Origin of the sequence: Agrobacterium sp. CFBP 3001, from assembly GCF_027871605.1 — a bacterium.
GTDB lineage: Bacteria > Pseudomonadota > Alphaproteobacteria > Rhizobiales > Rhizobiaceae > Agrobacterium > Agrobacterium leguminum.
On sequence record NZ_JAQAHD010000004.1, the window covers coordinates 57,672 to 115,342 of the forward strand.

Below are 57,671 nucleotides of genomic sequence, written 5' to 3' on the forward strand. Positions count from 1 at the left end.
TCGCCAAGATCCTGAAAGTGCCGATGATGGTGCATGTGGGCGAACCGCCCGCACTTTATGACGAGGTGCTGGAAATTCTCGGCCCCGGCGATGTCGTGACCCATTGCTTCAACGGCAAATCGGGTTCCAGCATCATGGAAGACGAGGACCTGTTCAACCTTGCCGAACGCTGTGCGGGCGAAGGCATCCGGCTGGATATCGGCCATGGCGGCGCCTCCTTCTCCTTCAAGGTGGCGGAAGCGGCGATTGCGCGCGGGCTGCTGCCGTTCTCGATTTCCACGGATTTGCATGGCCATTCGATGAATTTCCCGGTTTGGGATCTGGCGACGACCATGTCGAAGCTGCTGTCGGTCAATATGCCCTTCGAAAATGTCGTCGAGGCCGTCACCCGCAATCCGGCCTCCGTGATCCGCCTCGATATGGAAAACCGTCTCGATGTCGGCCAGCGCGCCGATTTCACGGTTTTCGATCTCGTGGATTCCGATCTGGAAGCGACCGATTCCAATGGCGACGTCTCGCGCCTGAAGCGCCTGTTCGAGCCGCGTTACGCGGTCATCGGCGCGGAGGCGATTGCTGCCAGCCGTTACATTCCAAGGGCGCGCAAGCTCGTGCGCCACAGCCATGGTTATTCCTGGCGCTGAACCCAAATGGACAAGGCGGAGGAGGGCAATCCCCTACGTCTTCCGCAGAGATTAAGGGGATACCCGTCCCTGTATTATGAGGAATTCGCGTGAAACAGTCTTCGCTTGAGGCAGAGGGGCGTCATTCGCCCTATGACCGGCTCGCCGCGCTCGGCATTTCCCTGCCGCCGCCGCCGCCGCCGATCGCCAATTTCGTCACCCATGTGGTGGAAGGCAACATGCTTTATCTTTCGGGGCAGGGGCCGCGGGAGGAAAACGGCCATCTTTACGCCGGCAAGGTGGGCGCGGAAATCGGGCTGGAAGAGGCCTATAACCACGCACGCCTCACCGGCATCAACCTGCTGGCGGTCATGCATGAGGCGCTGGGAGACCTGTCGCGGGTGAAGAAGGTGGTCAAGCTGCTCGGCATGGTCAACGCCGTCAGCGATTTCCGCGATCACCCGAGCGTCATCAATGGCTGCTCCGATCTCTTCATCGATGTATTCGGCGATGCCGGGCAGCACGCCCGCTCCGCCGTCGGTTTTGGCTCGCTGCCGGGCAACATCACCGTTGAGATAGAAGCCATCGTCGCGCTCAAGGATTGAGGCCGTTCAATGGTTGCGCCAGCCCATCAGCTTTTCGATCCGTTCCGCCGAGACCCTGACCTGTTCGGTATAATGGTTTTCGTCCGCCAGCACCTTCTGTTCCGGCAGCACGATGGAAATCGTCGCAACGCATTCGCCCCTGTTGTCGCAGATCGGCGAGGCGATGCAGGCGACGGCGTAATCGGATTCGGCGACCTGTATCGACAGCCGGTCATGGAAAGCGGCACCTGCCGATTGCGACAGGGTTTCGGGGTTGATTTCGGCGCGACCGGTCGGCGAGGTGCGGGCGCAGCGCCTGAAAAGCTCGACACGTTCCGCCTCGGGCAGATGCCCGACGAGCAGGCGGCCGGACGCCGTCCAGTTCAAGGGAACGCGGGTGCCGACACGCGAGGCGACCTGAAAATGGCTCGGACCATCGGCCATGGCCAACACCAGCATATGGTCGCCATCGCGGCCGCAAAGCTGCACGGTCTCGCCCGCATGGCGGCACAGATCGTGCATTTCGTGGGTGGCGACACCCATGAAATCCAGCGAGCGGGCATAGGCAAGACCATAGTGGTAAAGCCGCGCGCCGAGCCAGATGTTGCCATCGGCATTGCGCGCCAGCATGTTCTTTTCGACGAGATCGTCAATGATCACATAGACGGTGGAAAGCGGCGCCTTGATCGCCTTGGCGATGGCGTAGGCGCCAGCCGGCGATCCGGTTTCATAAAGATAATCAATAACCTGAAGGGCGCGGTCGATGCCGCTGACGCGCGAGCGCTTGGCCGCCTTCGCGTCCGCGTTTTCGGCGGCGTCGGACAGGGCGGTTGAAGGCGTTTCGTCCAGTTTATGGGCGTCCAATTTTGGCTCCTCATGAATTTTGAGAAGCTATTACATTATTATGGCATATATGTCGATGCCCATCGCATCGCAAAGACAGGAGAAAGACATGACCGAGGATATCAGAAGCAGGATCGGCCTTCGCCCGGTCATCAACGTCTCGGGCACCATGACCTCGCTCGGCGCTTCTATCGTCGTTCCGGAAGCGGTCGAGGCCATGGCGGCCATCCTGCCGCAATTCGTCGAGATCAACGATCTGCAACGCAAGGCAAGCGCGGTGATATCGAGGCTGACGGGCGGCGAGGCCGGTTTCGTCACGGCCTCCTGCTCCTCGGGCATAAGCCTTGCGGTGGCGAGCGCCATTACCGGCAATAATCTGCTGGCCATCGAAAAGCTGCCCGATGTGACCCCGGAAAAGAACGAGGTTCTGGTGCAGATGGGCCATGTGGTGAGCTATGGGGCGCCGGTGGATCAGGCAATCCGTCTCGGCGGCGGCAAGGTGGTGCTGATCGGGCAGGCAACATCGACCCATCGTTTCCACATGGAAAACGCCATTACCGAAAAGACGGCTGCGGCGGTCTATGTCGTCTCGCACCATGTGGTGAATTACGGTCTGCTGCACCTTTCCGAATTCGTCGAGATCGCCCATGCCAGGGGCGTGCCTGTCATCGTCGATGCGGCTTCCGAATATGATCTGAAGCTGTTTCTGGCAACGGGCGCGGATGTGGTGCTTTATTCCGGCCACAAGTTCCTCGGTGGCCCGACTTCCGGCATCGTCGCCGGCAAAAAGGAGCTGGTGCGCAGCGCCTTCCTGCAGAATATGGGCGTTGGCCGCGGCATGAAGGTCGGCAAGGAAAGCATCTATGGCGTGATGGCGGCGCTGGAAGCCTGGGAAAAGCGTGACCATGCCGGCATTCGCGAGCGTGAAACCGGCTATCTCAACCTCTGGAAAAAGACGCTGGACGGACGCCCCGGCGTGACGGCGCTGATCGAACCCGACCCAACCAACAACCCGCTCGACCGACTGCGTGTCATCATCAATGCCGAGGAAGCCCATATCACCGCCTGGGACCTGACGACGGCGCTCGCCAAAGGCAGCCCGCCGATCATTGTCCGCGATCACGAGGTGGAACACCGTTATTTCTATCTCGACCCCTGCAACCTGCATCCCGGCCAGGAAACCATTGTGGCTTCCCGGCTGGCCGAGGAGCTGGACAAGGCGCGCGCCTCCAACGAGGTGATTGCAACACCGTTCGAGGACCGCAGCCGCCACCGTTTCGACGGCATGCTGCGCTGGCCGGACTAAGTAACGACTGCATATGGAACGAGCGGGTGCCACGAGTTTCTTCTCCCCGAGGGGGAGAAGTCCGCGGCAGCGGGATGAGGGGGCAAGGGTGCGGTCTATCGCTGGCGTTGCCCCCTCATCCGACCCTTCGGGCCACCTTCTCCCCCTTGGGGAGAAGAAACAGGCGGCGACGCCCTGCCTGAGTTCAAATGAGAAGAAAAGAAGGGAACGATCATGACCATGCCGCAGTCAGCACCGCTCCGTGCCGAAGATGCCGTGCTTTCCGTCCGCAATCTCACCACGTCCTTTCACGTGGATGGCGGCTGGAAGCCGGTGGTGCGTGATATTTCCTTCGATGTCGGACCGGGGGAGACGGTCGCGATCGTCGGCGAAAGCGGTTCCGGCAAAAGCGTTACCTCGCTTTCCATCATGCGGTTGCTGGATCGGGAAAGCAGCAGGGTTCAGGGTGAAATTCTGCTCGGCGGTCGCAACCTGCTGTCCCTTTCCGAAGACGCCATGCGGCGGGTGCGGGGCAATGAAGTGGCGATGATCTTTCAGGAGCCGATGACCAGCCTTAATCCGCTTTTCACCATCGGCGACCAGATTTCCGAAGCCCTGCTGTGCCATCAGCCGATGTCGAAAGCCTATGCGCGGGCGGAGACGATCCGCCTGCTGGAAAAGGTCCGTATACCCTCCGCCGCCTCGCGCTTCGATGAATATCCGCATCGCTTTTCCGGCGGCATGCGCCAGCGCGTGATGATCGCCATGGCGCTCGCTTCCCGGCCGAAGCTCCTGATCGCCGACGAGCCGACGACGGCGCTTGATGTGACCATTCAGGGCCAGATTCTCGACCTCATCAAGACGCTGCAGGAAGAGGAGGGCACCTCAGTCCTCTTCATCACCCATGACATGGGTGTGGTGGCCGAAATCGCCGACCGCACGGTCGTCATGTATCGCGGCGAGCAGGTGGAAGTCGGTGCGACTGCGGATATCTTCCACCGCGGTAAACATCCCTATACGCGCGCACTTTTGTCCGCCGTTCCGGTTCTGGGGTCGATGAAAGGCGAGGAAAGACCGCTCCGTTTTCCCATCGTCAACACCACCACGGGGGAAACGCAGGAGCCGGCGCGTCCGGCCGATACCGTTGACGCAGCCGCACAGCCCGTGCTCAAGGTGGAGGGACTGACCAAGCGCTTCGATATTCACTCCGGTCTTCTGGGGCGTCTCAGCGGCCGGGTCCATGCGGTGGAAAACGTGTCTTTCGATCTCAGGGCCGGTGAAACATTGTCATTGGTGGGCGAAAGTGGCTGCGGCAAATCCACCACCGGACGCGCCATCATGCGGCTGATCGAGCCGGATGCCGGTTCGGTTGTGGTCAACGGCGAAAACATTCTCGCACTCGACAAGACGGGCATGCGGGACATGCGCAAGACGGTTCAGATGATCTTTCAGGACCCTTTCGCCTCGCTCAATCCGCGTATGACGGTGGGTGCCGCGATTGCCGAACCTTTTCTGGAACACCGCATGGGAAGCGCCCGCGAGGCGAAGGATGTGGTGGCGGACATGCTCAAAAAGGTCGGCCTCTCACCGGACATGGCGTCGCGTTACCCGCATGAATTTTCCGGTGGTCAGCGCCAGCGCATCTGCATCGCCCGTGCCTTGGCGCTCCAGCCCAAGGTGATTGTCGCGGATGAAAGCGTTTCGGCGCTGGATGTTTCCATCAAGGCGCAGGTCATCAACCTGATGCTGGATCTGCAACAGAGCCTCGACCTTGCCTTTCTGTTTATCAGCCATGACATGGCGGTGGTGGAACGCGTCAGCCACCGGGTTGCGGTGATGTATCTCGGCGAGATCGTCGAAATCGGCCCGCGTGCGGCTGTCTTCGACAATCCGCAGCACGACTATACCCGCAAGCTGATGGCGGCCGTTCCGGTGCCAGACCCGGATCGCCGCAACACAAGGCGCGGTGCTGCGAATGACGAGCTGAAAAGCCCTATCCGCGCCGTTGATTATGCCGTCAAGCCGCGTGAATATCGCGAGGTTTCGCCCGGCCACCTCGTCGCCTGTTAGATTCCGGGTACGTCCGACGTTGCGAAGGGTACGCGATAACCGCGCTGAAAACTTTCCTGCTGTCCAAGCTGGCGATACCACCGCTGTACCGCCGGAAAATCATCGAGATTGATTTTGTGGCGCGCGAAACGTGAGACCCATGGCCAGATGGCGATATCGGCTATTGAAAAATCGCTGGCCACGAATTCCCGCTCGCTCAAGCGGTCGTTCAATGTCCGGTAAAGCCGCGCCACATCCGCCGCGAAACGTGTCTCGGCAAAGGGGGCCTGTCCGGCATGGTAGGTCAGGAAATAATGGGCATAACCGAGCGTCGGGCCGAAATTGGCGGCCTGCCACATCAGCCATTCTGTGACGACCAGTCGCTCTGTCGCGGAGGCGGGCAGAAGCCGGCCTACCTTTTCGGCGAGATAGATGAGGATCGCGTTCGATTCCGTCAGGACGGTGCCGTTTTCATCGTCGACGATCGCAGGGATTTTCGAGCCGGGATTGATGCGGACGTAATCCGCGGCAAATTGCTCGCCTTTTTCGATGTCGATGGCGTGGCTGGTATAGGGCAGGCCCAGTTCTTCCAGCGCAATCGAGATTTTAAGGCCGTTGGGCGTGATCCAGGTGTAAAGGTCGATCATGCTAGTCGAACATTGCCTCATCCAGCGGCAGTGCCCGTCTGCCTTTCTTGCCGGTCACATCGGAAAGCTCCGTGTAAAGACCGCGCAATGTCAAAACCAGCTGGACGATGCGCGGATCGGTGACACGATAGATCACCGCCTTGCCTTCCCGTGAGCCTTCGATCACACCGGCGTCACGCAATTCGGCAAGCTGCTGCGAAAGCGTGGGTTGCTGGATACCGAGTTCATATTCCAGCGCGGAAACGGAGGCTTCCGTTTCCATTAGATAACAGACGATGGCCAGACGATTGGCGTTGGCGACAAGCTTCAAAAGCTCGCTCGCTTCCACCACGCTGCGGCAGATGAGATTGGAAACCGGTTTCGTCACGACTACAGGCCCATTTTTCAAACTACAAAAAAGTAGATTGTATGGCGAAAAATTTCAATGGCTTGAAGAGCCTCATCTCAGCGCTGTCTGGCATTTTTCAAAATCTACAGGATTGGTAGATTTCTCTTTCGCTTTCCGGCCGAGGATCGCCAAAACGTTTCTCGAAAACATTCTATAAAAAAGTAGATTGAATGGGAAATGAGGTGTCGACATGAAAATCGGGGTTCATCCCAACAATCTGCATTTACGTCTCGCCCGGCTCTGGCCCGGCGCCTTTGAAGAATTCGATCCGGAATTCGTGGGCTATCGTGAAGGCCGCGATACGGCAGCTCTTCTGGAAAAGGGCGACATCCATTTCGGCGGCACCGGCTCGACACCGCCCATTGAGGCGGATGCGCGCGGGCTTTCGGCGGTCTATATCGCTGCTTCCGCGCCGAGGCCCGCCAATGGCGCAATCCTCGTGCGGCGCGATAGCCCGATCCGCTCAGCCGCTGATCTCTCGGGAAAGCGCATTTCGCTGATCGATGGATCGTTTCACACCTATCTTCTGGCGCGCAGCCTGGAAGGGGCGGGGCTTGGCCTTGCGGATGTGACCCGTATTGAAAGCGGCGACAGCGATAGCCTGCGCGATCTCGTGGAAGGCCGTGTCGATGCCTGGGTGACGATGTCGCCGCGGCTGGAAAAGGCTCTGACCCATGAGGAGATCGGCCTTCTTGTCCGTTGCGGCTCCGCCATTCCCAACCGTTCGCTATTCTGGACGCTTGCGCGCCACAACATAGCGGGCGAGACAGGGCAGGCAATTGCGGCCGAACTGGATCGCGTCGGCCGGGCCGTGATGGCGGATATCGACAAAGCCGCTGCCCTTCTCGCCGCCGAAACAGGCAGCGAAGGTGATGCACAGTCCTGGGCCAAGGTGCTGAGGTCGCGAGACCTTTCCGTCGTGGCCGCTGCCGAAAATATCCTTGCCGAACAGCAGGAGGAGGCCGATACGCTTTACAGGCACGGTCATTTCTCTTTACCGGTTCTGACCGGGCAATCAGCCAGCACGGGAGGCGGCAGATGAATGTTTTCTGGTACATGTGCGCACCCGATGGTGCCTATCCCTGGCAGCCGGAAGGGTCCCGCAAGGTCGATCTCGGTTATTACAAACAGCTGGCGCTCGCTTACGACCAGCTGGGTTACACCGGTGCGCTGTTTGCCACCGGCGCGCATGATGTCTGGGTTCTGGCGGGCGCGCTGCTTTCCTATACCGAGCGGCTGAAGTTTCTGGTCGCCATTCATCCGGGCCTTGTCGCGCCGACGCTGCTCGCCAAGATGGCGGCGACGCTTCAGGAGTTTTCACGCGGCCGCCTGCTGATAAATGTCGTCTCGGGCGATGCGAAGATGCTCGGCGCTTACGGCATGACCATGCCGCATGACGAGCGCTACGATATGGCGGATGAATATCTGCAGATATGGCACCGGCTTTTTGCCGGCGAAACGGTCGATTTCAAGGGCCGGCATTTCCAGACGGAGGGCGCGAAGCTCGCTCTTCCGGTGGGGCAGGGCATCGAGCCGCCGCCATTGTGGTTCGGCGGGTCCTCGGATAAGGCCATCGACGTTGCGGCCAAACATGTCGAGACCTACCTCTCCTGGGGTGAAACGCCCGATCAGATCGGCGCGAAGGTCGATCTGGTCAAGGCCCGCGCGGAAAAGCTCGGTCGCGAACTGGAATACGGCATTCGCCTTTATGTTATCGTGCGCGATACGGATGAAGAGGCATGGGCCGCCGCCGCTGATCTCTACGGGCGCATGGATGAGCGTGCCATTGCCGCCAACCAGCATTTCGTCGGCAAGACCGATTCCGTCGGCCAGCAGCGAATGACGGCGATGCACGGCGGACAGAAACCGGAGAACCTGCGCGATCTTGAAATCGCGCCCAACCTCTGGGCCGGCATTGGCCTTGTGCGGCCGGGACCGGGAACCGCGATTGTCGGTTCGCCGGATACTGTCATCCGCACGCTGGAGGCCTATAAGAAGGCGGGCGTGAATACCTTCATCCTTTCCGGCATGCCATTGCTGGAAGAGGCGTTCCGCTTCGGCGAAAAGGTTCTGCCGCGTCTCGACGTATCGCGTGAGGTCTCGGCGGCAAAACAATTCACATGGTCGACTTTGTTCGACCGCGATCTCTCGGCCAAGGCCTCCTGAGCATGGCTTCGGGAGTGGAGAAGAAACCCATGACGGCGAGTCCTGCTACGACAATCGCACAAAGACGCATCGGCCCGCAACGCGTGGCCGAGCGGGTGCTCGCCGTTCTGGACACGGTGCTCGGCGCGGTCGCGGCAGCAATCCTTGCGGCGCTGCTCTTGGTGGTGCTGGTCAATGTCACGCTGCGTTATCTGTTTCACACAGGCTTCATTGGCGCGGAAGACCTCGGCATCTGGCTGCATGTGGCCATGATCGCTGTCGGTGCGCCGCTCAGTCTCAAAAGTGCGCTCGCCATGCGGCTCGATGTCTTCGTGCGGTTCCTTCCGCAACGATTTCACGCGGCGACCGAAGTTCTGGCCGATGCCTTCTCCTTTATCGCAGCACTCATCCTCGCTTTCGGCGGAGTGGAGATCGCGGCGATGCTTGGCGGCACATCTCCGACGCTTGGTCTGCCGGAATGGGTGCGTTTCGGCTTTCTCGGCGCAGGCGGCGCGCTTATCCTTTTCTATCTGGCGCTTCAGCGTGTCAGTGAAGGCAAGGTGTTTGCCGTTCTCGCATCTCTCGCCATCGCCATTGTGGCGTATGTCGGCCTGCCGGAAGTTTTCGTCGATACGAACCTGCCGCCGAGCCTGTTTCTGGCGCTGACGGCGGCCGTGGGGCTGGTGCTCGCTGCGCCGCTTGCCCATGCCTTCCTTGCCGCCGCCTATGTGGCGATTGCCTTCGGCAGCACCTTGCCGGAACCGGCCATCGTTTCGTCAACCGTGACCGGCATGTCGAAATTCCTGCTGCTCGCCATTCCCTTCTTCCTGCTGGCCGGAAGCCTGCTGACGGAATCGGGCGTCGCCAACCAGCTGGTGCGTTTCGCTGCCTCCATGGTCGGGCACCGGCGGGCAGGCCTGGCGCAGACGACGCTTTTGACCAGCGTGCTTTTTTCCGGCGCGTCCGGCTCATCGGTCGCCAATGCCGCCTTCGGCGCTTCCACCTTCCAGCCGGAACTCGTCAAGCACGGCTATCCGCCGGCGCAGGCGGGCGCGATCATCGCCGCCACTTCCGTGCTGGACAATGTCATTCCGCCCTCCATCGCGTTTCTCATCCTCGCAACGGCCACCAATCTGTCGGTCGGCTCGCTGCTGGTTGGCGGTTTCTTTGCCGGCGGGCTGATGGCGGTCTGCCTTGCGGTGGCAATCCATTTCAGCGTGCGCAGCGTCGATACCTTGCCACGCGCGACGGGTGCGGAGCGCTGGCGCTCGGCCATCGCCGCCATACCGGCCTTCGGTCTTGGCGTCATCGTGGTTGTCGGCATCCGCATCGGCATCGTCACCACCACGGAAGCGGCAGCGCTTGCCGCACTTTACACGCTGCTTCTCGGCTTCGGTTACCGGCTGGGCGCGGGCCGCATTTTCGCGACCTTCCGCCAGTCGGCGGGTGAGGCGGCGGCCATCGGTCTTCTGATCGGCACGGCCGGGCCTTTTGCCTTCCTGCTGGCGGTTGACAATGTCTCGGGGCTCGTCACGGATTTTGTGACTTTGCTCGGTGGCAGCAAGATTGCGGTGCTTCTACTCTCCAACCTGATCCTGCTCGTGGTGGGACTGGTGCTGGACATTGGCGCGGCCATCCTGCTGTTCGGGCCGATCCTGCTGCCCGCCGCCGTGGCCGCCGGCATTGATCCCATCCATTTCGGCGTCATCCTCGTGGTCAATCTGATGATCCATGGCCTGACACCGCCGCTCGGCATGCTGATCTTCGTGGTCAGCGGCGTCACCCGCATTCCGGCGACAGCACTTTTCCGGGCCGTCGTTCCTTATCTCGTCTCGCTTCTCGTTTCCCTCGCCATTTTGTGCGCTTGGGCCATTTTCTTCTAAATTTGGGGTTTCAATCATGACTATTATCGATCGCCGCAATCTCCTCAAACTCTCCGCCATCGGCGCCGCAACGCTCGCCGCGCCTGCCTTCGTAACCACGGCAAATGCCAGAACCCGCAGCCTCACCGTCGCGTCGCTTTTCGCCGACGACAAGCCGGAAACGGAAATCTGGGTGAAGATCAGCGAGTTGGTGGAGGCAAAGCTGCCCGGCCGTTTCCGTTTCAATATCGTCAAGAGCGGCGCGCTGGGCGGTGAAAAGGAAGTGGCGGAAAATATCCGGCTCGGATCGGTTCAGGCGAGCCTTTCCACCGTCTCCTCGCTCTCCGGCTGGGTACCGGAATTGCAGATCCTCGATCTGCCCTTCCTGTTCCGCGATGCCGAGCATGTGCGCAAGGTTGTTACGGGCGAGACTGGCACTGATCTGAAGACGAAGCTCGCCGCCCAGCAATTCATCGCAGCCGATTTCATCAATTACGGCGCTCGCCATCTTCTGACCAAGGAGCCGGTTACCCGACCGGAGCAGCTGGAAGGCAAGAAGATCCGCGTTATCCAGAGCCCGCTGCACACCAAGCTCTGGAGCGCCTTCGGCACCACCCCGGTCGGTATTCCGATCACCGAGACCTATAATGCGCTGGCAACCGGCGTGGCTGATGCCATGGATCTCACCAAGTCCGCTTATGCCGGCTTCAAGCTTTACGAGGTCGTGCCCTATCTGACGGAAACCGGCCACATCTGGGCTTCAGGCGTCGTCTATTATGGCGCGACCTTCTGGAACCAGCTGGACGACGAAGAGAAGAAGGTTCTCCTGGAAGCATCGAGCGAAGGCGCGCAATATTTCAACCAGCTGATCGTCGAGGACGAAGTGAAGTCCGTCGAGCTTGCGCTTTCGAAGGGCGGCAAGGTGCTGCAGCCGGAAGCGCTGGATGAATGGCGCAAGGGCGCGCAGGGCGTCTGGCAGGATTTCTCAGGCATTGTCGGCGGCATCGACAAGATACAGGCTGTGCAGTCGGCCTGATAATACGGCCCATCAAAATCAGGAAACCCCGTGTGTCCTTCAGGCGCACGGGGTTTCTTTTGTTGGATATCAGTGCGAAGCGCCGGAGCCGCCAACGGCAACGATGGAATAGGGCTGACCTGCCACCGCAAGCGTGCGGGTTTCCGTCAGGCTTTCCGCATCCACCACGCGGATCAGGGAATGGCGCGGATCGGAGATCGCGACCTGCCCATCGGCAACAGCGAGACGTGGGCGCGGATCGCGCCAGTGGCCGTCCTTGCTGTAGGGTTCGGTCACCTTCGCCTTGCGGGTGATGGCGCCTTCCAGCACGTCAAGCACATGCAGGTCGCCGTCTTCCGTCAGGATGTAGGCGTTGCGCGGATTGGCGGGATCGAGAATGAAATCGACGCGCCGGGTCGGCAGTTCCACCAGGCGGAAGGCGTCCTTGCTGTCAGGATCGATCAGGACGACCTTGTCCTCACCGTAATTGCCGAGGAAGAACTGCATGGATTTGCCGCCCAGCAGCGTGCCGGTATAGGCTTTCGGGAAATCTTCCGGATAGGGCAGCATTTCAAGCTTGGGACCATCGGTGCCGCCGGGGCGGGCAACGAGAATGCCTTCCTTGCAGCCAAAAGCGACAAGCCGCGCGGATGTTGCCTCGCCATGCAGATCGGTGCATGCCGCCTGTTCGCCGACCTGCTTGCCCTCCCTGTCGAGAACACGCAGCCCGATGCGTGGCGGCAGCGTATCGGGTTTCGTTTCGACCTCGGTATTCGGTACGGAAACCAGAACGTAACGGCCCATGGTCACCGCCACGCCGTGATGCGGGGCGGTCGTATCGACGGTGCGGACCTTGGCCTTGCCGTCCAGCAGGGCTGCTTCATCGATGATCTCTGCCTTGCCGCCACGGTCATAAAAAAGAATGGCATGGTCATCATGCGGCACGACGTGGAAAGGGCGCTTGCCTTCGAAGGTGACGGGCAAAAGCGCCGCATCTTCCACATCCAGATCGCGATGCTCGCCATGATCGGAGAAAACGATGCCGGTCTTGATCACATGCACCATGTCGGCATCCGATTGCGTCGCGAAGACCGTCTTGCCGGAGGCGCTGGCGGTCAGCGCCGCATAGCCCTTGAGGTCGTAGCGTCCGAGTTCCTTGCCGGTTTCGAAATTGATTGCGCGCACCACGGGCTGGCTGTGATCGGCGACGAACAGCCGCCATTCCTTGACGGTGTCGCCGCTTTCTTCCGCCTGCGCCACGCCAGAGGCGAGCGGCAGGGTGAGGGCAAGGCACGTGGCAAGCGCGCTCATGCCAAGGTGCTGTTGAAGGGAAAATCTCATGGTGTTCCTTCCAGGCGTTATCATCCCCGTGCGGATACGAACCGGTATCGGTTCTGAAGGACGATTGTAATGTTATTACGTTACGAGATTGCGTATTAGCATTACGTGCGGGGGCGATGTCAACCGATGCCGACGTCTTGGTACGGAAAAATCTGGATGGGGACCGTGAGGCGGGAGAAGGGGAGGCGGTTGACGCTTCAGCGTCAGGCCGTATTTCCCGAAGGGCGGTAAAGCCGAATAAAAAGGGCAGGTGCAGCGCTGCGCCTGCCCCGATCAGTTTTAGCGGATATCGTCAGGCAGAACATCCGAAGGAATGTTCTGGTAGGAAACCGGGCGCATGAAGCGGCGGATCGACATCGTGCCAACAGAGGTTGCGCCGAAGTTCGTCGATGCCGGGTAAGGGCCGCCATGCACCATGGCTTCGGAGACTTCCACGCCGGTTGGGAAACCGTTGGCGAGAACGCGGCCGGCCTTGCGCTCGAGGATCGGCAGCAGCTTGCGACCAAGTTCGGCGTCGCCGGCATCAAGATGCATGGTTGCCGTCAGCTGGCCTTCGAAGCTCTTGGCAACTTCCAGCATTTCCTCGGTGCTATCAACCGTCACGATCAGGCCGAGGGGTCCGAAGACTTCTTCAGCAAGCGCATGGTTGGCAACCCAGTCCTTGCCCGAAACGCGGAACAGGTAAGGCGTTGCATTGCGCAGGTTGCAGGTGGTAGTGAGAACATCGCGCACGCCGTTGCCGGCAGCGATACGATCACGGCCGTCGCGATAGGCGGCGGCGATGCCGTCGGTCAGCATGACCTGAGGGCCGACTTCCGAAAGGGCCGCACGTGCGGTTTCAGCAACCGCATCCGCCTGCTCGGAGAGGATGACGGCGATGCCGGGGTTGGTGCAGAACTGGCCAGCACCCATGGTGAGCGAGCCCGCCCAGCCCTTGGCAATGGCTTCACCGCGAGCCGCAACGGCTTCCGGCAGCAGGAACATCGGGTTGACGGACCCCAGTTCGCCGAAGAAGGGGATCGGCTCGGGGCGCTGGGCGCAGAGATCGAACAGCGCGCGGCCGCCGGCGAGCGAACCGGTGAAACCGACCGCCTTGATGCGCGGATGCTGCACGAGCGCGGAACCGACATCGCGGCGGCCGCCCTGGATCAACGAGAAAACGCCGGGATGCAGATTGTGCTTCTTGACGGCGGCGAGAACGGCTTCGGCAACGATTTCGCCGGTGCCGGGATGGGCGGAATGGCCCTTGACGACGACCGGGCAGCCGGCTGCCAGAGCGGCAGCGGTATCACCGCCGGCCGTGGAGAAGGCGAGCGGGAAGTTGGAGGCGCCGAAGACCGCGACGGGGCCGATCGGGCGCTGCATCAGGCGGATATCCGGGCGCGGCAGCGGCTGACGATCTGGCAGCGCTTCGTCATGGCGACGGTCGAGATAGTCGCCCTTGCGGATGTGCGAGGCGAAAAGGCGCAGCTGGCCAACGGTGCGGCCGCGTTCGCCCTGCAAACGTCCTGCGGGCAGGCCGGTCTCGGACGAGCCGATTTCGGTGATGGCGTCGGCGCGTGCTTCGATCTCATCGGCGATGGTGTCGAGGAATGCGGCGCGCTCTTCGCGGGTGGTGTAACCGTAGCTCCAGAAGGCTTCTTCGGCAGCTTCACAGGCCGCATTCACCAGATCGACGGTGCCGACCGAAAAATCGAAAGCTTCGCCATGTGCAGGCTCGCTGCGGAATTTAGCTTCCGTTGCGACCCATTCTCCTGCAACCAGATGTTTGCCGTGCGGCTTGAAACTCATTGTGCTCTTCCCTGAAAATCTGATCCTGTGTGGAAAATCCACCCGACACCGTGACGTTGCACCGAAAGGCGACAGCGAAAACGCCATCAGCCGCGATCCTCGCCCGGTTGCCTTCTGCCTTAGCCCGTGTGGGGCCTGAGCGAAAGCCGGTTTTTCAACTATCTGACCGAAAAGTGTGATTAATTGGGCAAGGCGTGAAAAAGACCCGCTTCCGTTTACGCGCACGGCGCTCTATTGTGACGCCATGATGACAAATAGACTCCCGAAATATGTCGCCTGGTCGGTTTTTCTGCTGATTGTGATCGTTACAGTTTGCCCTATCGGCTTTCGTCCGCACACGCTGACGACGGTGGGCCTGGACCGCGCCGCGGCCTTCGCCTTCTGCTCGGCCGCCTTCGTGCTCGCCTATCCGCGTTACTGGCTGGCGATCATCGTGGCAGGCATTGCGGCGGCTTTCGGCATCGAGGCGCTGCAATTCCTGTCGCCCACCCGCCATCCGCATCTGATGGACGCCGCCGTGAAAGCCGCCGGCGTCATCGCCGGTGGGCTCGGGGCTTTTTCTTGGCTTCAGTTCAAGGCGCGATTGACCGCAGGTTCTCTCATCCGTCATTCCGGCCTTGAGCCGGAATCCAGCCAGCCCAAGTCCTTGGGCTGAAAGGAGTCTTTTCGCCGCGCGGACGCGCGTCGGCTGGATTCCGGCTCGAGGCCGGAATGACGGATAGAAAGCCGATCAAACGCGGCCGCGCTTTCGCTTAGCGATCACCCTTCGCCAGCCCGAAACGGCTGTGCGATAACGTGCGTTCGATGCCACGCAGCTCAGCCAACCCCTTCAGCCGGCCGATGGCGGGATAACCGGGTTGTGCGCCGCGCGTCAGGTCGTTGAGGATTTCCTGACCGTGATCGGGCCGCATCGGAATGGTGTGGTCTTCACGGCCCTCCGCCCGGCGGCGCGCTTCTTCGGTGAGGAGTGCGGCGATGACGGCGACCATGTCGGTTCCGCCTTCCAGATGCTCGTCCTCGAAAAAAGAGCAGGGCACGGTGTCGGTGTCGCGCGTTACATTGCGCAGATGTACGAAATGAATGCGATCTGCAAAACGGCTGGCGATGAAGGGCAGGTCATTGTCCGCCCGCGCGCCCAGCGAACCGGTGCAGAGCGTCACGCCATTGGCGCGGCTATCGACCTTTGAGAGCATATGGGCGTAGTCGGCTTCGGTGGAGAGAATACGCGGCAGGCCGAGCAGCGGCCATGGCGGATCGTCGCCATGGGCGCAGATGTTGATACCCGCCTCTTCGGCAACCGGCGTCACCTCGCAGAGGAAGTCGATGAGGTTCTGTTGCAGCCTTTCGCGGTTGATGCCGTGATAGGACCGCAGTTTTTCCAGAAGCTGGGCAAGTGTGTAACCATCCGCCGAGCCGGGCAGACCCGCGCCGATATTGCGCCCGAGGGCGGCGATTTTCGTGTCCGGCATGTCGGCGAAGCGTTTTGCCGCTTCCTCCGCCAGCCAGTCCGGATAATCGGCCTTGGCATCCGGACGTTTCAGGATGTGGATGTCGAAGGCGGCGAAATCGGGAAGGTCGAAACGCATCGCCTTTGCGCCGTGTCTGGTTTCCCAGCGCAGGTCTGTGCGGGTCCAGTCCAGCACAGGCATAAAATTATAGCAGACGGTGCGGATGCCGGAGGCGGAGAGGCGGCGCAGCGTTTCCTGCCAGTTGGTTATATGGGTTTTCCAGTCACCGGTCTGGGTCTTGATATCCTCGGAGACCGGCACGCTTTCAACCACGTCCCAATAAAGACCGCCGGCTTTGATGGCTTCATGCCGTTTGGCGATTTCGTCCACCGGCCAGACATCGCCGGTGGCGATGTGATGCAGCGCGCTGACGATGCCTTCCGCGCCCGCCTGAGCCGCATCCTGAACCGTGACCTTGTCGACCGGGCCGAACCAGCGCCATGTATGTCTCATCTTAAATCCTCAAATATCAGTCTGCGGAAAATGTCAGCTGCACCTTGCAGGCGGCAGAGCGGTCTCCGGCCTGTTCGAATGCGGCTTTCGCCTCGCCAAGCGGGAAGCTGTGGGAAATGATCGGCCGCACATCGATCCTGCGGCTGGAGATCAACCCGGCGGCAATGGCGAATTCGTCGTGGAAACGCTGTGAGCCGCGCCAGAGGATTTCCTTGCCCACCAGCGCGTTGAGCGGAATGGTGATGTCGCCGGTGACGCCCACCTGCACGATGGTGCCGCGCGGGCGCACGCAGGCAAAGGCGGCGCGAAGCGCTGGACCGGCGGCAGAGCAATCGAAAATGACGTCGAAATAACCCTTATTGTCCTGATAGGGGATGAGCGCCTCGGCGTCTTTCGCGACATTGATGGTGCGGTCGGCACCCATGGCGGGGGCGCGTTCAAGTGCGGCATCGGTAAGGTCGGTGGCGACGATGATGCTTGCTCCGGCGTGGCGGGCGGCGGCAATGGTCAGGAGGCCGATGGGGCCTGCGCCGGTCACCAGCACCTTTGCACCTGCCAGAGCGCCGGCCTGGGCCACGGCATGCAGGCACACCGCGAGCGGCTCGGTGCAGGCGGCTTCAGCCGGTGAGGTATCCTCTGAAAATCTCGCGCATTGTTTGGCGGGAACCACCAGCCGGTCGCGGAACATGCCCTGTTCATGCGGCAGGCGCATGGCGCTGCCCATGAAGCGCATTTCAAGGCAATGGATCGGCTGGTCCTTCAGGCAGAAATGGCAATGGCCGCAGGGCTGAGACGGATTGACGGCGACAAGCTGGCCGATGGCAAGCCCGCTGACACCCTCTCCCAGCGCCTGCACATGGCCGGATGCCTCATGCCCGCAGATGATCGGCTCGCGCACCCGGACCGGACCGAAGCCGCCATCCTGATAATAATGCAGATCGGAGCCGCAGATGCCGCCCGCCGCCATGGCGAGCAGCACTTCGCCAGGCCCTGGCTCGATGAGGTCCTGCGTTTCGACGCGAATGTCCCTCTGGCCGTATAGACGTGCCACGCGTGTCTGCATGACGATGCCCTCATATGTGTATGGGAGGAAGAAGCCCGCGCGGGAAACCGCGCGGGCGATGATATTGGCGTTAGCGGATCAGGCCCATTTCGGTCGGCAGCCACAGCGTGATGGCGGGAACGAAGGTGATCAGCAGCAGCGCCACGAACAACGGCACCAGCCAGGGCAGAATGGCCATGGTCGTGCGTTCGACGGAGAGTTTCGCCACGCGCGAGAGCACGAACAGCACCATGCCGAGCGGCGGATGCAACAGGCCTATCATCAGGTTGAGCGTGATGATGAGACCGAAATGCACCGGATCGATATTGAACTGCAGCACCAGCGGCAGCAGGATCGGCACGAGGATGGTGATGGCCGCAATCGTATCGAGGAAGCAGCCGACGAACAGCATCAGGAGATTGACCAGCACGAGGAAAATCCACTTGCTGTCGGTGATCGTCAGGATCGCCGCCGACAGAAGCTGCGCCGCCTGGCTGACCGTCAGCAGCCATGCGAAGACCGAGGCCGCCGCGACGATGAAGAGCACCGAAGCGGTCGTCTCAATCGTATCGAAGGTCGATTTCGCCAGCGTTTTGAAGGTCATCGTCCGGTAACGGACAAGCCCGAGGAACAACGACCAGAGGACGGCCGCAACGGCGGCTTCCGTCGGTGTGAACCAGCCCATGGTCATGCCGCCGATTAGGATGACAGGCGTCATCAGCGCCATCACGGCCGAGAAGTCGAAATACCAGTCACAGGCCAGCAATATCACCAACACGATCAGGATCGATAGGTTGAGCGACAGGCCAAACGCCGTGAGGATATAGATGCCGAGCGGCACCATCATCACCACGAAAACTTCGATCGACGCGCCGAATATGGTTCTGAGGCTGAAGGGCGTATCGGAGCCCCAGCCCTTGATATAGGCGAAGACGGCAACCGTGATCATCATCAGAAGCGTCATCACGACGCCCGGAACGATGCCGGCCATGAACAGCGCGCCGATGGAGACATTCGCCATCATGCCATAGATGACGAAGGGCAGCGACGGCGGGAAGATCGGGCCGAGCGTTGCGGAGGCGGCGGTGACGCCGACGGCCGCTTCGACCGGGTAACCGTGATCCTTCATAGCCTTGATTTCGATGGTGCCGATACCGGCCGCATCGGCAAGCGCGGTGCCGGACATGCCGGAAAAGATCACCGAGCCGATGATGTTGACCTGTGCAAGGCCGCCCTTCATCCAGCCGACCAGCGCGACGGCAAAGGAATAGATGCGTCCCGTCACACCCGCCGTATTCATCAGGTTGCCGGCGAGAATGAAGAAGGGAACGGCCAGAAGCGGAAAGCTTTCCACACCGGCGATCAGGCGCTGCGCCGCGATGATATCAGGCGCGACATTGTAGAAGACGATGTAGAGCAGCGAGGCCGAGGCCATCGATATCGCGACGGGCAGGCCGATCAGCATCAGGAGAAGAAAGGAGCCGATAAGAAGCAGCATGTGATCAATCCCCCGCGCTCTGGAATTCTTCGGGCCGCTCGAGCACGGAATAACCACGCTGCATATTGGTGATGAAGACCTGCACCGACCGGAAGAACATCAGAACGAAAGCGGCCAGAACCGTGTAGAAAACGATGTTGCGCGGCAACGCCACGGTGACCATCTCCTCATCGGCGACGATTTCCAGATAGCGCCACATCAGCCAGGAGGTGTAGGCGAAGAACAGGATACGCAGCACATCGACAAGGATCGACATGGCGCGGGCCACCTGTGGCGGCACATAGTGATAAAGCACATCCACCTGGATGTGGCGCGACATGCGCACGCACATGACCGAACCCAAAAAGACGACGCCGATCAGGCAGTTGACGGCAATTTCTTCCGTCCAGGCGTAGCTGTCGTTGAGTACGTAGCGGGTGAAGAACTGAAGGAACACGCAGCCCGTCATCAGCCAGAAGAGGCCGAGCGTGACCCAGTCTTCGAATGAATAGACCTTGAGATCGACCTCCGGCGGCGCCTCGTCGAACGTATGGGCGAGTTCCTCAGGCGTGACCTGAGTATGGATTTCCTGCGACATTGAGATATCCCGTCTGGAGAGAAAGGGCGGTGCGGCAACGGGGCCGCACCGGATCTTGGCTCACTTGACGGCGCGAATGGCTTCCCAGTCGGCCTTGTCGTAACCGAAGTCCTCGAACTTCACTTTTTCGAGGACGTTCTTCTCGAAGTCGGCCTTGTCGACCTCGGCGACGGTGAGACCGCGCTTCTTGAAGTCTTCGACGAGGCTCTTTTCGCGGCTTTCGATGGTCTTGGTGGTGCGCTCGGCGGCCTGCTGCATGACTTCGGTGAAGATTTTCTTGTCTTCATCGGAGAGCTGCGACCACAGGTTCTTCGAAATCACCGTGTTGAGGTGGTCGACGATATGGCCCGTCAGGACGATGTTCTTCTGTACCTCGAAGAACTTCTTCGCCTCGATGGTGGTCAGCGGGTTTTCCTGCGCATCGACGGTGCCGTTCTGGAGCGCCAGATAGACTTCCGCAAAGGCAATCGGGGTGGTGTTGGCGCCGCAGGCGCGCGGCATGGCCAGATAGGCCGGAACGTCAGGAACGCGCATCTTCAGCCCCGCCATGTCGGCGCAGGCGGCAATCGGCTTGTTCGATGTGGTGTGACGCGTGCCGTAATAGCTGACGGCGGCGATGTGGTTGCCGGTCTTGTCTTCATAACCCTTGGCGAGCCGCTTGAAGATATCGCTCTTGGTGTAGGCGATCAGATGGCTCGGGTCGCGAAAGATATAGGGGAAGTAGGTGACGCCGATCGGCTTGAAGTCACGCGCGGCAAAGCTGGAGCCGGAAATGATGATATCGACGGTGCCGATTTTCAGGCCCTGATTGATATCGGCTTCCTTGCCGAGCTGCGAAGCCGGAAAGACATCGATCTTGTAGCGGCCTTCGGTGCGCTTGGCGATCTCTTCCGCAGCCCAGACCGAATCGGTGTGGAACGGTTCGGAGGTCTCGTAGACATGCGCCCATTTCAGCGTGGTCTGCGCCTGCGCCGCGAGCGCGGAAAGCAGGATTGCGGCTGTTGCGCCCATCAAAGTCGACAATCTGATTTTCATTCTTAACTCCTCCCGAATTAAAGCCAGATTTCTCATTTTTCCCGTCGCCGGTTGCGGCGCGGTCACTCTTCTCCGATCGTTTCCTCCCCGAAACTTTCGGAAAATCTCTTTTGCGACAGCGTCAGATGCTGCCGCATCGCCTCTCGCGCGCCTTCCGGGTCGTTAGCGGCAATGGCGTCGCGGATTGCGCGGTGTTCCTGAACGGCAAGGTTCCAGGTGTGCGGCCCCTCGAAATAGCTGGCGAGCTTTTCGAAAAAGGGCGACAGGCTGCGCTCGTCGTAGATCAGACCGGTAAAGCGGTTCAGCGCCGAATTGCCGATGATGTCGGCAATCGCGGTGTGGAAGGCCCGGTCGAAATTGAGCGCCTGTGGTGAGTTGTCGAGTGCGCCGGCCATGCGTTCGATGATATCATCGAGCTTGGCGATGCATTCCGGTGTCGCAAGCCTTGCGGCTTCCTCCGCAATCGCGCTTTCGATGATGCAGCGCGCCTGCAGGATTTCGAATGGCCCATGTGCATCCGGCACCGGCGGCTTTTCCTTGGCCTGCTTGCCGGCTGCGCTGACATAAACGCCCGAACCCATGCGGATATGGATATGGCCTTCCACTTCCAGAACGATAAGCGCTTCGCGAACCGTCGGACGCGATACGCCGAAGCGTTCGGCAAGATCCCGTTCCGCCGGCAGGCGCTGGCCTTCGGTCAGTTCTCCGCTTTCGATGAGCAAACGAATTTGTTCCGCGACCAGCCGGTAAAGGCGGCGCGGCTCCAGAGCCACAAACATGATATCCTCCCAGCGCGAAAGTCTCCCCTGATCGCGCAAGCGGTAAGATGGTCTTACCAATTTTATTAGGGCGCATTTATGCGGTGCTGTCAATCGGCCGCTGGCGGAAAAGTGCGGGGGCGGAGTTTATAGCGGTTCAGCAGGTCGGGCGTTGTCTTATTCCGGGGCTTTTACCACTTCCGTCATTCCGGCTTGGAGGGGCATTCAGCCAGCCCGAGTCTTTGTGCATAAGAGGATGGTAAAGTTCGCAAACCTTGCCTCCGTCATGCTCGGGCTTGTCCCGAGCATCTGCTACCGGTCAGTTTTACGATAGGTGGTTAGATCCTCGGGACAGGCCGAGGATGACGCCGGGTGGGATGGCTTGTTAGCGGATAGAAAGATCGGCTTTTCAGCCCCTGCCACCTGCGAGCCTCAGGGCGCCGTTCTCGCCGATGACGACATCCAGCTCACCATATCCGCCTATGGAAAGATGCGGCGTTTCGATGAGATGGGAGTGGGTGGCGTTGATGACGACCACGGTGGCGCCCATGCTTTCCCCGGCCTGAATTCCGGCGGGGGCGTCCTCGAAGACGACGCAGTTTTCAGGCGCGACGCCGAGCTTTTCCGCCGCCTTTTTATATCCTTCCGGATCGGGCTTGCCGTTCACCACGTCCTCGGCGCAGATCATCACCGCAGGCGGGGTGAGGCCTGCGGCCGCCAGTCGGCGCTCGGCGAGCGCGCGGGCGGCGGAGGTGACGATTGCCCATTTGCCGGCCGGCAATTTTTCGAGAAATGCGGCAGCCTCGGGAATCTGGAGGATGCCGTCGACATCGTCCATTTCCTTCTGCAGCAGCATCGCCGCCTGTTCCGCGACATCCAGACCGGGAACGGCTTCGCGGCGCACCACTTCCGACGCGCGCATGCCATGGATGCGCTGCAGGAAAGCGTTCGGCTCTATGCCGTTGTCCACGGCCCATTCGCGCCAGACCCGCTCCACCACCGCAATCGAGTTGAGCAATGTTCCATCCATGTCGAACAGGAAGGCCGCATAGTCTTGCGAAAATATCTGGTTCTGCGGCGGGACTTTGCTGTGCATCTCATTCTTCCGTTGAAGCTGTCGGGACGCCTGTCTCTACAGCATCGCCGGAGATAACGGAATCGCTTTTCTACCTTGAAGGCATAATGCGATCATCTGGCCGAAGGCGGATATTGTCCCGGAATCGGACGTTCGCGTGTTCCGCGACTCGCCGGGTTGGGGTAGGGGACATGTGTGCCCATCTCGCGATGCCCGGCGTCAGGTTGCAGCAAGGATGAGCTGCTATCGTGAGTTTTCACAAGTGCCGGAAACGCGTTAAATCAAAAGGTAACGATGGATTTTGAATGTTTCGCATGAAGTTTTTCGGAGCGGAATTTTCTTAACGAATCCGCCGCTTCAGGGGTGGCGTTAACCATTTGTTAACCATATTCGAGGTACCTAATTGTCAACGATTTGTTTACCAAGATGACCAAAGTGCTAACAGACCAGCGTTCGATCCGTATCAAAGGCCGCTCCTTCCTCGCAGTCGTCCTGTCCCCCGAATCTCCGGTCGATCAATGGCTGGAAAGGCTTGATGATCTCGCCGCCCGTTCGGCGGGCTTCTTCCTGTCGCGTCCGGTGGTTCTGGATGTGTCGGAGCTGTCGCTTGACAAGGCGGGGCTGAAGGAGCTGCTGGCGGCGCTGACGGAGCGCAATGTCGGCATCATGGGTATCGAGGGCGTTCGCCCCTCGATGATCGAGCCGGGCATGCCGCCGTCGCTGAAGGGCGGAAAGCCCGCTTCCGATGTCGAGGTTGAGCCGGTCGCCATCGCTGCCGAGTTGCCGGAGGAAAAGCCGCGCACTGCCGGTGAGGTCAGGGCCGTCGTGCCGTCGCTGGTCATCAACGAGCCGGTTCGCTCCGGCCAGTCGATCATGTTTCCCGAGGGTGACGTGACCGTCATCGGTTCGGTCGCCTCGGGGGCGGAAATCATCGCCGGCGGTTCGGTGCATATTTACGGCGCCCTGCGCGGTCGCGCCATGGCCGGTTCGCTCGGCAATGTTTCGGCGCGCATCTTCTGCCGCAAGCTCGAAGCGGAGCTTCTGGCCATCGACGGCGTCTACAAGGTGGCCGAGGACATTGACGACAAGCTGCGCGGCCAGCCCGTTCAGCTCTGGCTGGAAAACGATACGATCAAGGCCGCAAAGCTCGGCTGATAACAGAGAAACAACACAGGAACAGGAGAGCCATATGGGGAAGGTAGTCGTTGTAACTTCCGGCAAGGGCGGGGTGGGAAAGACCACCTCGACCGCAGCGCTTGGCGCCGCACTGGCGCAGAACAAGGAGAAGGTCGTGGTCGTCGATTTCGATGTCGGCCTGCGCAACCTCGATCTCGTCATGGGTGCTGAACGCCGCGTGGTTTACGATCTCGTCAACGTCATCCAGGGCGATGCCAAGCTGACGCAGGCGCTGATCCGCGACAAGCGCCTCGAGACGCTGTTCCTGCTGCCTGCCTCGCAGACGCGCGACAAGGACAATCTGACGCCGGAAGGTGTCGAATGGGTCATCAACGAGCTGAAGAAGCACTTCGACTGGGTGATCTGCGACAGCCCCGCAGGCATCGAACGCGGCGCGACGCTGGCCATGCGCCATGCGGATGTGGCCGTTGTCGTCACCAATCCGGAAGTCTCCTCGGTGCGCGACAGCGACCGCATCATCGGTCTGCTGGATTCCAAGACGCTGAAGGCGGAGCGCGGTGAGCGCATGGAGAAGCATCTGCTTCTGACGCGTTACGACGCTTCCCGCGCCGAGCGTGGCGACATGCTGAAGGTCGACGACGTTCTGGAAATCCTTTCCATTCCGCTGCTCGGCATCATTCCCGAAAGCACGGATGTGCTGCGGGCCTCGAACGTCGGTGCGCCTGTTACGCTGGCCGATGCCCGCTGCGCGCCGGCCATGGCTTATTTCGACGCCGCCCGCCGCCTGTCCGGTGAGGATATTCCGGTGGTCATTCCGGGCGAGAAGCGTGGCATCTTCTCCAAAATCTTCGCAAGGAGGGCTGCATGAGCATCTTCAGTCTTTTCCGCAAACAGAAGTCGGCACCGCTTGCGCGCGAACGCCTGCAGGTGCTGCTCGCCCACGAAAGGGCATCCTCGGGCTCAGATCTGGTCGCCATCCTCAGGGAAGAAATTCTCGGCGTCATCGCCAAACATGTGCAGATCGACAATGATCGCGTGCATGTGAAGATGGATCGCGACGAGCATGTCTCCATCTTGGAGATCGATGTCGAGATTCCTCTGGGTGCCGATCTGCGCGCCGCGTAAGATACGTCTTGAAAAAACGCCGCCCGCCACCGGGCGGCGTTTTTATTCCGCTGTCGTATCGACGGGTTTTCGAAATGCCTCCGCCAGATCGCCGGGCAGCGGGCGCTTCAGGTTGATTCCGTTTGGCGGGATCGGCGCGTTGAACCATTTGTCGTAGATTTTATCGATTTCGCCGCTCTCATAGATTTGGCCGAGTGCCTCGTTGACGGCGTCGCGGAAGCCGGTATCGCCGTGGCGGAGCATCAGGCCATAGGGCTGCGGCGGGGCAAGATATTCGTCGGAGATGACATAGTCTTCCGGCTTGCCGGTCTCGGCAACGAATGATCGCAGAAGTATGTCGTCCATGACGAAGGCCGAGGCACGGTTTTCCGTCACCATGTCGAAACTGCCCTCGGTGCTGTCATTTTGCAGAACAGCGACGTTCAGCCCCAGTTTGCGATTGAGCACGTTCAGTTGGGTTATGTTGATGGTTCCCGTCGTGACCACCACCGTTCGCCCGGCGAGATCGGCGACGGTGTTGAGGCCGCTCGATTTCAGCGCCACATAACGGGTGCCGGTGATGAAGTGGCTGTAGGAGAACCACACGGCCTTGCGCCGCTCTTCCGTATTCGTGCTCGCCACGCATTCCATGTCCATCGTGCCGTCATTGAGAAGCATGATGCGGTTGCTGGGCGTGCGCTTGACGAACTCGACCTTCAGTTCCGGCAAGCCGAGCTTTTTCTTGATGGAATCCGCCACTCTCAGGCATAGCTCGATGCTGTAGCCAATAGGCTCCGGGCCGGTGCCGAGATAGGAAAAGGGAATATTGCGATCGGCGTAACCGAGCTTGATGGTGCCGGTTCTGGCAATGGTTTCAAGTGTCGGCGGTTGGGCATCCTCGCTCACCGCCTGGGCGGGAAGAAGACTTGAAAAAACGAGCATAAGCCATAGTGTCGATCTCTGCATCGCGCATCTCCAGCCAAATAATCTGTCAAAACATTCTCATGAAAATCGATACGGGTGGACGGCTTGCGCTCTCAGTCCTGGTATTCGCTCGGATGTTCGTATGCCTGTTTCAGAGAGGCGGCCATCGGCAGGTTCAGGTTCATGCCGTTTGGGGGAATGGGCTTGGTGAACCACTTTTCATAAAGGCCATGAATGACTGGCCCGGTGAAAATATGACGAAGGCTTTCATTGACTGCCGCCTTGAAACCGGGGTCGTTGCGCCGGAAAACCAGGCCATAGGGTTCGGGCGCGCTAAGCGTTTCCTCAGAAAGCGCATAGAGGTCCGGATTCTCTGATGTCGCCGCCAGCGCCGCGAGCAATATGCCATCCATGACAAAGGCGGAGGCCTTGCCGGAGACCACGAGTTCGAAGGCTTCCTCATTGGTTTTCGTCGGCATCACCGAGATATTGAGGTTCTTTGCCCGGTTCACGGCATTGAGCTGCTCGATATTGACCGTGCCGGAGGCGGATGTGACGGACCGCCCGGCTAGATCGGCAAGGCTTTTCAGATTGTCCTGCTTGCGGGAGAGAAACTGCGTCGCGGTCATGAAGTTGGGATAGGAGAAATCCACGATCTTGCGGCGTTCGCTATTGTTGGTCGTGGCCGCGCATTCAATGTCGATCTGGCCGCCGCGGACAAGGATGAAACGGGTCGCGGGCGTCGCCTTGACGTATTCGAGTTCGATCCTGTCGAGCTTCAGCTTCCTGCGAATATCTTCGCTGATCGCCCGACAAAGATCGGTCGAGAAACCGGTGACCTCCCCATTCGGCAATTGATAGGAAAAGGGCGGTTCGGCTTCGCGATAGCCGATGCGGATCTTTGCGGTTTTGGCGATCTGCTGAAGCGTATTGCCTTCGCCGGCAGCCTGGAGAGGCGTGATGGGAGCAAGGCATGTGAGGAAAAGGCAAAATACTGAAAGACGCATTTTATGTCCTCTGGGCCGGCGGCCTGTTTCTCAAATGGCTTTTTGTGGCGGGCAATAGGTTTCCTGTGTCGGTCGACCCATATCGCCGAATTCATCCTTCGCAATCGGCGCGATGACGGCGCGGTTCTTGAGAATGCGGGCAAGCGGCGCGGGCTCGGCAAAATAATAACCCTGCGCTTCGTCGCAGCCGGAAAGCTTGAGCGCTTCGACCTGCTCCCTGTTTTCAACGCCCTCGGCGGTGACCTTCAGGCCGATCTGTTCTGCCATGTCGATGACGGTGTTGACGATGGCGGAACACATGGGATTGGACGGCAGGCCGGAGACGAATTCCCGGTCGATCTTGATCTTGTCGAAGGCGACATGGGTGAGCGTGCTGAGGCCCGCATAACCGGTGCCGAAGTCGTCAAGCGCGAGGCGAACGCCCCTTTCCTTCAGCAGTTTCAGGGCTCGGGCGCTGTTGTCGCGCTCCAGCATGACCGTTTCCGTCACTTCCAGTTCAAGCCGTTCCGCCGGGAAGCCGGATGTTTCAAGCGCCCGGTCCACTATCGGTACGATGTCGTCATTGCTGAGCTGAACGGCGGATAGATTGACGGCGAGCCTGATATCCTTCGGCCATGTCATCGCATCCCTGCAGGCCTGCGCCAGAACCCACTCGCCCAACGGCTTGATGAAGTTGTTTTCTTCGGCAAGCGCGATGAAGCGGTCCGGTGCGATGAGGCCAAGCTTGCTGTGTCGCCAGCGGGCCAGCGCTTCATAAGCGACGATGCGACCGCTCTGCAGATTGACAACCGGCTGATAGTGCAGCTCGAACTCCTGGTTTTCGAGCGCGGATTTCATGTCTATTTCCAGCGCATGCTTGTGCTGCGCCGCCATGTCCATGCCTGGCTCATAAAAGACGAAATAGCCGCAGCCCATGGATTTCGCCCGGTAAAGGCCGAGATCGGCATGTTGCAGAAGCTGCGTTGCGGATGTGCCGTGGCCCGGCGCGCAGGCGATGCCGATGCTGGTATCGATGCTGATATCGCTGCCTTCGAGACCGAAACTGCGCGAGACGGCATGGACCACCCGCGCGGCCAGCATCGCCGCATCGCTCTCGCAGTCGCCATTTGCCGATTGTATGATCGCGAATTCGTCGCCGCCGAGACGGCTTACCATGTCGTTTTCACCCAGCACGGCGGAAATCCGTGAGGCCACCGCCACCAGCAGGGAATCGCCGGCGGCGTGTCCGAGTGTGTCATTGACGGCCTTGAAGCGGTCCAGATCGAGCAGCATGACATTGAACGGCTGGCCTGACGCGGCAAGCTGTTCGAGACGGTTTTCCAGTGTCTTCATCAGTAGCACGCGGTTTGGAAGTCCGGTCAGCGCATCGTGATGGGCCATATGTTCCAGCTGCTGCGCCATATCGCGAATCTGCCGCAGGCGTCCGCGTTCCAGAACCGCCTCACGCAACGTCTCGATGGCGGTGGCCATGTCGCCGATCTCGTCCCGCCGCTCCTGAAACGGCGTGGCGACATCCGTTTCCTCGCGGGCGATCCGAAGCGTCGCCTGCACCAGCGCCGGGACCGGTTTCAGGAAATGCCGGGCGATGACGGTCACAAGCACGCCGGTGACGGTCAAGACCACGATCAGCGCGGCGAGCGAATTATAGATGAGCTTGCGCTGCGCGCCATAAAGCGCGTCCGAGCCGCCGATGCTGACGGCGACCGCGCCGATGGGTTTCTTCGTTTCCGTGCTGATGATCGGCAGCAGGCCGATATAATGGCTGGATTCGCCGATGGTCGCAAAACCAGTGGAAAAACGCGCGGCGACCGCATCCCGGGAAAAGATGGGATCGGTGGCGAGCGGCTTTTCATCGTCATCGGTGGCGTTGTCGAAAGCCGCCGCGATCTGCCGGAAGCCGGAATCTGCCTCGTCATAACGGAAAAGCCAGACGGCATTCTTGGTCTGTGCGCCGATAAGCGCGAGAACATCGCTGGGGTTGAAGCCGGTGACGAGAATGGATTCATCGTCGCCGATGGGTTTGTCGGTCAATATGCCGTTGACCTGCCCGTCGGCATCGGCGGTGACGCTGACATAAGTGTAGATGCTGCGAAGCGTGGCGCTGGCGATCTGCGAATTAACGCGGGCCTGGTTGAGCCATTGCTCGCTGGCGGCGGCGACGAACATATACCAGCCGACAAGCGCACCGATGCTGTAGGAAAAGATCACGCCGCCGAGGAATATCAGGGTTATCTTGCTGGCGAGCGAACGCCGCCGCGAAAACCGGCCTGTTTCCGGCTGCGTTGGCGAGCGAAGCGTGTGGCCCGGTTCAACCTGTCTATCTGTCCCGCGATAGGCAGTCTCTTCCATTCGCGATAGTCCCCCGCGATGTCGCGTTATAATTGTTTTATGGAATTTTATAGGGCATGCATTTCAATGCTGTCTGCTAAATAATTCAACAAAGTTTAGATGCGATTAAGAATTAATCCGTCTTTTTATAGTCGTAGCTTATATAAGAGATGGTGTTCCTGCACCTCAGGTTGAAAAAATCGGAGGTTGGAAATGAATCGGCCAGGATAAACTCCAAAATTCTGCGATCGCTGCCATGTTTCCCGATCCGGCATGCCGGTGATCGATAGCGCGGCGGCGATTGGCCTTGCCAACTGGCCGATAAACGGCATGTTGTGCGCAACATGCCGCTTTCAGGGAAGATATCATGGCTCATAAAGGCAAAAACATCGCGCAGCTTTCCGTTCTCCTCCAGAGCGGCCATCTCGATCCGCGTGCCCTGGTGGAAGAGACGCTGGATGCGATCGGCGGCGGGGACGATCAGGCGATTTTTGTCGAGTTGACGGCGGCGCGGGCGATGTCGGAGGCGGAAGCCGCGGCGAAACGCATTGGTGAGGGCCGTTCCTGTGGTGTGCTCGATGGTATTCCGGTGGCCTGGAAGGACCTGTTTGACCTTGAAGGCATGGCGACCACGGCCGGATCGACGGTGCTTGCCAACGATAAGCCTGCGTCGCGCGACGCGGATGTGGTGACGGCGCTGAAACAGGCGGGCATGATCTGCATCGGCCGCACCAATATGAGCGAGTTCGCGTTTTCCGGTCTCGGCATCAATCCGCACTACGGTACGCCCCGCAATCCTGCTTCTACGGATGGTCACCGTCTGCCGGGCGGCTCTTCGTCGGGTGCGGGCGTCGCCGTGGCTGCCGGTCTGGTGCCGGTGGCGATCGGCACAGATACCGGCGGATCGGTGCGTATTCCCGCCGCCTTCAACGGCGTGGTGGGTTACAAGGCAAGTCGTGGCCGTTATTCGATGCGCGGGGTTTATCCCTTGGCGAAAAGCCTCGATTCACTTGGACCGCTCACGCACACCGTACAGGATGCCGTCTGGGTGGATGCCGCCATGCGCGGCAATGCGGCTGCCGATCTCACGCGCGCACCCCTTTCCGGCCTGTCTCTGGTGGTGCCGGAAACTGTCTTTTTCGATGGCATCGAGGATGGCGTCGCAGCCGCTTTCGAGCAGGCGGTGGAACGTCTCGTCCGCGCCGGCGCTTCGGTGCGGCGGCAGGCATTCCCGATTTTTTCGGAACTGTTCGATCTTATCAGGGAAAAGGGTGCGCTGGTGACGGCAGAGGCCTTCGCCCTGCACAAGACCCGGCTGGAAGGTGCCGACGCCGCCCGCATGGACCCGCGCGTGGTGGCCAGAGCAGGGCTCGGCGCGAATATTTCCCTGCCGGACTATATCGCCATCATCGACGCGCGCGAACGCTTGACGGCGGCGTTTTCCGGCATGATTGGCAGGCAAGAGCTGCTGGTATCGCCGACATTGCCGCATGTCGCGGCCAAGGTCGCGCCGCTTCTCGAGAGTGACGATGCCTTTTTCGCCATGAATGCGAAGACGCTGCGTAACACCCAGATCGGCAATTTTTTCGATCTCTGCGGTGTTTCGATCCCCTGCGGAACGGGCGATGCGGGCATGCCGGTCGGCCTGCTGCTTTCCGGCCTGCACGGCACGGACGATCATGTGCTCAGCGCGGCGATGGCGGCGGAAGAGATTATTCGCGGCTGAGGAGAGGGCGGTTCACACAGCCATTCTCCGTCACCCCGGATTTGATCCGGGGTCCAGCGCGATCAAGTCCTTGATCGCGAAAGACTCCTGACGCCGCGCAGACGCGCGGCTGCTGGATGCCGGATCAAGTCCGGCATGACGGAGAGAGTACTTGGCCGCCTCCTCCCATAGCCTCACCGCGCCGCCCAGTTGGCGCCACGGCGGAACATGGTTTTCATCTGCGGTACGGAGAACTCCTTGGCCTGATGGCCAAGCGCCGAATAGAAGACCCGGCCCTTGCCGTATTTGCGTTTCCAGACAACCGGCATCACCACGCCGTCGATCCACCAGGCATGGTCGCCTGTAAACTTTGTCGTCGCGAGAACCTCGTTTGAGGGGTCGACATGCATATAATATTGCTCCGACGTATAGGGGAAATCGGAAATCCCCTCCATCAGCGGATCGTCGGGGCGAGTGATGTTGACGTGGTAGTCGATGATATTGCCGGGATGGGCAACCCATTGGCCGCCGATCATGAACTGATATTCGACGCATTCGCGGAAACTGTCGCCCGCACCGCCATGAAAACCGGCAATGCCGACGCCGTTTTCCACGGCGGCCGTCAGGTTCTTGATCTCTTCCTTTTCGATCTTCGACATGGTGACGATGGGCACCACGAGGCTCAGATCATGCACCGAAGGATCGGCGAAGGCCTCGGTTGAGTGCTCCACATAGACCTTGAAACCGTCCTCCTCCAGCATGTCCTTGACGATGGTGGCGCATTCCTGCGGCTCGTGGCCGCTCCAGCCGCCCCAGACGATGAGTGCTTCGCGCATTTATTTCCTCCTCCGAATTATTTGCCGAGCTGGCCGTTGACCAGCGATGTTTCAAGCGGAGCAGGGCGCTCCGCCTTGGTGGTGATGGAAATGGCGGTGCCGGTGTCCGATGCGGTCTGGAAGGCTTCCATCACCTCCAGCACATGCAGGGCAAGATCACCATTGGCGCGATGCGGGCGGTTTTCGCGGATGGCATGGGCCATATCGGCGACGCCGATGGAGCGGTAGTTGCCGTCCGCATAGGGGGACGACAGCGCCTGCGGCTCGAACTGGCCGCCCTTTTTCAGCAATTGCACCTCGCCGCCGAAATGGTTTGGATCGGGGACGATCAACGTGCCTTCGGTGCCATAGAGTTCCAGCGGCACATGTTTGTGGCCCGCCACATCGAAGCTCATGCCCACCTGCACCACGGCGCCGTTCTCAAAAGCCAGCACGCCGGACACATGTGTGGCGACGTGGACGGGGATTTTTTCACCGTTCTTCGGCTCGCTGGTAATGAGGCGCTCGTTGCGTGGCGCGATGGCAAAGCCCGCCACTTTGGCGACCGGGCCGAACAGGTTGACGAGATCGGTGATGTAATAGGGCCCCATATCCAGCATCGGCCCGCCGCCGACCTCGTAATAAAAGGCCGGGTTGGGGTGCCAGCGCTCGTGGCCGGGGCACATGAAGGTGGCCGTTCCACCGACCGGCTGGCCGAGCACGCCCTCATCGATCAGCCGGCGTGCGGTCTGGTGCCCGCCGCCGAGGAAAGTATCCGGGGCCGAGCCGATGCGAAGGCCCTTTGCCTTTGCCGCATCCGCAAGCCGCTTGCCCTCGGCGAAATTGATACCGAGCGGTTTTTCGGAATAGGCATGTTTGCCCGCGTCCAGCGCGCGCAGGCCAACTTCCACATGCGCTTTGGGAATGGTCAGGTTGACGATGATCTCCACGGAAGGATCTGAGAGAAGCGCGTCGATGCTTTTTGCCTGGAGGCCGAATTCATCGGCGCGGGCCCTTGCGGCCTCCTCGTTCATATCCGCAAGACCGCGAATGTCGAGAATGGGAAACGACGCCATGGCCTTGAGATAGGCACTGGAGATGTTGCCGCAGCCGATGATGCCGATACCGACCCTGTTCATGTGATTTCCTCCCGTAAATCAGAAATGCCGAAGCCCGTGCTCAACCCGTGGGTTAAAGCGCCGGTCCCGTGGTGTTCCATGGCGATTCGTAAAGTTCGTAAAGCGCAACGGCCGCAGCCCCCTGCGCCCATAATTCGTCGCTCGCAATGTCGAAAACGAGCTCGGCGACGCCGGCCAGCGAAGGCGGCACGGCGGCGTTGTAGCTGTCACGAATACTGGCGATGAAGGGTTCTCCGAGCTCGAGGCTGGAGCCGGTGATGATGACCCGTGGCGGCGCAAACAGCGTGACGATATTGGCAAGCGTCAGGCCGAGCGCTGCGCCGGCGCGCAAAGCGGCCGCGATGAGGTCGTGGTCTTCCGCCGCAATCAATGCATGGGCATGCTGCATGCCGCGGCCGAGCCGGATCGCCTCGGCAAAGCGCCCATCCGCCGGGCGGGAGCCCAGAATGGCGTTTTCGCCCGCCTGGCTCGCCAGCCGCACCGTGCCCTCATTGGCAAGGCCGATTACGAGGTCGCCGAGATTGTGGCTGAGCCCGCCGGCACCGCGAAACAGCTGGTTCTGGTGCAGCACGCCAAGCCCGAGCGTCTGTTCGAGCGAAATCAGCACCATGTCTTCCAGATCGCGCGCATGGCCGAACCAGTGATGGGCGAGCGTGATGGCGTGGGCGTCGCTTTCGATAATGGTCGGCGAATTCAGCCGCGCGGTCATTTCCTCGGCGAAATTGACGTTCACTTCGCGTAAAATCGGGCTGCTGCGAATTTTCCCGGTGCGATGCTCGATGACGCCGGGCAGGCCCAGGCAGACCATGTCCACATCTTCCAGCGAAAGACCGGCATCGACGACGCAGCGCCGCACCCCGTCCTCCACAAGATCGGCGATGACGCCGATGGGCTGACGGTCGACACGGATCGGTAGTGCAAGCGTTGAAAGCACGTTGCCGCAGAAATCAGTAACGACGAAGACCATGCGGCTTGCGGCGATCTTGGCGCCCACCACGCGGGCGGCATCCGGGTTCAGTTCCAGCATCACGCGCGGCCTGCCGCGTGCGCCTTCGGTGCGGATATCGCCGATATGACGGGTGAGGATAAGCCCGTCATCGAGCAGCGAGGCGGTGATCGCCGAGACGGTGGTGGTGGAAAGCTCAGTTCTTTCGCTGATTTCCACCCGCGAGATCGGCCCATGGCGGCGGATGCTGTCCAGCACGCTCAGCCTGTTGATCGCGCGCATTAATTCTGGGTCTGCGGTCTTCATGGGGTCCTGCTGCGATCGGCTTCGATCTAAAACGAATTTATATCGGATTGCGGATTAAATAACGTCTGCCGGGAGGGGTGTGTCAAGCCATCAGGGTAAAAAATCAGCAACCCGCCTTGACATTGGGCAGGGTGTGGGGTGAATTAATCCGCATTGGGGAATAAATGGTGAGGAACCCCAGGGAGGATCACGAACATGACCTATTGGCACGCAGGCGCAAGCCTGAGCGGCAGGCGGATTGCCTTTGCCGCAACGACAAGCATAGCCCTGATGCTCGGCGCGGCCAGCGCCTCGGCGGCGACCGTCGTTAAATGGATGCATGTGGAATTGGACCCAAAATCCGTGGCTGTCTGGGAGGAGATCGCCAGGGAATACGAGGCCAAGCACCCCGATGTCGATATTCAGCTGCAGTTCCTCGAAAACGAGGCTTTCAAGGCGAAATTGCCGACGCTGCTGCAATCCAACGACGTGCCGGATTTCTTTTATAGCTGGGGTGGCGGCGTCCTTGAGGAACAGTCCAAGACCGGTGCGCTGAAGGATCTGACCGAGGTTTTCGACGCCAATGGCGGCAAGCTGCGGCAGGCCTATAATGCATCCGCAATCGACGGCCTGTCTTTCGACGGTAAGGTCTGGGCCGTGCCTTACCGTGTCAGCCTCGTCAGCTTCTTTTACAACAAGGAGCTGTTTGCCAAGGCCGGCGTGAAGGCCGAGGACATCAAGACCTGGGACGATTTCAGCGCCACGGTCAAGAAGATCAAGGAAGCGGGCATCGTCCCGATTGCCGGTGGCGGCGGTGAAAAATGGCCGATCCATTTCTACTGGAGCTATCTCGTCATGCGCAATGGCGGGCAGGCCGTGTTCGATGCCGCCCGCAAGGGCGAAGGCGAAGGTTTCATGGATCCGACGATCATCAAGGCGGGTGAACAGCTGGCCGAGTTCGGCAAGCTCGAACCCTTCCAGCCCGGTTATCTCGGCTCCACCTGGCCACAGGCGCTCGGTGTCTTCGGCGACGGCAAGGCGGCGATTATTCTCGGTTTCGACAATACGGAAGCCAACCAGCGCAAGAATGCCGGTGACGGCAAGGGGCTGGCCGCAGACAATATCGGCCGCTTCGCCTTCCCGGTGGTCGAGGGCGGCAAGGGCAAGGCCACAGATACGCTGGGCGGACTGAACGGCTGGGCTGTCACGAAAAACGCGTCCAAGGAAGCGATCGATTTCGCCACCTTCCTTACCAGCAAGGAAAGCGAAGAGAAAATGGCGACCGCCGGTATGATCCTGCCGGTTGCCACAGGGGCTGCCGGTGCGGTGAAGAACCCGCTGCTGGCGGATTCCGCCAAGCAGCTGGCTGCTTCCACCTGGCACCAGAACTTCTTCGACCAGACGCTCGGCGCTGCCGTCGGTCGTGTCGTCAACGATATCTCGGTTGAGATCGTTTCCGGCCAGATGACTGCCGAAGAGGGTGCCCAGCAGATTCAAGACGCATTCGAACTGCGCTGATCTGGTTTTCATGGCGGCGCCGCGAATGTGCGGCGCTGCTTATCTGCCTCCACGAAAGCGGATAGAAATGACGGATATTTCCATGACTTCTGCGTCCATACCGGCGCGCGGCGCGGCGAAGACAAAGCGCAAGCAAAGCTCGGTCGCGCATGACCGGGCGCTGACCCTTCTGGTCTTCCTGCCGCCCGCACTGCTGCTCTTTACCCTGTTCGTCATCCTGCCCATGGGCGAGGCGGCGTGGTACAGTCTTTACCGCTGGAACGGCTACGGCACGCCGACCGATTTTGTCGGCTTGAAGAATTTCCAGGTGCTTTTCGGCAATGCCGCATTCTCGCAGGCCCTGATCAATAACGGCCTCATCATCCTCATTTCGATCCTGATCCAGATTCCGCTGGCCATCTGGCTCGCCATGATGCTGGCGCACCGCATTCCCGGCGTCGTCGCCTTCCGCCTGGTGTTCTTTCTGCCTTACGTTCTCGCTGACGTCGCGGCGGGTCTGATCTGGCGTTTCGTTTATGATGGCGATTATGGCCTGTTTGCCGCCATTTCCAATTTCTTCGGTTTCGCCAATCCCTATGTGCTGGCCGATAAGGATGTGGCGATCTATGCCGTGCTCGGCGTCATCGTCTGGAAATATTTCGGCTTTCACATGATGCTGTTCATCGCCGGCCTCCAATCCGTCGACAAGAATGTGCTGGAAGCCGCCGAAATCGATGGCGCTTCCGGCTGGCAGAAATTCCGATACGTCACCTTGCCGATGCTCGGCTCCACCGTTCGCCTGTCCGTCTTCTTTGCGGTCATCGGCTCGCTGCAGCTCTTCGACATGATCATGCCGCTCACCGGCGGCGGGCCGTCCAACTCCACGCAGACCATGGTCACCTTCCTCTACACCTACGGCGTCATGCGCATGCAGGTGGGGCTCGGCAGCGCGGTCGGCGTCGTTCTCTTCGTCATCTGCGTGACACTCGCCTTCGGTTACAAAAGGATTTTCATGCGCCATGACTGACACATCCACCTCCGTCCGCATGCCGCTGCAAACCAAGCTCTACCTTTATATTTCGCTGAGCCTGATCGCGGCCATCGTGCTCATCCCGTTGCTCACCACCGCGCTTGGCGGCTTCAAGACGCTGGGAGACCTGCGTGTGAACCCGTTCGGCATCCCGGCCGAATGGCAATGGGCCAATTATGGCGATATTCTCTTCGGAAAACGCTACTGGCTGCAAATCTTCAATTCGCTGGTCATCGCGCTGTTGACGGTGTTCCTGACGCTGACCGTCTCGGCCATGGCCGCCTTCACCTTCGCGCATGTGAAGTTCTTCGGCTCATCTTTTCTGCTGAATTATTTCCTGCTGGGACTGATGTTCCCGGCGGCCACCGCCATCCTGCCGTTGTTTATCCGCATCCGCGATCTCGGCCTGCTCGACACCTATTGGGGGGTGGTGCTGCCGCAGGTGGCCTTCGGGCTTGGCATGAGCATTCTCCTGTTCCGCAATTATTTCCGCAATCTGCCGGAGGAGCTGTTTCAGGCCGCCTTCGTGGATGGGTGCGGTTATCTGCGCTTCTTCTGGCACATTTCCGTGCCGCTCTCGCGGCCGATCGTGGCGACCGTCGGCATCGTTTCCTTCGTTGGCAGCTGGAACAGCTATATCCTGCCGCTCATCATGCTGAACTCGGAATCGAAATATCCCTGGCCACTCGGCATCATGGTCTATCGCGGCGAATTCGGTACGGAATGGCAGCTCGTTCTCGCCTTCATCACGCTGACGATCCTGCCGACCGTCATCGTCTTCTTCCTCGCACAGAAACACATCATCGCGGGCCTGACGGCCGGTGCCGTCAAATCGTGACTTGAAAGGAGCAAAACATGGCTTCCGTCGAACTTAGGGATATCCGCAAGTCCTACGCCGCGCTCGATGTCATTCACGGCATCTCGCTCGATATTACGGATGGCGAATTCATCGCGCTGGTCGGGCCTTCGGGCTGCGGCAAGTCCACGCTTTTACGCATGATCGCCGGGCTGGAGGAAATCACCGATGGGGATATCCTCATCGGCGACAAGGTGGTCAATGGCATGACCCCGCGTGAGCGCAACATCGCCATGGTGTTCCAGTCCTATGCGCTTTATCCGCATATGACGGTGGCCGAAAACATGGGCTTCAACCTGAAGCTCGCCGGCCAGCCGAAAAACGTCATCGAGGAGCGCGTGGCGGAAGCCGCTCGCATGCTCGATCTCGGCAAGCTTCTCGACCGCAAGCCCTCGCAGCTCTCCGGCGGCCAGCGCCAGCGTGTCGCCATGGGCCGCGCGGTGGTGCGCAATCCGGCCGTCTTTCTGTTCGATGAGCCGCTCTCCAACCTGGACGCCAAGCTTCGCGTGCAGATGCGCAGCGAAATCAAGGCGCTCCATCAGAAAGTCGGCACCACCTCAATCTATGTCACCCATGACCAGATCGAGGCGATGACACTGGCGGATCGGGTCGTGGTGCTCAATCACGGTCGCATCGAACAGCAGGGCACGCCGCTCGAGCTCTACAAGACGCCCGCCAATCTCTTCGTCGCCGCCTTCATCGGCTCACCGGCCATGAACCTCATCGAATGCGTGGTCGATGGCGAGGGAGACCAGCCTGCCGCCCGGCTGAAGGACGGAACCGCGATCCGCATTGCCGCCTCTCGAAAGGTGAAACGCGGCCAGCCGGTGACGATTGGCTTGAGGCCGGAACATATCGGCTCGGCCATCGGCGGTGATGTGTCGCTCTCCGGCCGGACGCTGCTGGTGGAGCCGACCGGCGCACAGACCCATGTGATCTTCGAACTGGCGGGCGATCATGTGACGGCGGTGGTGGATGGCGAGCAGCCGGTCAAGGTCAACACTCCCTTTGCTGCCACCGTGCACCATGAGCGTGTGCACGTCTTCGACAGGGCGAGCGGACTGGCGCTTTAAGCGCCTTCAGCATTTTCAACGAAATGCGGAAATTCTCTCGTCCCTCCGCTTTTGGGGCTTGTTTGAAAATCACGAGCGGTTAGCTTGGCGCTTGGGAAAAAAGCGGATTACCGCGAAACTGTATCGATGCAGGAGGAGATTTTTATGAGAACGATCAAGGGACCGGGTCTTTTTCTCGGCCAGTTTGCCGGCGATGCCGCACCTTTCAACAGCTGGGACGGCATTACCAAATGGGCGGCGGAAAAGGGCTATGCCGGCGTGCAGGTGCCGACTTGGGCCGGACAGCTGATCGATCTCAAAAAAGCGGCGGAATCGAAGGATTATTGCGACGAATTTGCCGGGGTCGCGCGCCAGAACGGTGTCGAGGTGACCGAGCTTTCCACCCATTTGCAGGGCCAGCTGGTTGCCGTTCATCCCGCTTATGACGAGGCTTTCGACGGTTTTGCAGCGCCTGAAGTGCGCGGCAATCCAAAGGCCCGCCAGCAATGGGCGGTGGAGCAGGTGAAGCTGGCGCTGAAAGCCTCGAAAAATCTCGGTATCAAGGCGCATGCGACCTTCTCCGGCGCACTTGCCTGGCCCTTCGTTTACCCGTGGCCGCAGCGCCCGGCCGGTCTGGTGGAAACAGCCTTCGACGAGCTGGCGAAACGCTGGACGCCGATCCTCGATTATGCCGATGAGCAGGGTGTGGATGTCTGCTATGAAATCCATCCCGGCGAAGACCTGCATGATGGCGTGACTTTCGAGATGTTCCTGGAGCGGGTGAGGAACCACAAGCGCGCCAACATGCTCTACGATCCGTCGCATTACATTCTGCAATGCCTCGATTATCTCGACAATATCGACATCTACAAGGACCGCATCAAGATGTTCCACGTCAAGGACGCGGAGTTCAATCCGAACGGACGGCAGGGCGTTTATGGCGGTTATCAGGGCTGGGTCAACCGCGCGGGCCGGTTCCGTTCGCTGGGCGACGGGCAGGTGGATTTCGGTGCGGTCTTCTCGAAAATGGCGGCCAATGATTTCGATGGCTGGGCCGTGGTCGAATGGGAATGCGCGCTGAAGCATCCTGAAGACGGTGCCCGGGAAGGAGCCGAATTCGTCAAGGCGCATATCATCCGCGTCACGGAAAAAGCCTTTGACGACTTCGCATCGAGCGGCACGGACGATGCGGCCAACCGCCGTATGCTTGGGCTTTGAGAGCATTTCAGGGGAGATATTATGGCTATTGAAGGAAAGACAACCGACAAGGCGAACAGGCGGATTCGCCTTGGCATGGTGGGGGGCGGTTCGGGCGCATTTATCGGCGGCGTTCACCGCATGGCCGCGCGACTCGACAATCGCTTCGATCTCGTGGCGGGGGCCCTGTCCTCGACGCCGGAAAAATCCCTAGCCTCCGGCCGTGAGCTGGGGCTCGATCCCGAGCGCTGCTACGGTTCGTTCGAGGAAATGGCCGAAAAGGAAGCGCTGCGCGAGGATGGCATCGAGGCGGTGGCGATCGTCACCCCGAACCATGTGCATTATCCGGCCGCCAAGGCGTTTCTGGAGCGCGGCATCCATGTCATCTGCGACAAGCCGCTGACCTCCAATCTGGAGGACGCCAAAAAGCTGAAGCAGGTGGCCGACAAGGCCGATGCCCTGTTTATCCTCACGCATAATTATACCGGCTATCCGATGGTGCGGCATGCGCGGGAACTGGTGGAGGCCGGTGAACTCGGCAATATCCGTCTGGTGCAGATGGAATATCCGCAGGACTGGCTGACGGAGGCAGTGGAGCAGACCGGCGCGAAACAGGCCGTCTGGCGCACCGATCCGGCGCAATCGGGAGTCGGCGGCTCCACCGGCGATATTGGCACCCATGCCTATAATCTCGGTTGCTTCATTTCCGGTCTGGAAGCGGATGAGCTGGCGGCGGATGTGCACACCTTTGTCGAAGGCCGCCGGCTGGACGACAATGCGCATGTGATGCTGCGCTTCAAGCAAAAGGGCGGCAAGCAGGCGGCCAAGGGGCTGCTCTGGTGCAGCCAGGTTGCGGTCGGCCACGAAAACGGGCTGAAGGTTCGTGTTTATGGCGACAAGGCCGGTATCGAGTGGACGCAGGCGGACCCAAACTATCTCTGGTTCACGAGGCTTGGCGAACCCAAGCAATTGATCACCCGCGGCGGCGCCGGGGCAGGGGCTGCCGCAGCGCGCGTCACCCGCATTCCGTCCGGCCACCCGGAAGGTTATCTCGAAGCCTTCGCCACCATCTATACCGAAGCGGCGCATGCCATCGAGGCCCGCCGCAGCGGCTCGGCGCTCGACAAGGCGGTGATTTACCCGACCGTGGACGACGGGGTTAAGGGTGTCGCTTTCGTCACGGCCTGCATCGAGTCCGGCAAGAAGAATGGCGGCTGGGTGAAGCTGTAAGACTAGGTTGCCGCGTATTTCTTCTCCCCGATGCCGGGGAGAAGATGCCCTTGGCGTCATCTGCCGATGGGATCAATTGACGCGGGTTGACTGCGTTTGCACCCTTTCTGTTGTGGGGCAACCGTCCTGAATCTTTGTCCATGACGAAACGTTGAGCTTCATCTCGCAGCGCGCGAGATAAGAGCCGCCATCGACCTTCAGGCAGGATGTCTGGCCGAGCTGGAACATGACGCCGCGATTTCGGCATTTGCAATTGTGGGCATCCGCCAAAGTCGGAATAAGGGCCATGACCAGGCCAAGTATGAGCACTCCAGGACGCATGGCTGAGGCTCCAAAGGATATCCCGCCAGATTACTCCTGTCGGAGGGCATAGTCAAAACGTCTTCCCTCCGCGATCCACGCGCGGGAAAGCCCGTAATCGTTGCGAACTTCTCCGCTATCACCCGATCAAAATCGCGCGGATATCATTCACATTCGTCAGCGTCGGCCCCGTCACGACAAGGTCTCCTGCTGCCCTGAAAGCGGTGTAGCTGTCGTGGCTCACGAGCGATTGGCGCGGATCGACACCGGCTTCGCGCATGCGGGCAAGCGTGTCCGGTGTCACCGCCGCACCTGCCGCATCCTCGACGCCGTCTATGCCGTCGCTATCGCCGGCAATGGCCCAGATGCCGTCCGCACCTTTGAGCGTCAGCGCGAGGCTCAGCAGGAATTCCGTGTTGCGGCCGCCCTTGCCGGCCGGTCCCTTGCCGCCAACGCCCCTGTTCAGCGTGACTGTGGTTTCGCCGCCGGAAAGCAGCACGGCCGGGCCTTTCACCGGCAGGCCCTTACGGCTGGCGGAAAGCGCGATGCCGGCCATGACAGCGCCGACATCTTTTGATTCACCCTCCAGCGAATCTCCGAGGATGAGCGGCGTAAGCCCGAGTTTCACCGCCTCATCCGCCGCCGCCTGCAGGGCGAGCGAAGGGGCGGCGATGAGCCGGATATCCTCCTTGATATCGCCCGCCTTGGGGGTTTCCTCGCCTTTTTCCAGCACCTTGCGCACGTTTTCGGGAAGATCGAGCGCATAACGGGAGACGATTTCCCGCACGCTTTCAATATCGCTCGGATCGGCAACCGTCGGGCCGGAAGCGATTTCGGAGGGATCGTCTCCCGGTACATCGGAAATCAGCAGCGAAACGACCCTGGCCGGTTTGGCAGCCAGCGCCAGCCGCCCGCCCTTGATGCGGGAGAGATGTTTGCGCACGGCGTTCATTTCGGAAATCGTCGCGCCGCTGGCCAAAAGGGCACGATTGACGGCCATCTTGTCGGCAAGGGTCATGCCTTCTGCCGGTGCCACCATCAGCGCCGAACCGCCGCCGGAAATCAGCGCGATGACCATGTCGTCGGTAGTCAAGCCTGCAACGGCTGCGAGAATGCGTTTTGCCGCTTCCGCGCTCTTATCGTCCGGCACCGGATGCGAAGCCTCGATGATCTCGATGCGCGCAGTCGGGACGGCATGACCGTAACGCGTCACCACCACACCGGAAAGATCGACATGCGGCCATGCCGCTTCGAGCGCCGCAGCCATGGCGGCCGAAGCCTTGCCGGCGCCCACCACCACGCAGCGGCCTTTGGGCGGGGAGGGAAGGTGGTGTTGCAGCACCTTTGCCGGATCGGCGCTTGCCACTGCCGCCATGAAAATCCGGTTGAGGGCGTCTTTTGCGCTGTGATCGTTCCATGCGCTCATCGGTTCATGCTCCGATCCAAAGGAAGCCGAGCGCGAACAATGCCGGCAATGCCTGAATGAACAGGATCTTCATATTGGCGGTGATGGCGCCGAAAATACCGGCCACCAGAACGCAGGTCAGGAAGAAAACCTTGAAGCTCAGCCCTTCATCGCCCTGCATCAGCCCATAGATCAGCCCCGCTGCGAGAAAACCGTTATACAGTCCCTGATTGGCGGCCAGTACTTTCGTCTGCCGGGCAAAATCCGCCGAAAGACCGAAGGCCTTGCGGCCGGCTGGTTTTTCCCACAGCAGCATTTCCAGAATGACGATGTAAATATGGATGGCCGCAACCACGGCAATCAGAATGCTGGCGATCATCGGCGGTTTCCTCCAAACCATGATGTCCGTTGCCGGGCGGCTGTCAGGGTAAAACAGGTGGCGAGCGGACAATTCCGTTTTAACGGCAGGGCAGAGGGCCGCAAGGCCAGAATCCTCTCTTCCCGTGCAAACTGTTGAAGACCGGCAGCCTATTGCTTGACTCTTTGCTGAAATAGGAACAAAACAGGAACAATAAAGATGAATAACCGGAATTGAAACCTGTCATGCCATGCAAAAGCGCGCGGATCAGTTGCTCGTTGTCGAAGAGCTGCGTGAAAGCCTGGAAAGGATCGGTAACGGCGCTCCGCGCCTGCACGAGACCTTGCCTTTCGGCGTGGATGCCATCGACCATCGCCTGCCGGGAGGCGGGCTGAAGCTCGGTTGCCTGCATGAGGTGAGCGGTGGCGGCAATGGCGCTGCCGATGGCGCGGCGGCCGCCCTTTTTGCGGCCGGTGTGGCGGCACGGCTTTCCGGCAAGGTTTTATGGTGTGTCACACGCCGGGATCTGTTCATGCCGGGGCTGACGCAGGCCGGCCTGTCGCAGAACCGGGTCATCATCGTTGAATGCCGCGATGAGAAAGGTGTGCTCGACTGTTTCGAGGAGGGCTTACGCTGCAACGGTTTCGGCGCGGTGATGGGCGAGCTGGCGAAGTTGCCGATGAACGCCTCGCGGCGGCTGCAACTGGCGGCGGAAACCTCCGGTGTTACCGGCATCGCCATTCGTCGTTTCCGGCGTGCGGCCGATGCGGCGCTGTTCGGCGAGCCGACGGCGGCGATGACCCGCTGGCGCATCTCCGTCCGACCCTCATCCCCCTTGCCGGTACCGGGGGTGGGCAGGCCGCGCTGGTTTCTGGAACTTTTGCGATGTCGCGGCGGCGAAAGTGCCGAATTTGAAGTGGAAGCCTGTGATGCAAAGGGTCGTCTCGCTCTACCTGCCGACATGGCCGACGGATCGTTTCCGGCGTCTTTCGGGCAAGGACGCGCCGCCGGTTGAAAAGCCGCTGGTCATGATTGGCCGCCATGGCAGCCGCCGGCTGGTGCTGGCGCTCGACAAGGCGGCAAAGGCGGCGGGCATCCGGCCGGGCACGCCGGTCAGCAAGGCGCAGGCGCTGGTGCCGGGCCTTATCGTGGAAGATCTGGATGCGGATGGAGATGCCCGCGCCCTGCAACAGCTGGCCTTTCATTTCCTGCGCATCTATGCACCCATCGTCGCCGCCGACCCACCGGACGGGCTGGTGCTGGACACGGCGGGGGCGGACCATCTGCACGGCAATGAGGCGCTGATGCTGAGCGGCATGGTCAACCGCCTTCATGCCGCCGGCTTTAGCGCCCGCGCCGCCATTGCCGATAGCTGGGGCGCGGCCCATGCGCTGGCGCGTTTTGGCCGTGAGGCGATCAGCATCGTGCCGCCGGGCGGGCAGCGTGTGGCGGTCAGCGGCTTGCCACTTGCCGCGTTGAGGCTGGAAGAGCGGATCGTTTCCGAGTTGAAGGTGCTCGGTTTCCGCAGCATCGGCGAGCTGGCCGAAGCACCGCGTGCGCCGCTCACCCTGCGTTTCGGCCCCGAACTCGTGCGCCGTCTTTCCCAGGCTTTGGGGGAGATCGGTGAACCCATCGAACCGGTGCGCGTGGCCGAGCTGGTGGAGGTGCGGCGCGCCTTTCCCGAACCCATTGCAGCGGCGGAGACGATTGCCCGTTATACGCAAAAACTGGTTCCGGAGCTTTGTGTCGCGCTGGAAAAGCGCGGCCTCGGCGCCCGCCGTGTCGATCTGGTGCTGCACCGGGTCGATAGCGGCCTGCAGGCGGTGCGGGCCGGCACCTCCAGACCGGTGCGCGACATTAAACAGCTTGTCCGGCTTCTGACCGACCGTATCGACACCATCGATCCCGGTTTCGGCATCGAGATGATGGTGCTGACCGCCACCCATGCCGAGCCGCTTGTCGCCGCGCAGGCCCGATCCTCGCTTCTGGAGGAAGGCCGTGCGGACATCGCCGATACGGTTGATGTCATTCTCAATCGCGGCCACAGGGTCTATCGTTATGCGGCGGTGGCGAGCGATGTGCCGGAGCGCTCCGTTGCCCGGGTTGCGGCGCTGGCACCTGAGGATAGGCTCGGCTGGCCCGGCCACTGGCCGCGCCCGGTCAGGCTTTTTGCAAGGCCGGAACCCATCGAAACGCTGGCGCTGCTGCCGGACCATCCGCCGCGTTATTTCCTCTGGAAAGGCGTGCGCCATAATGTCAGGCGCGCCGACGGGCCGGAGCGGGTGTTCGGCGAATGGTGGAAACGCGACCGGGAAAAGGCCGCCGTGCGCGATTATTTTACGGTGGAAAATGAAAGCGGCGAGCGCTTCTGGATTTTCCGCTCCGGCGATGGCGAACATATCGAGACTGGTTCTCAGGGCTGGTTCATTCACGGGGTCTTCGCATGAGCGCGCCGCGTTATGCCGAACTTCAGGTGACCACGCATTTTTCCTTCCTGCGGGGTGCAAGCTCCTGCGATGAGCTTTTCGAACAGGCCAAAAGACTCGGCATCAAGGCGCTTGGTATCGTGGACCGCAACAGCCTTGCGGGCATTCCCCGCGCTTACGAAGCCGCCAATAATCATGGCATCCGCCTTGTCATCGGCTGCCGGCTCGATCTGGATGACGATCTTTCCGTGCTCGTTTATCCCATGGATCGGCCCGCTTACGGGCGGCTCTGCCGGCTGCTTTCCGTCGGCAAGAAAAGAGGCGGCAAGGGCAAGTGCCGGCTGGCATGGGACGATCTCGTCGCCTACGGCGAAGGCCTGATCGTGGTGCTGCTCGCCGATCTGGCCGACGATCTATGCGCGCTTCGCCTGCGCCGGCTGAAGACAGCTTTTGCGGACCGGGCCTATATGGCGCTTAGCCTCAGAAGACGCCCCAACGACCAGATGCGGCTTTTCGAACTGTCAGCTATGGCCGAAGCGGCTGGTGTGCCGACTGTTGTCACCAATGACGTGCTTTTTCATGTGCCGGAACGGCGCATGCTGCAAGATGTCGTCACCTGCATAAGGCACAATTGCACCATCGACGAGGCTGGTTTCCGGCGCGAGCGGCATGCCGACCGCTATATGAAGCCGCCGGAGGAAATGCACCGGCTGTTTGCCCGTTACCCCGAGGCGCTGGCCCGCAGTCTCGAAATTACGAAACGCTGCAAATTTTCGCTGAAGGAACTGGTCTACCAATATCCCGAGGAGCGCAGCATGCCGGGGCTGACGGCGCAGCAGGCGCTGGAGAAGATGGTTTGGGAGAGGGTGCCGGTGCGGTATCCCGAGGGCTTGCCGGAGAAGGTGGAAAAGGCGCTGCATCATGAGCTGGGGCTAATAGGCCGGCTGGAATATGCCCCCTATTTTCTGACGGTGAACGCCATCGTCCAATTTGCGCGCAGGAAGGATATTCTCTGCCAGGGACGCGGCTCGGCGGCCAATTCGGTTGTGTGCTACGTGCTCGGCATAACCGCCATCGATCCTGTAAAGGTTGATCTCCTGTTCGAACGCTTCGTCTCGGAAGAACGGCGCGAACCGCCTGATATCGACGTGGATTTCGAACATCAGCGGCGTGAGGAGGTCATCCAGTGGGTTTATGACACCTATGGTCGGGACAAGGCTGCGCTTTGTTCGGTCGTTACCCGTTATCGCGGGCGTGGGGCGCTGCGGGATGTCGGTAAGGTTCTGGGGTTACCGGAAGATTTGACCAAACTTCTCTCCTCACAAGTGTGGCGGTGGAGCGAGGGGGTCGGCGAAAAGCAGGTGAAAGAGTTGAACCTCAATATGGAGGACCGCCGCCTGCAACTTGCCTTTGAACTTGCCAATCAGCTTGTCGGCACACCGCGTCACCACAGCCAGCATCCGGGCGGCTTTGTTTTGACCCATGACCGGCTGGACGAGCTGGTGCCGATCGAGCCCGCTGCCATGGATGACCGCCAGATCATCGAGTGGGACAAGGACGATATCGATATCGTCAAATTCATGAAAATGGATTGTCTGGCGCTCGGCATGCTCTCCTGCATGAAACGCGGCTTCGACATGCTGGAGGCACGGGACGGCAAGAAATACGATCTCACTTCCATGCCGCCCAAGGACGATGCCACTTTTGCCATGATCCAGAAGGCCGATACGCTGGGCACCTTCCAGATTGAAAGCCGGGCGCAGATGTCCATGCTGCCGCGGCTTAAACCGAAGGAATTCTACGATCTCGTCATTCAGGTGGCTATCGTTCGTCCTGGCCCAATTCAAGGCGATATGGTGCATCCCTACCTTCGCCGAAGGCAGGAAAAGGAGCCGGTTCATTATCCTAAGGAAGAATTGCGAAGAGTTCTGGGCAAGACGCTGGGCGTTCCGCTGTTTCAGGAGCAGGCCATGCGCGTCGCCATCGAATGCGCCGGTTTTTCTCCCGGCAAGGCGGATCAGTTGCGCCGTGCCATGGCAACCTTCAAGAATGTCGGCACCATCTCCAAATTCAGACAGGATCTGATCGATGGCATGGTGGAGCGCGGTTATGAGCAGGACTTCGCCGAACGCATCTTCAAACAGCTCGAAGGTTTCGGCAGTTATGGTTTTCCCGAAAGCCATGCGGCCTCCTTCGCATTGATTGCCTATGCCTCTTCATGGCTGAAGTGCCATTATCCCGATATTTTCTGCACGGCGCTTCTCAATTCGCAGCCCATGGGATTTTACGCCCCCGCGCAGATCGTGCGCGATGCGCGCGATCATGGCGTGGAAGTGCGCCCGGTCTGCGTCAATAACAGCCGCTTCGATTGCACGCTGGAACCGACCGGCAAGAGCGATGCCGATGGTAAAGAGCTTTACGCCGTGCGGCTTGGCCTGCGCATGGTGAAGGGGCTCTCCAATGATCATGCCGCCGATATTGTCGCCGCCCGGCAGGATCGGCCTTTCGCCTCCGTCGACGATCTATGGCGAAGGGCGGGCGTTCCTGCCGCCGCCCTTGTCTGTCTCGCCGAAGCCGATGCCTTTCTGCCGTCGCTTTCGCTTGCCAGACGCGAAGCGCTCTGGGCCATCAAGGCTTTGCGGGATGAGCCGCTGCCGCTTTTCGCCGCCGCTGCCGTCAGGGAAGATGCCGTTATCGAAGAGCTTCAGGAGCCCTCCGTTGCGCTCAGGCCCATGACTGATGGCGGCGAGGTTGTGCAGGATTACGGCCATGTGGGGCTGACCCTGCGCGAACATCCCATGACCTTCCTGCGGCGCGATCTTTCCCGCCGTCGCATTGTTACCTGCGCGGAGGCGGTGCGTGTGCGTGATGGCACATGGCTGGAAACGGCGGGTCTGGTGCTGGTGCGCCAGCGTCCCGGCTCGGCGAAAGGCGTGATCTTCATGACGCTGGAGGACGAGACCGGCATTGCCAATGCTGTCCTTTGGGTCAAGACCTTCGAAAAATACCGGCGTGTGGTGCTGTCTGCCGGCATGGTAGGCATTTACGGCAAGATCCAGCGGGAAGGCGAGGTGGTGCATCTGGTCGCCCACCGGCTGACCGATTTGTCGGAAGCGCTGGCAAGTGTGGGTGAGCGCAACCGCGCCTTTCCCCTGCCGCATGGGCGCGGCGATGAGTTCCACCACGGCATGCCGCCGGAGGATCATCGCACCATTAGGAAACGACCGCCGGCTACAGTCGATGATGAAGATGAGGTGGAGCGGATAAAGGTCATTTCCCGCAATTTCCACTGAGACAAATTCCTATGCCGCATCCTCCAGCCCGGCCGTGTCCTTCCTGCGGAACTGGCTGGGCGGCGCGCCGAGCACGCGTTTGAAGGCGCGGCTGAAGGAGGCTTCGGAATCGTAGCCCAGCTTTTCCGCCGCCACCGTCACGCGCATGCCTTCGCGCAGCCACAGCCGCGCCTGATGCATGCGCACGCGCACCACATAACGGGCCGGGCTTTCGCCCACTATGCGGGTGAAACGTTCCGCGAAACTGGAGCGGGATGCTCCCATCAGCGAGGCAAGCTCCTCCACGCTCCAGTCCTTTTCGGGGTTGAGGTGGATGGCGGCCAGCACCCGCCCGAGTTCGGGATTGCGCACGGCGGCCAGCCAGCCGCTGGAATCGCCGCAGCCATATTCCACCCATGTGCGGATCAATGTTGCAGTCAGCACATCGGCAAGCCGTGCCAGAATGCCGCCCGCGCCCACGCGGTTCAGTTCCACCTCGCGCGTCATGGCTTCAAGCAGATGGGGGATAGCCGGGTCGCTTTTGGCCAGATCGCTGGTCAGCATCACATCCGGCATCAGCTGCAGCAGCGGGTGCAGATTGTCCATGTTGAAACGCATCGAGGCGGTAAAGGCGACGGTATCGCCGCCGGCGCTCGCGCATTCCATGTCGAAGATGCCCTGGCAGACTTCCTTCTTGCCGAAGCGGTCGAAAAGGGTGGGCTTCACATCCTCGCCGCTGCCCAGCACGTGGGCGTGCCCTCGCGGCAGAAGCACGGCGTCACCGCAGGTCAGCGTCAGCCATTCCCCGGAAGGTTTCTGCAATTTCGCCTGACCGACGCCGATGAAATGAAACCGCGCGGCTTCCTGTTCGGGAAAGGCCGTCGCCCAGGGTGTGGCCATGCGGCACCGGCCGTATTCGACACCATCGAGCCTCAGGCCACGCAACATTTCGGTCAGGGCATCATTCATGGCGCTCTCGCAAATTCGGATGTTTGGTTAAGGAATATGGATTTTCTAGCATGGAAACGCCGGGATGTCACGCATAGCTTATGCGCATCGATTTGCGGTTGTTGAACCGGGCTCCCACCGGTTTCACCACTTTGTCTTTCCGTTTCAGGACGCATTCCGGGAATGCGCATCAGGAGATTTTCATGAACAACCGGACCATAAACGAGCTTGAATATGTGCCGCGCAAGACAGAGCCGGATGCGAAATGGGCAGCCGTGGTTTCGCTTTCGCTCGGCGTTTTCGGGCTGGTGACGGCGGAGTTCCTGCCGGTCAGCCTTCTCACGCCGCTTTCGGCCGATCTCGCCGTCAGCTCCGGCATTGCCGGTCAATCCATCACCGTTACGGCGCTGGTCGCGGCGGTCGCCGGCCCCGGCGTCGTCATAGGCACACGCAGCATCGACCGCCGCTGGACATTGCTTGGGCTGACCACGCTGCTGATCATTTCCAGCACGCTGGCCGCCTTCGCCAACGGTCTTTTCATGCTGTTCGCCTCGCGCGTCCTGCTCGGCATCGGCCTTGGCGGCTTCTGGGCCATGTCTGCGGCGCTGGCGCTGAGGCTGGTGCCGCTTGAGAAGATGCCGCGCGCCATGGCCATCATCCTGACAGGGGTTTCGGTCGCCACCGTCTGTGCAGCGCCGGTGGGCGCGTGGATCGGGGCGACGCTTGGCTGGCGCTCGGCCTTTGTGGTTGCGGGTGCGCTCGGTGTCATCGCACTTTTCGTGCAATTGCTCACCGTTCCGTCGCTGCCGCCGGCTGGCGCACCCGGTCTTTCCACCATGTTCCGGCTGTTGCAGCGGCCGCAGGTTCGGATTGGCCTTCTGACGACGCTGTTCATCGTTGCGGGTCACTTTGCCGGTTTCACCTATGTCCGTCCATTCCTGGAAGACGTCACGCTTCTTGGCGTCGAGGCGATTTCCCTCGTCCTTCTGGTTTATGGTGTCAGCGGCTTTTTCGGCAATCTTTTCGGCGGTTTCCTCTCCGAGAAAAACACGGCATGGGCAGTGACGTTCGCCGCGACCCTCATCGCGGCATCGGCCTCCGTTCTGGTCGTTGCGGGTACGTCGCCCCTCGTTGCCGGCCTTGCCATCGCCTCCTGGGGTTTTGCCTTCGGTGCGCTCCCGGTCAGTGTGCAGAGTTTCATCACGCGGGCCGCTTCCGATGAGGCGGAAAGCGCCGGCGCGCTGCTGCTCACCACGTTCCAGATCGCCATTTCCAGCGGTGCGGTTCTGGGCGGCCTGTTGATCGATCTTCAGGGGGCGACGATGGTCTTCGTCTTCGTGGCGATTGCCGCCCTTCTCGGCGCATCGCTGATGGCGTCGCGCCGTGGCGTGGTGCCGCAGGTCGAGGCATCGCGGGGATAATTGGTCTAAGAAAACGGACCCGCATTCCTGCGGGTCTTACAACTCCTCAAACCGTCTTGATCGCCTTCTGCGTCCGGTCTTTACCGACCTCGATCACGTGGCGCATGGCTTTCACCGCCGCATCCGCGTCACGCGCCGCAATCGCATGTACGATGCGCAGATGATTGGACGCGATTTCGGCGATGGTGCCAGGCGAAGCGGCCGGCGACGAGAGCTGGAAGGAAATGGCAAGTGCTGCTTCGATCAGCCCGCTTGCCGAGCGCATGAAGGGATTGCCGGACATATGCGCCACGGCAAGGTGGAATTCGAGATCGACCTTGGCGATGCTTTCCGGCGTATGTTTCGGATTGTCGAATTTGGCGGCGATGACGTAAAGCGAAACGATATCGTCATTGGAGGCCTGCAGGGCCGCTGCCGCTGCCGCCGCCGGTTCCAGCGCCAGACGAATCTCCGCCAGATGCGTGACGAATTCCTGGTCTATGCCGGCCTCGCAGCGCCAGCCCAGCACATCCGGATCGAAGAAGTTCCAGCTCGAGCGGTCAAGAACGCGGGTGCCCACTTTCGCCTTGGGCTCCACCAGCCGCTTGGCCGCCAGCGTCTTCATGGTTTCGCGCAGCACGGTGCGCGAGACGCCGAAGCGCATGGAGAGTTCCGCGTCATTGGGCAGCAGGGAGCCTTCCGCAATTCTGCCCGAGACGATGGCGCTGCCAAGTTCGGAGACCACATGGGCGTGGCTGTTCCGGCGTTTTCGCCCGCTTATCGTCGTTTCGAGCAGCCCCAAGCAAGCCTCCCTTGGCAATTATGCCGGATGCGGTCCGGCCAGTCTCCTGTTTGAATACCAGATGATTGCGCGCTGCAACACGATGAAGACGAAAAGCAGCACGCCGATGACGATTTTCGTCCACCAGGAGGAAAGCGTCCCGTCAAAAACGATGTAGGTCTGGATTAAGCCCTGTATCAGAAGGCCGATGAAGGTTCCCGCCACAAGCCCCGTGCCGCCCGTCAAAAGCGTGCCGCCAATGACAACGGCGGCGATGGCGTCGAGCTCCACGCCCACCGTCGCCAGCGAATAGCCTGACGACGTGTAGAGCGTATAGACAATGCCGGCGAGGCCGGAGAGGAAACCGGAAAGCGCATATATGCCGATGGTCGTGGCCCCGATCGGCACGCCCATCAGCTCGGCCGATTGCGGGTTGCCGCCAAGCGCATAGACATTGGCGCCGAAGCGGGTGCGGCTGGCGATCAGCATGCCGGCGGCGAAGACGAGAAGCATCAGCATGGCTAGCGCCGTCAGCCTGCCGCCGCCGGGAAAGCGGTAATAAAAGCCCTGTATCGCATCGATGAAGGGATGCGAGATCGGCACGGACTGGGTGGAGATGAGGTAAGCCGCGCCGCGCGCCAGAAACATGCCCGCCAGCGTCACCACGAAAGGTGGGATCGACAGGAAGCGGATCATCGCCCCCATCAGGCAGCCAAACAGCGTCGAGACAACCAGCACGATGGCGAAGGCGAGCAGCGGATGGATATTATAGGTGCCGACCATCACGGCGACGAAGACGCTGGTAAAGGCGATGACTGAACCGATGGACAGATCGATGCCGCCCGACAGGATGACGAAGGTCATGCCGACGGCCGCGATGCCGAGGAAGGCATTGTCGGTCAGAAGGTTGCCGATCACCCGCGTGGAAAAGATCGCCGGATATTGCAGCACACAGAGGAGATAGGCGATGACGAAGATCGTCAGGGTGGTGAGGAAGGGCAGGTTGCGGCTGTGGATCATCGCGCGGTTCCTTCCTTGGTCATGCCATTGGTGGCCGCCGGTTTGGCGTGTGGCTTCGGCGCTTTCACGAAGCCAAGCACCGTCATGATCGCCGGCGATTGCAGCGTCAGCACCACCATGATGATGCCGGCCTTGATGATGAGGTTGAATTCCGGCGGAAAGCCCGAAACGAGAATGCCGGTATTGATGGTCTGGATGATCAGCGCGCCGATCAGCGAGGCGGTGATGGAGAAGCGCCCGCCATTCAGCGAGGTGCCGCCGATGACTACCGCCAATATGGCGTCCAGTTCCAGCCAAAGCCCGGCATTGTTGGCATCCGCGCCGCGAATATCGGCGGTTACGATCATGCCGGCGATGGCTGCGCAGAGGCCGGAGACGGCATAGACGAAAAACAAGAGGAAACGGGCCCGTACCCCGGCAAGCGCTGCCGCGCGACGATTGATGCCGGTCGCCTCGATCAGGAAGCCGAGCGCGCTCTTGCGCACCAGAAGCCCGATCGTGAGCGCCGCCGCCACCCAGATGATGACGGGCAGCGGAATGCCCGCGAACGAGCCGGAACCGATGGCGGAAAAGCTGTCGTTGTTGAAGGTGAGAATGACGCCTTCGGTGATGAGCTGGGCGATGCCGCGCCCCGCCACCATGAGGATCAGCGTGGCGATGATCGGCTGGATGTCGAGAAGGGCGACGAGCACACCGTTCCACAGGCCACAGGCGATGCCCACCGCAAGCGAGATGACGATGACCGAAGGAATGGAATGGCCATTGCTGATGAGCGTGGCCGCGACCGCGCCGCAGATGGCGATGACGGCGCCGATGGACAGATCGATGCCCTTGGTGGCGATGACCAGCGTCATGCCGATGGTTAAAAGCGCCACGGGTGCGGCGCGCACGAGAATATCCACCAGACTGCCATAGAGCCGGCCGTTCTGAAACGAAACATGCAGGAAACCCGGCGAAAGGATTGTAATCGCTGCCAGAATGATGAAGAGCGCGGCAAGCTGGGGAGCAAGCCTTTTTAGGCGTCGTGTCACAGCCACCATCACGCCGCCTCCGTTTTCGCCGCATCGGCAATCGCCCGCATGATATTGTCGGCGGTCACTTCGCCGCCCTTCAATTCGCTGACATGGCGGCGGTCGGAGAGCACGACCACACGATGGGCGACGGCGGTAAGCTCTTCCAGTTCGGAGGAGATGACCACGAGCGACATGCCCTCGCTGCAGAGTTTTTCGATCATTTTCAGGATTTCCGCATGCGCGCCAATATCGATGCCGCGTGTCGGCTCGTCGAGGATCAGCAGCCGGGGGTGGGTGGCGAGCCAGCGCGCCAGAATGGCCTTTTGCTGATTGCCGCCGGACAGGAATTTGATCGGCCGCTCGGGGTCGGCCGGGCGGATATCGAGCGACTTGATGAAGCTTTCGGCCAGTTCCGCCTTCTGCCGGCGCGAGAGTGGCCGTGCCCAGCCCTGCCGTGCCTGAAGCGCCAATGCAATATTATCTGTGACGGAAAAGTCGCCGATGATGCCGTCCGTCTTGCGCTCTTCCGGACAGAAGCCGAACCCGGCGGTAATGGCGGCTTCCGGCGAAGAAATCGCCACTGTCTGGCCGTCGATGACAGCCTTTCCGGTATCCGGCCGGTCGATGCCGAACAACAGGAAGGCTGTTTCCGTCCGGCCCGAACCCAGCAGCCCGGCGACGCCGACAATCTCTCCCGGCCGGATGCCGAGATCGAAAGGCGCGATGCTGCCGCGTTTGCCGTAACCTTCGAAACGGATCGGCGGTTCGCCCTCGGCAACCGTATCTTCGGTCGCCTGATGTTCATGGGTGATGTGCTGAAGCTCGCGACCGAGCATCATCGAAATGAGTTCGGACCTCGGCAGGCTGCCAATGTCGCGGGTGCCGACGAGACGGCCGTTGCGCAGCACCGTCACCCGGTCGGCGATATCATAGACCTGGTTGAGGAAGTGGGTGATGATGACGATGCCGATGCCGCGTGCGCGCAGGTTTCTCAAGAGGCCGAACAGCATCTCGACCTCATGGGCATCAAGGCTGGCGGTCGGTTCGTCCAGCACCAGCACCTTGCCGGAAAGATCGACGGCGCGGGCAATGGCGATGATTTGCCGGATGGCCACGGAATAGCTGGAGAGAAGCGCGTTGACGTCGATGGACAACCCGTATTGGGCAAGCAGCGCCTGCGATTTCTTCTGCATCGTGCCGCGGTCGATCAGCCCGAAGCGGCGCGGCTGGCGGCCGAGAAACAGGTTTTCGGCAACCGTCAGGTTTTCGAGAAGGTTCACTTCCTGATAGACCGTGCCGATGCCGAGCGCCTGCGCCTCACCCACATTGGCGGGCGAAATCTCTGCGCCCTCCAGAAAGATCGAGCCGCTGTCGCGGTGATAAACGCCGGTCAGGATTTTGATGAGCGTCGATTTACCCGCGCCGTTTTCGCCGAGCAGGGCATGGATTTCACCATGTCCAAGCGAAAAATCGACGCCATCAAGCGCCGTGATCCCCAAAAAGGATTTGCCGATGGCGCGTGCTTCCAGAAGTGGTGCCGTTTCGGACATTGAGCAGGTTCCGCATGAAGAATGCCATGATGGAGCGGCACGAACGACGCGCCGCTCCTTCCGAAGAATGGGGTATCAGTAACCCAGACCCTTCTTCGCCTCGTAGACCTTCATCGGGTCGTCAGACGCCGTGTAGAGCTTGGATTCGGTCTGAATCCACTTCGGCGGGGCCTTCTTGTCCTTCAGGTAGGCTTCGAGCGCGTCGAAGGCAGGGCCGGCCATGTCAGGCGTCAGTTCGACGGTGGCGTTGGCTTCGCCGGCCGCCATGGCCTTGAAGATATCAGGCACGGCATCGATGGAAACGACCTTGATGTCGGTTCCGGGCTTGAGGCCAGCTTCTTTGATCGCCTGGATCGCGCCGACGGCCATGTCGTCATTGTGAGCGTAGACCGCACAGATATCCTTGCCGCCGCCTTCGGCCTTGATGAAGCTTTCCATCACTTCCTTGCCCTTGGTACGGGTGAAGTCACCCGTCTGCGAGCGTGCGATCTTGATGTTCTTGTGCGAGGCAATCGCCTCTTCGAAGCCCTTTTTGCGGTTAATGGCGGGCGAAGAGCCGGTCGTGCCCTGCAATTCAACGACCTTGCAGTCCTTGGAACCGACATCCTTGACCAGCCAGTCGCCGGCAACCTTGCCTTCATGAACCTGATCGGAGGTCACGGCGGTGAGGTAAAGATCGTCAGAAGCCTCGATCTGGCGGTCGAGCAGAATGACAGGGATATTTTCTTCCTTGGCTTCCTTCAGCACGGCGTCCCAGCCGGTTGCGACGACCGGAGCGATCAGGATCGCATCGACGCCCTGCGCGATGAAGCCGCGAACGGCCTTGATCTGGTTTTCCTGCTTCTGCTGTGCGTCGGCGAATTTTAGCGTGACGCCGCGCTTCTCCGCCTGCTGCTTGGTGACGGTTGTTTCAGCCGCGCGCCAGCCGGATTCCGAACCGATCTGCGAGAAGCCGACGGTAAGCGATTGTGCGGAAACACTGGATGCAAGGCATGCGGAAACGGCGACAGTGAATGCCGCAAGAGCTTTTCTCATCTTATCCTCCCAGAGATGATGTCAGCGTGACGGCGACACTATGAGCATATAGTAATACTCTTGAAAAGTGGTTTTTTAGCCTTTTCACAATTTGGCTTTCACGAACTGAGACTAAATTTTGTCATAAAATACAATAAATCAATGGTTTGGGTGGGAATAAATTATACTCTTTCCCTGTCTGAACACGCCGAAAATGGCCCGCGATGTGGCTTGACAGTCAATGACGGCATCTAATAGTAATATAAATAAAGATATCAGACTGAGGCGGAGTGCCGGGCCATCGGGCCAGACGCATTCCGGCAAGGCAGGGAGGAAGAGGCCGTTGCGCGACGCCGGTATCATCGTAAATGCCGAAAAATATTCGGCTAAAGCCGAAGAACAGCTCCAAATCACTCGTCTGGGGCTGCTCTGTCGGTTATGCGTGATCTCCGAAAGCTGATTCCATTTTCCTTGCGCACAACATAAGCTTGTCGCATTTCGTAATATTTTACCGTTGGCCACTTCCGGCTGGAGACCCGCATCATGACTACATCCGACAATCTTCCCGCAACCCAGGGCAAGGGAGGCAAGCTTCGCTCGCGCGCGTGGTTCGACAATCCCGCCAACGCGGATATGACCGCGCTTTATCTCGAGCGTTACATGAACTTCGGTCTCAGCCAGGCCGAGCTTCAGTCCGACCGCCCGATCATCGGCATTGCGCAGACCGGTTCGGACCTTTCGCCCTGCAACCGCCACCATCTGGAACTGGCGAACCGCCTGCGCGAAGGCATCCGTGAAGCGGGCGGCATCGCCATCGAATTCCCGGTGCATCCGATCCAGGAAACCGGCAAGCGCCCGACCGCCGGTCTCGACCGCAACCTTGCCTATCTCGGCCTCGTGGAAGTGCTTTACGGCTATCCGCTCGATGGCGTTGTCCTGACCATCGGCTGCGACAAGACCACGCCTGCCTGTCTTATGGCGGCGGCCACCGTCAACATTCCGGCCATCGCCCTTTCCGTCGGCCCCATGCTGAACGGCTGGTTCCGCGGCGAACGCACCGGTTCCGGCACCATCGTCTGGAAGGCGCGCGAACTGCTGGCGAAGGGCGAGATCGATTATCAGGGCTTCGTCAAGCTCGTCGCCTCGTCGGCTCCCTCCACCGGCTATTGCAACACCATGGGCACGGCGACGACCATGAACTCGCTTGCCGAAGCGCTCGGCATGCAGCTTCCGGGCTCCGCCGCCATCCCGGCGCCTTACCGTGACCGCCAGGAAGTTTCCTACCTCACCGGCCTGCGCATCGTTGAAATGGTCAAGGAAGACCTGAAGCCTTCCGATATCATGACCAAGGATGCCTTCATCAACGCCATCCGCGTCAACTCGGCCATCGGCGGCTCCACCAATGCGCCGATCCAC

General features: G+C 60.6%; 50 protein-coding genes and 1 pseudogene (2 of these 51 cut by a window edge). 24 read left to right on the top strand and 27 right to left on the bottom strand.

Annotated elements, in window-relative coordinates; genetic code table 11:
* Both PH605_RS07235 and PH605_RS07240 read left to right on the top strand, forming a co-directional pair.
* Positions 1–641, top strand: the 3' portion of a protein-coding gene (locus tag PH605_RS07235; RefSeq protein WP_142844604.1) for an amidohydrolase/deacetylase family metallohydrolase. Its footprint begins 583 nt before the window's first position; 641 of the gene's 1,224 nt are visible here — the last part of the coding sequence; its start codon lies beyond the left edge, outside the window; the stop codon is at positions 639–641.
* Between the two features lie 89 nt (positions 642–730).
* On the top strand, positions 731–1,225 hold the full coding sequence (locus PH605_RS07240) for a RidA family protein (RefSeq protein ID WP_003519868.1): 495 nt from the start codon (positions 731–733) through the stop codon (positions 1,223–1,225).
* A 6-nt stretch (positions 1,226–1,231) separates the two neighbouring features.
* On the opposite strand, the gene PH605_RS07245 is transcribed toward PH605_RS07240, so the two are convergent.
* Complete coding sequence (locus PH605_RS07245) at positions 1,232–2,068, bottom strand: IclR family transcriptional regulator (RefSeq protein ID WP_059758172.1); 837 nt, start codon at positions 2,066–2,068, stop codon at positions 1,232–1,234.
* Between the two features lie 88 nt (positions 2,069–2,156).
* Here PH605_RS07245 and PH605_RS07250 point away from each other — a divergent pair, with 88 nt between their 5' ends.
* Both PH605_RS07250 and PH605_RS07255 read left to right on the top strand, forming a co-directional pair.
* On the top strand, positions 2,157–3,353 hold the full coding sequence (locus tag PH605_RS07250; protein WP_142844603.1) for an aminotransferase class V-fold PLP-dependent enzyme: 1,197 nt from the start codon (positions 2,157–2,159) through the stop codon (positions 3,351–3,353).
* A gap of 213 nt (positions 3,354–3,566) precedes the next feature.
* Positions 3,567–5,402 carry an ABC transporter ATP-binding protein gene (locus PH605_RS07255; protein ID WP_142844602.1) on the top strand — a complete coding sequence of 612 codons (1,836 nt, stop codon included), beginning with the start codon at positions 3,567–3,569 and terminating at the stop codon, positions 5,400–5,402.
* Here PH605_RS07255 and PH605_RS07260 read toward each other — a convergent pair.
* Positions 5,399–6,028, bottom strand: coding sequence for a glutathione S-transferase family protein (locus PH605_RS07260; RefSeq protein ID WP_142844601.1), 630 nt, complete (start codon positions 6,026–6,028; stop codon positions 5,399–5,401). The two genes, PH605_RS07255 and PH605_RS07260, sit on opposite strands and share 4 nt — an antisense overlap.
* A 1-nt stretch (position 6,029) precedes the next feature.
* Positions 6,030–6,395, bottom strand: coding sequence for an ArsR/SmtB family transcription factor (locus PH605_RS07265; RefSeq protein WP_065655633.1), 366 nt, complete (start codon positions 6,393–6,395; stop codon positions 6,030–6,032).
* Between the two features lie 211 nt (positions 6,396–6,606).
* On the opposite strand from PH605_RS07265, the gene PH605_RS07270 reads away from it, so the two are divergent.
* The 4 genes from PH605_RS07270 to PH605_RS07285 are packed head-to-tail and all read left to right on the top strand — an operon-like array spanning position 6,607 to position 11,459.
* Positions 6,607–7,458, top strand: coding sequence for an ABC transporter substrate-binding protein (locus tag PH605_RS07270; protein WP_142844600.1), 852 nt, complete (start codon positions 6,607–6,609; stop codon positions 7,456–7,458).
* Positions 7,455–8,582 (top strand): LLM class flavin-dependent oxidoreductase, encoded by a 1,128-nt coding sequence (locus tag PH605_RS07275; RefSeq protein ID WP_142844599.1) that lies wholly within the window; start codon positions 7,455–7,457, stop codon positions 8,580–8,582. The genes PH605_RS07270 and PH605_RS07275 overlap by 4 nt, the downstream gene beginning before the upstream one ends.
* A gap of 29 nt (positions 8,583–8,611) precedes the next feature.
* Entirely contained in the window at positions 8,612–10,444 is a 1,833-nt protein-coding gene (locus PH605_RS07280; RefSeq protein WP_142844598.1) for a TRAP transporter large permease, read from the top strand.
* 16 nt (positions 10,445–10,460) lie between these two features.
* On the top strand, positions 10,461–11,459 hold the full coding sequence (locus PH605_RS07285; RefSeq protein ID WP_142844597.1) for a TRAP transporter substrate-binding protein: 999 nt from the start codon (positions 10,461–10,463) through the stop codon (positions 11,457–11,459).
* Between the two features lie 69 nt (positions 11,460–11,528).
* Here the strand turns inward: PH605_RS07285 and aztD are convergent, their stop codons facing one another.
* Both aztD and PH605_RS07295 read right to left on the bottom strand, forming a co-directional pair.
* Complete coding sequence (gene aztD / locus PH605_RS07290; RefSeq protein ID WP_142844596.1) at positions 11,529–12,779, bottom strand: zinc metallochaperone AztD; 1,251 nt, start codon at positions 12,777–12,779, stop codon at positions 11,529–11,531.
* A gap of 279 nt (positions 12,780–13,058) precedes the next feature.
* On the bottom strand, positions 13,059–14,570 hold the full coding sequence (locus PH605_RS07295; RefSeq protein ID WP_065655639.1) for an aldehyde dehydrogenase (NADP(+)): 1,512 nt from the start codon (positions 14,568–14,570) through the stop codon (positions 13,059–13,061).
* A gap of 244 nt (positions 14,571–14,814) precedes the next feature.
* On the opposite strand from PH605_RS07295, the pseudogene PH605_RS07300 reads away from it, so the two are divergent.
* A pseudogene (locus PH605_RS07300) lies at positions 14,815–15,165 on the top strand (antibiotic resistance protein VanZ); the annotation flags it as partial.
* 157 nt (positions 15,166–15,322) lie between these two features.
* Here the strand turns inward: PH605_RS07300 and uxuA are convergent.
* The 7 genes from uxuA to PH605_RS07335 form a co-directional block, all read right to left on the bottom strand.
* Positions 15,323–16,531 carry a mannonate dehydratase gene (uxuA, locus tag PH605_RS07305; RefSeq protein ID WP_142844594.1) on the bottom strand — a complete coding sequence of 403 codons (1,209 nt, stop codon included), beginning with the start codon at positions 16,529–16,531 and terminating at the stop codon, positions 15,323–15,325.
* A 16-nt stretch (positions 16,532–16,547) separates the two neighbouring features.
* On the bottom strand, positions 16,548–17,594 hold the full coding sequence (locus PH605_RS07310; protein ID WP_142844593.1) for an L-idonate 5-dehydrogenase: 1,047 nt from the start codon (positions 17,592–17,594) through the stop codon (positions 16,548–16,550).
* Positions 17,595–17,664: 70 nt separating this feature from the next.
* Positions 17,665–19,071 (bottom strand): TRAP transporter large permease, encoded by a 1,407-nt coding sequence (locus PH605_RS07315; protein WP_035220793.1) that lies wholly within the window; start codon positions 19,069–19,071, stop codon positions 17,665–17,667.
* Between the two features lie 4 nt (positions 19,072–19,075).
* A complete protein-coding gene (locus PH605_RS07320; protein ID WP_142844592.1) occupies positions 19,076–19,648 on the bottom strand; it encodes a TRAP transporter small permease in 573 nt (190 codons plus the stop codon).
* A gap of 60 nt (positions 19,649–19,708) precedes the next feature.
* Positions 19,709–20,683, bottom strand: coding sequence for a sialic acid TRAP transporter substrate-binding protein SiaP (locus tag PH605_RS07325; RefSeq protein ID WP_078052583.1), 975 nt, complete (start codon positions 20,681–20,683; stop codon positions 19,709–19,711).
* A gap of 62 nt (positions 20,684–20,745) precedes the next feature.
* Positions 20,746–21,462: a FadR/GntR family transcriptional regulator gene (locus PH605_RS07330; protein WP_065655644.1), complete on the bottom strand. Its 717-nt coding sequence runs from the start codon at positions 21,460–21,462 to the stop codon at positions 20,746–20,748.
* 388 nt (positions 21,463–21,850) lie between these two features.
* Complete coding sequence (locus tag PH605_RS07335; protein WP_080857235.1) at positions 21,851–22,537, bottom strand: HAD-IA family hydrolase; 687 nt, start codon at positions 22,535–22,537, stop codon at positions 21,851–21,853.
* 405 nt (positions 22,538–22,942) lie between these two features.
* Between PH605_RS07335 and minC the strand changes: the two genes are divergently transcribed.
* The 3 genes from minC to minE are packed head-to-tail and all read left to right on the top strand — an operon-like array spanning position 22,943 to position 24,778.
* Entirely contained in the window at positions 22,943–23,671 is a 729-nt protein-coding gene (gene minC, locus PH605_RS07340) for a septum site-determining protein MinC (protein WP_161987806.1), read from the top strand.
* A 34-nt stretch (positions 23,672–23,705) separates the two neighbouring features.
* Positions 23,706–24,521 (top strand): septum site-determining protein MinD, encoded by an 816-nt coding sequence (gene minD, locus PH605_RS07345; RefSeq protein ID WP_003506498.1) that lies wholly within the window; start codon positions 23,706–23,708, stop codon positions 24,519–24,521.
* Positions 24,518–24,778: a cell division topological specificity factor MinE gene (gene minE, locus PH605_RS07350; protein WP_020809474.1), complete on the top strand. Its 261-nt coding sequence runs from the start codon at positions 24,518–24,520 to the stop codon at positions 24,776–24,778. Before minD ends, minE begins: the two co-directional genes overlap by 4 nt.
* A gap of 42 nt (positions 24,779–24,820) precedes the next feature.
* Here minE and PH605_RS07355 read toward each other — a convergent pair whose 3' ends face one another.
* The 3 genes from PH605_RS07355 to PH605_RS07365 form a co-directional block, all read right to left on the bottom strand.
* Entirely contained in the window at positions 24,821–25,723 is a 903-nt protein-coding gene (locus tag PH605_RS07355; RefSeq protein WP_080857234.1) for an amino acid ABC transporter substrate-binding protein, read from the bottom strand.
* A 71-nt stretch (positions 25,724–25,794) separates the two neighbouring features.
* On the bottom strand, positions 25,795–26,688 hold the full coding sequence (locus tag PH605_RS07360; protein WP_065655521.1) for an amino acid ABC transporter substrate-binding protein: 894 nt from the start codon (positions 26,686–26,688) through the stop codon (positions 25,795–25,797).
* A gap of 30 nt (positions 26,689–26,718) precedes the next feature.
* Positions 26,719–29,037, bottom strand: coding sequence for an EAL domain-containing protein (locus PH605_RS07365; RefSeq protein ID WP_142844591.1), 2,319 nt, complete (start codon positions 29,035–29,037; stop codon positions 26,719–26,721).
* Positions 29,038–29,383: 346 nt separating this feature from the next.
* Between PH605_RS07365 and PH605_RS07370 the strand changes: the two genes are divergently transcribed.
* Positions 29,384–30,742: an amidase gene (locus tag PH605_RS07370; protein WP_142844590.1), complete on the top strand. Its 1,359-nt coding sequence runs from the start codon at positions 29,384–29,386 to the stop codon at positions 30,740–30,742.
* Positions 30,743–30,915: 173 nt separating this feature from the next.
* On the opposite strand, the gene PH605_RS07375 is transcribed toward PH605_RS07370, so the two are convergent.
* From PH605_RS07375 to PH605_RS07385, 3 genes are read right to left on the bottom strand one after another with little or no spacing between them, the layout of a single operon-like run.
* Positions 30,916–31,557: a ThuA domain-containing protein gene (locus tag PH605_RS07375; RefSeq protein ID WP_003523774.1), complete on the bottom strand. Its 642-nt coding sequence runs from the start codon at positions 31,555–31,557 to the stop codon at positions 30,916–30,918.
* A 17-nt stretch (positions 31,558–31,574) separates the two neighbouring features.
* Positions 31,575–32,675, bottom strand: a complete 1,101-nt coding sequence (locus tag PH605_RS07380) for a Gfo/Idh/MocA family protein (RefSeq protein ID WP_142844589.1) — start codon at positions 32,673–32,675, stop codon at positions 31,575–31,577.
* Positions 32,676–32,727: 52 nt separating this feature from the next.
* The gene (locus tag PH605_RS07385; RefSeq protein WP_065655517.1) at positions 32,728–33,927 is read right to left on the bottom strand and encodes an ROK family transcriptional regulator; all 1,200 of its coding nucleotides are present in this window, start codon (positions 33,925–33,927) and stop codon (positions 32,728–32,730) included.
* Between the two features lie 195 nt (positions 33,928–34,122).
* Between PH605_RS07385 and PH605_RS07390 the strand changes: the two genes are divergently transcribed.
* The 6 genes from PH605_RS07390 (at position 34,123) to PH605_RS07415 (ending at position 40,768) form a co-directional block, all read left to right on the top strand.
* Complete coding sequence (locus PH605_RS07390) at positions 34,123–35,424, top strand: ABC transporter substrate-binding protein (RefSeq protein ID WP_142844588.1); 1,302 nt, start codon at positions 34,123–34,125, stop codon at positions 35,422–35,424.
* A 67-nt stretch (positions 35,425–35,491) separates the two neighbouring features.
* Positions 35,492–36,430 (top strand): carbohydrate ABC transporter permease, encoded by a 939-nt coding sequence (locus PH605_RS07395; RefSeq protein WP_078052711.1) that lies wholly within the window; start codon positions 35,492–35,494, stop codon positions 36,428–36,430.
* The gene (locus PH605_RS07400; RefSeq protein WP_078052712.1) at positions 36,423–37,271 is read left to right on the top strand and encodes a carbohydrate ABC transporter permease; all 849 of its coding nucleotides are present in this window, start codon (positions 36,423–36,425) and stop codon (positions 37,269–37,271) included. Before PH605_RS07395 ends, PH605_RS07400 begins: the two co-directional genes overlap by 8 nt.
* 17 nt (positions 37,272–37,288) lie before the next feature.
* Entirely contained in the window at positions 37,289–38,362 is a 1,074-nt protein-coding gene (locus tag PH605_RS07405; protein ID WP_137004640.1) for an ABC transporter ATP-binding protein, read from the top strand.
* A gap of 144 nt (positions 38,363–38,506) precedes the next feature.
* Positions 38,507–39,559 carry a sugar phosphate isomerase/epimerase family protein gene (locus PH605_RS07410; protein WP_142844587.1) on the top strand — a complete coding sequence of 351 codons (1,053 nt, stop codon included), beginning with the start codon at positions 38,507–38,509 and terminating at the stop codon, positions 39,557–39,559.
* Between the two features lie 21 nt (positions 39,560–39,580).
* On the top strand, positions 39,581–40,768 hold the full coding sequence (locus PH605_RS07415) for a Gfo/Idh/MocA family protein (protein ID WP_065655512.1): 1,188 nt from the start codon (positions 39,581–39,583) through the stop codon (positions 40,766–40,768).
* A gap of 72 nt (positions 40,769–40,840) precedes the next feature.
* Here the strand turns inward: PH605_RS07415 and PH605_RS07420 are convergent, their stop codons facing one another.
* The 3 genes from PH605_RS07420 to PH605_RS07430 form a co-directional block, all read right to left on the bottom strand.
* Positions 40,841–41,089 carry a hypothetical protein gene (locus PH605_RS07420; RefSeq protein WP_142844586.1) on the bottom strand — a complete coding sequence of 83 codons (249 nt, stop codon included), beginning with the start codon at positions 41,087–41,089 and terminating at the stop codon, positions 40,841–40,843.
* A gap of 118 nt (positions 41,090–41,207) precedes the next feature.
* A complete protein-coding gene (locus PH605_RS07425) occupies positions 41,208–42,494 on the bottom strand; it encodes a glycerate kinase type-2 family protein (RefSeq protein WP_142844585.1) in 1,287 nt (428 codons plus the stop codon).
* A gap of 4 nt (positions 42,495–42,498) precedes the next feature.
* Complete coding sequence (locus PH605_RS07430; protein WP_078052716.1) at positions 42,499–42,852, bottom strand: DUF1304 domain-containing protein; 354 nt, start codon at positions 42,850–42,852, stop codon at positions 42,499–42,501.
* A gap of 229 nt (positions 42,853–43,081) precedes the next feature.
* Between PH605_RS07430 and PH605_RS07435 the strand changes: the two genes are divergently transcribed.
* The 3 genes from PH605_RS07435 to PH605_RS07445 are packed head-to-tail and all read left to right on the top strand — an operon-like array spanning position 43,082 to position 48,550.
* Positions 43,082–43,846 (top strand): ImuA family protein, encoded by a 765-nt coding sequence (locus PH605_RS07435; protein ID WP_142844584.1) that lies wholly within the window; start codon positions 43,082–43,084, stop codon positions 43,844–43,846.
* Positions 43,761–45,278, top strand: a complete 1,518-nt coding sequence (locus PH605_RS07440) for a Y-family DNA polymerase (RefSeq protein ID WP_162856821.1) — start codon at positions 43,761–43,763, stop codon at positions 45,276–45,278. Before PH605_RS07435 ends, PH605_RS07440 begins: the two co-directional genes overlap by 86 nt.
* Positions 45,275–48,550 carry an error-prone DNA polymerase gene (locus tag PH605_RS07445; protein WP_142844583.1) on the top strand — a complete coding sequence of 1,092 codons (3,276 nt, stop codon included), beginning with the start codon at positions 45,275–45,277 and terminating at the stop codon, positions 48,548–48,550. Before PH605_RS07440 ends, PH605_RS07445 begins: the two co-directional genes overlap by 4 nt.
* A gap of 9 nt (positions 48,551–48,559) precedes the next feature.
* On the opposite strand, the gene PH605_RS07450 is transcribed toward PH605_RS07445, so the two are convergent.
* Positions 48,560–49,498, bottom strand: coding sequence for an AraC family transcriptional regulator (locus PH605_RS07450; protein ID WP_142844582.1), 939 nt, complete (start codon positions 49,496–49,498; stop codon positions 48,560–48,562).
* 182 nt (positions 49,499–49,680) lie between these two features.
* Between PH605_RS07450 and PH605_RS07455 the strand changes: the two genes are divergently transcribed.
* Positions 49,681–50,898 carry an MFS transporter gene (locus PH605_RS07455; RefSeq protein WP_142844581.1) on the top strand — a complete coding sequence of 406 codons (1,218 nt, stop codon included), beginning with the start codon at positions 49,681–49,683 and terminating at the stop codon, positions 50,896–50,898.
* 46 nt (positions 50,899–50,944) lie between these two features.
* Here the strand turns inward: PH605_RS07455 and PH605_RS07460 are convergent, their stop codons facing one another.
* The 5 genes from PH605_RS07460 to ytfQ all read right to left on the bottom strand — a co-directional run bounded on the left by PH605_RS07460 (position 50,945) and on the right by ytfQ (position 56,276).
* A complete protein-coding gene (locus PH605_RS07460) occupies positions 50,945–51,679 on the bottom strand; it encodes a FadR/GntR family transcriptional regulator (RefSeq protein ID WP_003523755.1) in 735 nt (244 codons plus the stop codon).
* Between the two features lie 18 nt (positions 51,680–51,697).
* Positions 51,698–52,678 carry a galactofuranose ABC transporter, permease protein YjfF gene (gene yjfF / locus PH605_RS07465; protein WP_078052720.1) on the bottom strand — a complete coding sequence of 327 codons (981 nt, stop codon included), beginning with the start codon at positions 52,676–52,678 and terminating at the stop codon, positions 51,698–51,700.
* Complete coding sequence (locus tag PH605_RS07470; protein ID WP_161987805.1) at positions 52,675–53,718, bottom strand: ABC transporter permease; 1,044 nt, start codon at positions 53,716–53,718, stop codon at positions 52,675–52,677. The genes yjfF and PH605_RS07470 overlap by 4 nt, the downstream gene beginning before the upstream one ends.
* A complete protein-coding gene (locus PH605_RS07475; RefSeq protein ID WP_142844580.1) occupies positions 53,718–55,241 on the bottom strand; it encodes a sugar ABC transporter ATP-binding protein in 1,524 nt (507 codons plus the stop codon). Before PH605_RS07475 ends, PH605_RS07470 begins: the two co-directional genes overlap by 1 nt.
* Before the next feature lie 75 nt (positions 55,242–55,316).
* A complete protein-coding gene (gene ytfQ, locus PH605_RS07480; protein ID WP_065655501.1) occupies positions 55,317–56,276 on the bottom strand; it encodes a galactofuranose ABC transporter, galactofuranose-binding protein YtfQ in 960 nt (319 codons plus the stop codon).
* A 522-nt stretch (positions 56,277–56,798) separates the two neighbouring features.
* Here ytfQ and PH605_RS07485 point away from each other — a divergent pair.
* Positions 56,799–57,671: the beginning of an IlvD/Edd family dehydratase gene (locus tag PH605_RS07485; protein WP_065655500.1), read on the top strand. Its footprint extends 948 nt past the window's final position; 873 of the gene's 1,821 nt are visible here — the first part of the coding sequence; it begins with the start codon at positions 56,799–56,801; its stop codon lies beyond the right edge, outside the window.

Coding starts and splice junctions, on each gene's coding strand:
- PH605_RS07310 (WP_142844593.1), bottom strand. CDS start 17,594: ATGCAGACACGCGTGGCACGTCTATACGGCCAGAGGGACATTCGCGTC.
- PH605_RS07260 (WP_142844601.1), bottom strand. CDS start 6,028: ATGATCGACCTTTACACCTGGATCACGCCCAACGGCCTTAAAATCTCG.
- PH605_RS07375 (WP_003523774.1), bottom strand. CDS start 31,557: ATGCGCGAAGCACTCATCGTCTGGGGCGGCTGGAGCGGCCACGAGCCG.
- aztD (WP_142844596.1), bottom strand. CDS start 12,779: ATGAGATTTTCCCTTCAACAGCACCTTGGCATGAGCGCGCTTGCCACG.
- PH605_RS07295 (WP_065655639.1), bottom strand. CDS start 14,570: ATGAGTTTCAAGCCGCACGGCAAACATCTGGTTGCAGGAGAATGGGTC.
- PH605_RS07325 (WP_078052583.1), bottom strand. CDS start 20,683: ATGAAAATCAGATTGTCGACTTTGATGGGCGCAACAGCCGCAATCCTG.
- PH605_RS07430 (WP_078052716.1), bottom strand. CDS start 42,852: ATGATCGCCAGCATTCTGATTGCCGTGGTTGCGGCCATCCATATTTAC.
- PH605_RS07410 (WP_142844587.1), top strand. CDS start 38,507: ATGAGAACGATCAAGGGACCGGGTCTTTTTCTCGGCCAGTTTGCCGGC.
- minD (WP_003506498.1), top strand. CDS start 23,706: ATGGGGAAGGTAGTCGTTGTAACTTCCGGCAAGGGCGGGGTGGGAAAG.
- PH605_RS07385 (WP_065655517.1), bottom strand. CDS start 33,927: ATGAAGACCGCAGACCCAGAATTAATGCGCGCGATCAACAGGCTGAGC.
- PH605_RS07365 (WP_142844591.1), bottom strand. CDS start 29,037: ATGGAAGAGACTGCCTATCGCGGGACAGATAGACAGGTTGAACCGGGC.
- PH605_RS07400 (WP_078052712.1), top strand. CDS start 36,423: ATGACTGACACATCCACCTCCGTCCGCATGCCGCTGCAAACCAAGCTC.
- PH605_RS07390 (WP_142844588.1), top strand. CDS start 34,123: ATGACCTATTGGCACGCAGGCGCAAGCCTGAGCGGCAGGCGGATTGCC.
- PH605_RS07315 (WP_035220793.1), bottom strand. CDS start 19,071: ATGCTGCTTCTTATCGGCTCCTTTCTTCTCCTGATGCTGATCGGCCTG.
- PH605_RS07280 (WP_142844598.1), top strand. CDS start 8,612: ATGACGGCGAGTCCTGCTACGACAATCGCACAAAGACGCATCGGCCCG.
- minC (WP_161987806.1), top strand. CDS start 22,943: ATGACCAAAGTGCTAACAGACCAGCGTTCGATCCGTATCAAAGGCCGC.
- PH605_RS07250 (WP_142844603.1), top strand. CDS start 2,157: ATGACCGAGGATATCAGAAGCAGGATCGGCCTTCGCCCGGTCATCAAC.
- PH605_RS07360 (WP_065655521.1), bottom strand. CDS start 26,688: ATGCGTCTTTCAGTATTTTGCCTTTTCCTCACATGCCTTGCTCCCATC.
- uxuA (WP_142844594.1), bottom strand. CDS start 16,531: ATGAGACATACATGGCGCTGGTTCGGCCCGGTCGACAAGGTCACGGTT.
- PH605_RS07415 (WP_065655512.1), top strand. CDS start 39,581: ATGGCTATTGAAGGAAAGACAACCGACAAGGCGAACAGGCGGATTCGC.
- PH605_RS07320 (WP_142844592.1), bottom strand. CDS start 19,648: ATGTCGCAGGAAATCCATACTCAGGTCACGCCTGAGGAACTCGCCCAT.
- PH605_RS07470 (WP_161987805.1), bottom strand. CDS start 53,718: ATGGTGGCTGTGACACGACGCCTAAAAAGGCTTGCTCCCCAGCTTGCC.
- PH605_RS07380 (WP_142844589.1), bottom strand. CDS start 32,675: ATGAACAGGGTCGGTATCGGCATCATCGGCTGCGGCAACATCTCCAGT.
- ytfQ (WP_065655501.1), bottom strand. CDS start 56,276: ATGAGAAAAGCTCTTGCGGCATTCACTGTCGCCGTTTCCGCATGCCTT.
- PH605_RS07420 (WP_142844586.1), bottom strand. CDS start 41,089: ATGCGTCCTGGAGTGCTCATACTTGGCCTGGTCATGGCCCTTATTCCG.
- PH605_RS07475 (WP_142844580.1), bottom strand. CDS start 55,241: ATGTCCGAAACGGCACCACTTCTGGAAGCACGCGCCATCGGCAAATCC.
- PH605_RS07370 (WP_142844590.1), top strand. CDS start 29,384: ATGGCTCATAAAGGCAAAAACATCGCGCAGCTTTCCGTTCTCCTCCAG.
- PH605_RS07335 (WP_080857235.1), bottom strand. CDS start 22,537: ATGCACAGCAAAGTCCCGCCGCAGAACCAGATATTTTCGCAAGACTAT.
- PH605_RS07275 (WP_142844599.1), top strand. CDS start 7,455: ATGAATGTTTTCTGGTACATGTGCGCACCCGATGGTGCCTATCCCTGG.
- yjfF (WP_078052720.1), bottom strand. CDS start 52,678: ATGATCCACAGCCGCAACCTGCCCTTCCTCACCACCCTGACGATCTTC.
- PH605_RS07455 (WP_142844581.1), top strand. CDS start 49,681: ATGAACAACCGGACCATAAACGAGCTTGAATATGTGCCGCGCAAGACA.
- PH605_RS07445 (WP_142844583.1), top strand. CDS start 45,275: ATGAGCGCGCCGCGTTATGCCGAACTTCAGGTGACCACGCATTTTTCC.
- PH605_RS07395 (WP_078052711.1), top strand. CDS start 35,492: ATGACGGATATTTCCATGACTTCTGCGTCCATACCGGCGCGCGGCGCG.
- PH605_RS07330 (WP_065655644.1), bottom strand. CDS start 21,462: ATGTTTGTGGCTCTGGAGCCGCGCCGCCTTTACCGGCTGGTCGCGGAA.
- PH605_RS07405 (WP_137004640.1), top strand. CDS start 37,289: ATGGCTTCCGTCGAACTTAGGGATATCCGCAAGTCCTACGCCGCGCTC.
- PH605_RS07285 (WP_142844597.1), top strand. CDS start 10,461: ATGACTATTATCGATCGCCGCAATCTCCTCAAACTCTCCGCCATCGGC.
- PH605_RS07440 (WP_162856821.1), top strand. CDS start 43,761: ATGCAAAGGGTCGTCTCGCTCTACCTGCCGACATGGCCGACGGATCGT.
- minE (WP_020809474.1), top strand. CDS start 24,518: ATGAGCATCTTCAGTCTTTTCCGCAAACAGAAGTCGGCACCGCTTGCG.
- PH605_RS07450 (WP_142844582.1), bottom strand. CDS start 49,498: ATGAATGATGCCCTGACCGAAATGTTGCGTGGCCTGAGGCTCGATGGT.
- PH605_RS07255 (WP_142844602.1), top strand. CDS start 3,567: ATGACCATGCCGCAGTCAGCACCGCTCCGTGCCGAAGATGCCGTGCTT.
- PH605_RS07355 (WP_080857234.1), bottom strand. CDS start 25,723: ATGCAGAGATCGACACTATGGCTTATGCTCGTTTTTTCAAGTCTTCTT.
- PH605_RS07435 (WP_142844584.1), top strand. CDS start 43,082: ATGCAAAAGCGCGCGGATCAGTTGCTCGTTGTCGAAGAGCTGCGTGAA.
- PH605_RS07270 (WP_142844600.1), top strand. CDS start 6,607: ATGAAAATCGGGGTTCATCCCAACAATCTGCATTTACGTCTCGCCCGG.
- PH605_RS07425 (WP_142844585.1), bottom strand. CDS start 42,494: ATGAGCGCATGGAACGATCACAGCGCAAAAGACGCCCTCAACCGGATT.